The 57,671-nt window shown below is 72.4% G+C and carries 42 protein-coding genes (1 of these 42 only partly in view); 10 read left to right on the forward strand and 32 right to left on the reverse strand.

All coding sequences use genetic code 11. The features are described from left to right. Positions 1-119 precede the first annotated feature (119 nt). Positions 120-269 (forward strand): hypothetical protein, encoded by a 150-nt coding sequence (locus AB0B33_RS38535; protein WP_360781343.1) that lies wholly within the window; start codon positions 120-122, stop codon positions 267-269. Between the two features lie 32 nt (positions 270-301). After that, complete coding sequence (locus AB0B33_RS38540; protein ID WP_360781345.1) at positions 302-2,608, forward strand: FdhF/YdeP family oxidoreductase; 2,307 nt, start codon at positions 302-304, stop codon at positions 2,606-2,608. Here the strand turns inward: AB0B33_RS38540 and AB0B33_RS38545 are convergent. From AB0B33_RS38545 to AB0B33_RS38630, 18 genes are all read right to left on the reverse strand, one after another. Further along, entirely contained in the window at positions 2,599-3,768 is a 1,170-nt protein-coding gene (locus AB0B33_RS38545; protein ID WP_360781347.1) for a thioester reductase domain-containing protein, read from the reverse strand. The genes AB0B33_RS38540 and AB0B33_RS38545 overlap by 10 nt on opposite strands. Next, a complete protein-coding gene (locus tag AB0B33_RS38550) occupies positions 3,765-4,472 on the reverse strand; it encodes an alpha/beta fold hydrolase (RefSeq protein ID WP_360781348.1) in 708 nt (235 codons plus the stop codon). The genes AB0B33_RS38545 and AB0B33_RS38550 overlap by 4 nt, the downstream gene beginning before the upstream one ends. Beyond that, a complete protein-coding gene (locus AB0B33_RS38555) occupies positions 4,472-5,113 on the reverse strand; it encodes a hypothetical protein (RefSeq protein WP_360781349.1) in 642 nt (213 codons plus the stop codon). Before AB0B33_RS38555 ends, AB0B33_RS38550 begins: the two co-directional genes overlap by 1 nt. Then, complete coding sequence (locus AB0B33_RS38560; RefSeq protein ID WP_360781350.1) at positions 5,101-7,953, reverse strand: condensation domain-containing protein; 2,853 nt, start codon at positions 7,951-7,953, stop codon at positions 5,101-5,103. Before AB0B33_RS38560 ends, AB0B33_RS38555 begins: the two co-directional genes overlap by 13 nt. After that, complete coding sequence (locus AB0B33_RS38565) at positions 7,950-14,207, reverse strand: amino acid adenylation domain-containing protein (protein ID WP_360781352.1); 6,258 nt, start codon at positions 14,205-14,207, stop codon at positions 7,950-7,952. The genes AB0B33_RS38560 and AB0B33_RS38565 overlap by 4 nt, the downstream gene beginning before the upstream one ends. Before the next feature lie 28 nt (positions 14,208-14,235). Then, the gene (locus AB0B33_RS38570) at positions 14,236-17,640 is read right to left on the reverse strand and encodes an AMP-binding protein (protein ID WP_360781353.1); all 3,405 of its coding nucleotides are present in this window, start codon (positions 17,638-17,640) and stop codon (positions 14,236-14,238) included. Between the two features lie 145 nt (positions 17,641-17,785). Further along, the gene (locus AB0B33_RS38575) at positions 17,786-18,490 is read right to left on the reverse strand and encodes a hypothetical protein (RefSeq protein WP_360781355.1); all 705 of its coding nucleotides are present in this window, start codon (positions 18,488-18,490) and stop codon (positions 17,786-17,788) included. Continuing rightward, positions 18,487-19,071, reverse strand: a complete 585-nt coding sequence (locus tag AB0B33_RS38580) for an acyl-CoA dehydrogenase family protein (RefSeq protein ID WP_360781357.1) — start codon at positions 19,069-19,071, stop codon at positions 18,487-18,489. Before AB0B33_RS38580 ends, AB0B33_RS38575 begins: the two co-directional genes overlap by 4 nt. Then, positions 19,068-20,144, reverse strand: coding sequence for an acyl-CoA dehydrogenase family protein (locus tag AB0B33_RS38585; RefSeq protein WP_360781359.1), 1,077 nt, complete (start codon positions 20,142-20,144; stop codon positions 19,068-19,070). The genes AB0B33_RS38580 and AB0B33_RS38585 overlap by 4 nt, the downstream gene beginning before the upstream one ends. After that, a complete protein-coding gene (locus AB0B33_RS38590; RefSeq protein ID WP_360781361.1) occupies positions 20,134-20,379 on the reverse strand; it encodes a phosphopantetheine-binding protein in 246 nt (81 codons plus the stop codon). The genes AB0B33_RS38585 and AB0B33_RS38590 overlap by 11 nt, the downstream gene beginning before the upstream one ends. A gap of 29 nt (positions 20,380-20,408) precedes the next feature. Next, on the reverse strand, positions 20,409-21,896 hold the full coding sequence (locus AB0B33_RS38595) for an amino acid adenylation domain-containing protein (protein WP_360781363.1): 1,488 nt from the start codon (positions 21,894-21,896) through the stop codon (positions 20,409-20,411). Next, positions 21,893-23,026 carry an aromatic ring-hydroxylating dioxygenase subunit alpha gene (locus tag AB0B33_RS38600; protein WP_360781365.1) on the reverse strand — a complete coding sequence of 378 codons (1,134 nt, stop codon included), beginning with the start codon at positions 23,024-23,026 and terminating at the stop codon, positions 21,893-21,895. Before AB0B33_RS38600 ends, AB0B33_RS38595 begins: the two co-directional genes overlap by 4 nt. Positions 23,027-23,075: 49 nt before the next feature. Further along, positions 23,076-23,840 carry an LmbU family transcriptional regulator gene (locus AB0B33_RS38605; RefSeq protein ID WP_360781367.1) on the reverse strand — a complete coding sequence of 255 codons (765 nt, stop codon included), beginning with the start codon at positions 23,838-23,840 and terminating at the stop codon, positions 23,076-23,078. A 716-nt stretch (positions 23,841-24,556) separates the two neighbouring features. Continuing rightward, positions 24,557-25,837 carry an MFS transporter gene (locus AB0B33_RS38610; protein WP_360781369.1) on the reverse strand — a complete coding sequence of 427 codons (1,281 nt, stop codon included), beginning with the start codon at positions 25,835-25,837 and terminating at the stop codon, positions 24,557-24,559. 75 nt (positions 25,838-25,912) lie between these two features. Further along, positions 25,913-27,196, reverse strand: a complete 1,284-nt coding sequence (locus AB0B33_RS38615; RefSeq protein ID WP_360781370.1) for a condensation domain-containing protein — start codon at positions 27,194-27,196, stop codon at positions 25,913-25,915. A gap of 12 nt (positions 27,197-27,208) precedes the next feature. Next, entirely contained in the window at positions 27,209-27,466 is a 258-nt protein-coding gene (locus tag AB0B33_RS38620; RefSeq protein ID WP_360781371.1) for a phosphopantetheine-binding protein, read from the reverse strand. 13 nt (positions 27,467-27,479) lie between these two features. Next, the gene (locus tag AB0B33_RS38625) at positions 27,480-29,051 is read right to left on the reverse strand and encodes a class I SAM-dependent methyltransferase (protein ID WP_360781373.1); all 1,572 of its coding nucleotides are present in this window, start codon (positions 29,049-29,051) and stop codon (positions 27,480-27,482) included. Further along, positions 29,051-29,326, reverse strand: a complete 276-nt coding sequence (locus tag AB0B33_RS38630; RefSeq protein WP_360781375.1) for a phosphopantetheine-binding protein — start codon at positions 29,324-29,326, stop codon at positions 29,051-29,053. The genes AB0B33_RS38625 and AB0B33_RS38630 overlap by 1 nt, the downstream gene beginning before the upstream one ends. 218 nt (positions 29,327-29,544) lie before the next feature. On the opposite strand from AB0B33_RS38630, the gene AB0B33_RS38635 reads away from it, so the two are divergent. Genes AB0B33_RS38635 through AB0B33_RS38645 form a run of 3 tightly spaced genes read left to right on the forward strand, consistent with a single transcriptional unit; the run spans position 29,545 to position 38,124 of the window. Continuing rightward, positions 29,545-36,552: an amino acid adenylation domain-containing protein gene (locus AB0B33_RS38635; RefSeq protein ID WP_360781377.1), complete on the forward strand. Its 7,008-nt coding sequence runs from the start codon at positions 29,545-29,547 to the stop codon at positions 36,550-36,552. Between the two features lie 5 nt (positions 36,553-36,557). Then, positions 36,558-37,895 carry a lysine 2,3-aminomutase gene (locus AB0B33_RS38640; protein ID WP_360781379.1) on the forward strand — a complete coding sequence of 446 codons (1,338 nt, stop codon included), beginning with the start codon at positions 36,558-36,560 and terminating at the stop codon, positions 37,893-37,895. A 10-nt stretch (positions 37,896-37,905) separates the two neighbouring features. Next, on the forward strand, positions 37,906-38,124 hold the full coding sequence (locus AB0B33_RS38645) for an MbtH family protein (protein WP_360781380.1): 219 nt from the start codon (positions 37,906-37,908) through the stop codon (positions 38,122-38,124). A gap of 4 nt (positions 38,125-38,128) precedes the next feature. Here the strand turns inward: AB0B33_RS38645 and AB0B33_RS38650 are convergent, their stop codons facing one another. The 5 genes from AB0B33_RS38650 to AB0B33_RS38670 form a co-directional block, all read right to left on the reverse strand. Continuing rightward, positions 38,129-38,704 (reverse strand): hypothetical protein, encoded by a 576-nt coding sequence (locus AB0B33_RS38650; RefSeq protein WP_360781382.1) that lies wholly within the window; start codon positions 38,702-38,704, stop codon positions 38,129-38,131. A 278-nt stretch (positions 38,705-38,982) separates the two neighbouring features. Beyond that, positions 38,983-40,395: an LCP family protein gene (locus AB0B33_RS38655; protein WP_360781384.1), complete on the reverse strand. Its 1,413-nt coding sequence runs from the start codon at positions 40,393-40,395 to the stop codon at positions 38,983-38,985. 49 nt (positions 40,396-40,444) lie between these two features. Further along, positions 40,445-41,197: an SDR family oxidoreductase gene (locus tag AB0B33_RS38660; protein ID WP_360781386.1), complete on the reverse strand. Its 753-nt coding sequence runs from the start codon at positions 41,195-41,197 to the stop codon at positions 40,445-40,447. Continuing rightward, positions 41,194-41,322, reverse strand: coding sequence for a hypothetical protein (locus AB0B33_RS38665; protein WP_360781388.1), 129 nt, complete (start codon positions 41,320-41,322; stop codon positions 41,194-41,196). The genes AB0B33_RS38660 and AB0B33_RS38665 overlap by 4 nt, the downstream gene beginning before the upstream one ends. Next, on the reverse strand, positions 41,322-42,677 hold the full coding sequence (locus tag AB0B33_RS38670) for an OFA family MFS transporter (RefSeq protein ID WP_360781390.1): 1,356 nt from the start codon (positions 42,675-42,677) through the stop codon (positions 41,322-41,324). Before AB0B33_RS38670 ends, AB0B33_RS38665 begins: the two co-directional genes overlap by 1 nt. Positions 42,678-42,779: 102 nt before the next feature. Here AB0B33_RS38670 and fdhD point away from each other — a divergent pair, with 102 nt between their 5' ends. Beyond that, positions 42,780-43,604, forward strand: coding sequence for a formate dehydrogenase accessory sulfurtransferase FdhD (gene fdhD / locus AB0B33_RS38675; protein WP_360781392.1), 825 nt, complete (start codon positions 42,780-42,782; stop codon positions 43,602-43,604). Positions 43,605-43,615: 11 nt separating this feature from the next. Here fdhD and AB0B33_RS38680 read toward each other — a convergent pair whose 3' ends face one another. Further along, entirely contained in the window at positions 43,616-45,052 is a 1,437-nt protein-coding gene (locus tag AB0B33_RS38680) for a carotenoid oxygenase family protein (protein WP_360781394.1), read from the reverse strand. A gap of 74 nt (positions 45,053-45,126) precedes the next feature. Between AB0B33_RS38680 and AB0B33_RS38685 the strand changes: the two genes are divergently transcribed. After that, positions 45,127-45,834 (forward strand): TetR/AcrR family transcriptional regulator, encoded by a 708-nt coding sequence (locus AB0B33_RS38685; protein WP_360781396.1) that lies wholly within the window; start codon positions 45,127-45,129, stop codon positions 45,832-45,834. A 179-nt stretch (positions 45,835-46,013) separates the two neighbouring features. Next, positions 46,014-46,895 (forward strand): alpha/beta hydrolase-fold protein, encoded by an 882-nt coding sequence (locus tag AB0B33_RS38690; protein WP_247025042.1) that lies wholly within the window; start codon positions 46,014-46,016, stop codon positions 46,893-46,895. A 27-nt stretch (positions 46,896-46,922) separates the two neighbouring features. Here AB0B33_RS38690 and AB0B33_RS38695 read toward each other — a convergent pair whose 3' ends face one another. The 7 genes from AB0B33_RS38695 to AB0B33_RS38725 all read right to left on the reverse strand — a co-directional run bounded on the left by AB0B33_RS38695 (position 46,923) and on the right by AB0B33_RS38725 (position 53,419). Then, the gene (locus tag AB0B33_RS38695) at positions 46,923-47,846 is read right to left on the reverse strand and encodes a sensor histidine kinase (protein ID WP_360781398.1); all 924 of its coding nucleotides are present in this window, start codon (positions 47,844-47,846) and stop codon (positions 46,923-46,925) included. 53 nt (positions 47,847-47,899) lie between these two features. Next, complete coding sequence (locus AB0B33_RS38700; protein WP_247020604.1) at positions 47,900-48,310, reverse strand: hypothetical protein; 411 nt, start codon at positions 48,308-48,310, stop codon at positions 47,900-47,902. 52 nt (positions 48,311-48,362) lie between these two features. Further along, positions 48,363-49,658, reverse strand: coding sequence for an ATP-dependent Clp protease ATP-binding subunit ClpX (clpX, locus tag AB0B33_RS38705; protein WP_360781400.1), 1,296 nt, complete (start codon positions 49,656-49,658; stop codon positions 48,363-48,365). 227 nt (positions 49,659-49,885) lie between these two features. Then, positions 49,886-50,539: an ATP-dependent Clp protease proteolytic subunit gene (locus tag AB0B33_RS38710; protein WP_360781402.1), complete on the reverse strand. Its 654-nt coding sequence runs from the start codon at positions 50,537-50,539 to the stop codon at positions 49,886-49,888. Between the two features lie 25 nt (positions 50,540-50,564). After that, positions 50,565-51,170 (reverse strand): ATP-dependent Clp protease proteolytic subunit, encoded by a 606-nt coding sequence (locus AB0B33_RS38715; protein ID WP_247020600.1) that lies wholly within the window; start codon positions 51,168-51,170, stop codon positions 50,565-50,567. Positions 51,171-51,308: 138 nt separating this feature from the next. Next, on the reverse strand, positions 51,309-52,700 hold the full coding sequence (gene tig / locus AB0B33_RS38720) for a trigger factor (protein ID WP_247020598.1): 1,392 nt from the start codon (positions 52,698-52,700) through the stop codon (positions 51,309-51,311). A gap of 128 nt (positions 52,701-52,828) precedes the next feature. After that, positions 52,829-53,419 (reverse strand): TetR family transcriptional regulator, encoded by a 591-nt coding sequence (locus AB0B33_RS38725; RefSeq protein WP_360781405.1) that lies wholly within the window; start codon positions 53,417-53,419, stop codon positions 52,829-52,831. Positions 53,420-53,557: 138 nt separating this feature from the next. On the opposite strand from AB0B33_RS38725, the gene AB0B33_RS38730 reads away from it, so the two are divergent. Continuing rightward, positions 53,558-55,654 carry a fatty acid desaturase gene (locus AB0B33_RS38730; protein ID WP_360781407.1) on the forward strand — a complete coding sequence of 699 codons (2,097 nt, stop codon included), beginning with the start codon at positions 53,558-53,560 and terminating at the stop codon, positions 55,652-55,654. 20 nt (positions 55,655-55,674) lie between these two features. Here AB0B33_RS38730 and AB0B33_RS38735 read toward each other — a convergent pair whose 3' ends face one another. Further along, positions 55,675-56,229, reverse strand: coding sequence for a hypothetical protein (locus AB0B33_RS38735; protein ID WP_360781409.1), 555 nt, complete (start codon positions 56,227-56,229; stop codon positions 55,675-55,677). A gap of 178 nt (positions 56,230-56,407) precedes the next feature. Here AB0B33_RS38735 and AB0B33_RS38740 point away from each other — a divergent pair, with 178 nt between their 5' ends. Continuing rightward, positions 56,408-57,671 carry the 5' portion of an ATP-binding protein gene (locus AB0B33_RS38740; RefSeq protein ID WP_360781411.1) on the forward strand. 272 nt of this gene lie beyond the right edge of the window, so the window shows 1,264 of its 1,536 coding nt (coding positions 1-1,264); its start codon is at positions 56,408-56,410; its stop codon lies beyond the right edge, outside the window.

Raw genomic sequence — 57,671 nt, forward strand, 5'->3', positions numbered from 1 at the left:
CACCACGGCCCGCACGCCGACTCGGCCGGCCTGCACCGGCTCGCGATCGCCCTCGTCGTCATCAGCGTGCTGCTGCTCGCCGTCACCATCGCCGACAAGGGACTCCGCGCCGCAAAAACATGACCACACCCCCATCGCGCACCCGGCACCACGGCCCGCACGCCGACTCGGCCGGCCTGCACCGGCTCGCGATCGCCCTCGTCGTCATCAGCGTGCTGCTGCTCGCCGTCACCGTCGCCGACAAGGGACTCCGGCGCGACCCCCGTTAGCGCGCACCGTCATCGAAGCGCACGATGAACACATGACCCGTGAAGCGCCGGCGCAGGACGTGGACGAAACCCGCCTCGAGGTGGGCAAGCCGAAGGGCTGGGCGGCCGGGATACCCGGGGTCGCCGTGTCGCTCGCGCGCAGCGTCGAGCAGATGGGCACCGGCCGGACGATCAAGGCGCTGCGGCTGCTGAACCAGCGCGAGGGCTTCGACTGCCCCGGCTGCGCGTGGCCGGAACCGCGTGAGGTCGACGGTGAGAAGCGCAAGCTCGCCGAGTTCTGCGAAAACGGCGCCAAGGCCGTCGCCGAGGAAGCCACCAAACGGCGGGTGGACCGCGAGTTCTTCGCGGCGCACCCGATCGAAGACCTGCGGGGCAAGACCGACTACTGGCTCGGCCAGCAGGGCCGGATCACCGAGCCGTTCGTGCTGCGCGAAGGCGCCACGCACTACGAACCGATCTCCTGGGACGACGCGTTCGAGCTCGTCGCCGGCGAGCTGAAGGCGCTGACCGACCCGAACGAGGCGTTCTTCTACACCTCGGGCCGCACCAGCAACGAGGCCGCGTTCCTCTACCAGCTGATGGTGCGCTCCTTCGGCACCAACAACCTGCCGGACTGCTCCAACATGTGCCACGAGTCCTCGGGCGCGGCGCTGTCGGCCACCACCGGTGTCGGCAAGGGCTCGGTGAGCCTGGCCGACATCCACAAGGCGGACCTGATCGTCGTCGTCGGGCAGAACCCGGGCACCAACCACCCGCGGATGCTCTCGGCGCTCGAAGAGGCCAAGGGCAACGGCGCGCGGATCATCGCCGTGAACCCGCTGCCCGAAGCCGGGCTGATGCGGTTCAAGAACCCGCAGAACGTCCGTGGCGTCGTCGGCAAGGGCACGCCGCTGGCCGACGAGTTCGCCCAGATCCGCCTCGGCGGCGACCTGGCCCTGTTCCAGGCCGTCGGGCACCTGCTGCTCAAGTGGGACGGGGAAGCGCCCGGCGCGATCGTCGACCGCGAGTTCGTCGATCGCGTCACCGAAGGGTTCGACGACTACGCGAAGCACCTGCGGGAGATCGACTGGCCCGAGGTCGAGCGCGCCACCGGGCTGCCGCGCGAGCAGATCGAGCGCGTCGCGCGGATGATCGCCTCCTCCGAGCGCACGATCTACTGCTGGGCGATGGGCCTGACGCAGCACAAGCACGCCGTGCCGACGATCTCCGAGATCGCGAACCTGGCGCTGATGCGCGGGATGATCGGCAAGCCCGGCGCGGGCCTGTGCCCGGTGCGCGGGCACTCGAACGTCCAGGGCGACCGGACCATGGGCATCTGGGAGAAGATGCCGCAGTCCTTCATGGACGCCCTCGCCGCGGAATTCGGCATCGACGTCCCGCGCGAGCACGGCCTGGACACCGTCGACGCGATCCGCGCGATGCGCGACGGCCGCGGCAAGGTCTTCTTCGCCGTCGGCGGCAACTTCGCCTCGGCGACGCCGGACACGGACGCCACCGAGAAGGCGCTCGAGTCGTGCTCGCTGACCGTGCACGTCTCGACGAAGCTGAACCGGTCGCACGTCGTCCACGGCCGCACGGCGCTGGTCCTGCCGACGCTCGGGCGCACCGAGCGCGACGTCCAGGCGAGCGGCGAGCAGTTCGTCACGGTCGAGGACTCGATGTCGCAGGTGCACACCTCACGCGGGCGCCTCAAGCCGGCGAGCGAGCACCTCCTGTCCGAGGTCGCCATCGTCGCCCGGCTGGCCGAGCGGCTGTTCGGCGCGGGCCACGCGGTGCCGTGGCGGACCTTCGAGACCGACTACGACCTGATCCGCGACCGCATCTCGCGGGTCGTGCCCGGCTGCCACGACTACAACCGCCGCGTCCGCGAGCCGGACGGGTTCGTCCTCCCGCACGCGCCGCGCGACTCCCGCGAGTTCACCGGCACGGCCAACGGCAAGGGCAACTTCACGGTGTCGGAGCTGGAGTACCCGCAGGTACCCGAGGGCCGGCTGCTGCTGCAGACGATGCGCAGCCACGACCAGTACAACACCACGATCTACGGCCTGTCCGACCGCTACCGCGGCATCGAGAACGCCCGCCGGGTGGTGCTGGTCAACCCCGACGACCTGGCCGAGCTGGGCCTGGCCGACGGGGCGATGGTCGACCTGGTCTCCGAATGGCGCGACGGCGACCGCCGCGCCCCGGCTTTCCGCACCGTGGCGTACCCGACGGCCCGCGGCTGCGCGGCGGCGTACTTCCCCGAGGCGAACGCGCTGGTCCCGCTGGACTCGGTGGCGGACAAGTCGAACACCCCGGTCTCGAAGGCGATCGTGGTGCGCCTCGAACCTCAGCCCTGAGTCACCCGCGGCAGGGCCGTCGGGGCCGGGAAACCCCCGGTCCCGACCAGGTACCGCAGATAGCGGGTGATCAGCTCTTCGTCGACCGGCGGGCAGCCGGGCGACGGCAGGGCCCGCTCGACGTTGCGCTGGTCGAAGACCGGGTCGCTGGTGTCCAGGACGCTCGGCACCAGGGCGTTGACCAGGGCGACGCGCTGCACGCCGGGGTCGGCGGACGCCCGCACCAGGTCGGTGAACGCGCTCTTGGACACCACCCGCAGGGCATAGCCGTCGCTCCGCAAGGCCGCCAGCACCGTGCCGAACGGGATCCGGGCGGAGTTCGCCAGGTGGTAGGTCCGGCCCAGTGCCGACGGCTGCCGGACCAGCCGGACCAGCGACCCGGCGACGTGGTCGGCCGGGACGAGGTCGATCAGGACGTCGCCCGTGGTGTCCGGGACGGCGCCGACGAGGACCAAGGCCCGCAGGAGCTGCCAGAACGCGTCGTCGGCCGTGCCGGCGCCGGTCCGGGAGTGGCCGGCGATCCGGCCCGGGCGGTAGACCGAAGCCGGGATCCCGCGCGACGCCGCGGTGCGCACCAGGCGCTCGGCCACCCATTTCGTGCGCAGATAACCGATCGGGGCGACGTCTTCCAGCGCCACCGCCCGGTCTTCGCGGATCGCCGGCACCGGCCGGGGAGGAATCGCGACGCCCGCCGAGGACACGTAGTGCACGGGCGTGACGCGATATCGCGCGGCGAGCCGGAGGATCTCGTGGGTCCCCTCGACGTTCGCGGCCTTCAGCGGCGCGTACCCCTCCGCGAGGTTGACGCGGGATCCGTTGTGGACGATCGCGTCCATGCTTTCGGCGAGCAGCCCCGCCGTCAGCGGGTCCAAGCCCAGCGAGGGCCGGTCGAGGGCGCCGCCGACCACCGCCACGCGGTCCTCATCACCTTCGCGCGCGAGCCCGTACCGCGCCAGGTTCCGGTGCACGCGCTCGGCTTCGCCGCGGACCAGGCAGAACACCGTGGCGCCGGTGCGGTCCAGGAGCTCGCGCAGCAGGAACGCGCCCAGGAACCCGGTCGCGCCGGTGAGCAGGATCCGCTCCGGCGGACCGGACCGCGCGGGTGCGCTGCGGGCCCCCGTCACCGACTCGTCGGGCACGGCGTCGTCCTGCGGCGTCACGGCGTGCCCAGGTCGGCGCGGACGAGGTCGGCCAGCGCCCGGGTGTGCTGGTCGACGAAGAAGTGATCACCGGGCAGCACCCTCGTCCGGACGTCTTCGGCGTGCTCCCGCCAGGCCAGCAGGCCCGCCAGCGGCACATCCGGGTCGCTGGTGCCACCGAATGCACTGATCGGCGCCGCCACCCGGGCGGTCGAGGGACGGTAGGTGTCGGCGACCTGCCAGTCGGCGCGCAGCCGCGGCAGCAGCAGGTCCAGCAGGTCTTCGTCGTCCAGCACCGCCGCGGGGGTGCCGTTGAGCCGCCGCAGTTCGCCGACCACCTCGTGCCGGGGCAACCGGTACGTCGTCCCGTCGCCGGTGAGCGTGCCCGGCGCGACGGCCCCGGAGACGAACAGCCGCTCGGGCCCGGTCCGGTGGGCGAGCTCGTACGCGATGAGCGCGCCCATGCTGTGCCCGAAGAGAGCGAATGGCCCGTACCCCGAAACGACCTCCACCAAGCTGTCGACGAGGTGGTGCAGGTCCGTCGCCGGGGCTTCGCCCACGCGGTTCTCGCGGCCCGGCAGCTGGACCGGCACGATGTCCACGTCGCGGTCGCGGAGCTGCCACCACGGGTGGTACGAGCTCGCCGCGCCACCGGCGTAGGGCAGGCAGAACAGCCGGACGCGGGCCTGTGCGTCCGGTTCGCCGTAGGGGAACCAGGGCTGCATCAAAAGCTCTCCTCGACGCACAGGCCGGCCGCGTCGGCCAGGACTCCCTCGAACTCCGCCAGCAGGTCGTCCGCGTCGGCCGCGGCCACCAGGACCAGGCCACCGGAAGCATCGGCGGTGAGGTGGTGGCGGTAACGGGTGAAGTGCTCCGCGGGCTCCAGCGGGACGAAGTCGACGGCGGCCGGTTCGTGCCCGGCGTCGTGGTCGAACGCGCAGTCCTCGCCGGCCACCTGCTCGTACAGGGAGCGCAGGAGCTCGACGAGGGTGCACCCCCGGTGCTCGGCCAGCGTGCGCAGGCCCTCGAGCACCTCGGCCGGGATCCGGTGGCGAGTCACCGTCGCCGGGCGCAGGCTCCCCCGCGCGGCGGCCGGGCGCCGGAGCAACGAGGACGGCAGGCCCTCGGCGAAGTCGGCGTAAACGGTCCTGAGTGCGTTCAGCAGCAGCGCTTTCGACCGCTCGTCCGGCACCGGCAGGGTCAGCGTGTGCCGGCCGGGGCCGAGGCGGACCAGGCTGGGCTCACCCCGGGCCGGACCGTCGCCACCGAGTGTCAACGCGGTGGCCGCCCCGAGATCGGCGAGCGCCCGCACCAGGGCGTCCACGTCGAGTGGCCCGGTCAGCTCGACGGCCATCACGGCAGGCACCCCCGGAACACCGCCATCCCGTCGTCGGCCGCGCCACCGGCGACGAACTCGCCGGTCCCCGGCAACCGGACCAGGTCGCCCAGCAGCAACGACCTCGGCGCCGCGAGCTCCGTCCACCGGTCCCCCGTCCAGCGCAGCAGGCGGCCCGGGTCGCCGTCGCCCCCGCCGGCCGCGTACCACGCGTCGCCGGCGCGCACAATGCTGTTGATCCGGCCCGACAGCCCGGAACCTTCGGTGGTGTCCGTCCACTTGCCGCCGTCCCAGCGCAGCGCCAGGCTCGCCGACGCCCTCGCGCCGAGAACCCAGACGTCGTCCGCCGCCAGTGCGGCCACGCGGATCACCTCGGCGTCCGCCGGTAGGTCCACGGTGGACCAGTCGCCGTCCCAGCGCAGCACCACCGACTCGGTGGTGCCGTCGCCGAGCGAGCGCATGGTGGAGACCCAGAACTCGTCGGGGCCGGCGGCGCTGAGGCAGCCGTGCAGGGTCTCCGCGGGCAGGGTCAGCGGCACCGCGCGGTGCTGCCACTCCGTACCGTCCCAGCTCGCGACCGACAGCGGCTCGTCGGCCGTCGCCGGTCGGAGCAACGTCCGGACCATGCCGCCGGTGGCGATCACCGAAGCGCAGTCGAAGTCCGCCGCCCGCTTCCACCGGGAGCCGTCCCAGTGCAGCAGGCCCGCCCGTCCCGAAAGCCAGACGTCGTCCGCCGCGGCCGCGGCGATCCCGACCACCCGGCGCAGTTCGGGGTGGTCCACGGCCGTCCACGAGTGCCCGTCCCGGTGCAGGACCACCGAGCCGGCGTCGGACTGGCCGGCCGCCCACACGTCGTCGGCGCCGAGCGCGGCGACGTTCCAGAGGTGCCCGGGCCCGCCGGCCGGCAGCTCCTCCCGCCGCCAGCCCGAACCGCTGCCGCCGCCCGACGCCGCCCTGACGAGCGCGGCGAGCCCGCTCACCGTCGGGTTCTCGAACACTTCCGTCATCGGGATCTCGACGCCGAGGAGCTTGCGCAGCTCCCAGTTGACCTGCATGGCCGCCATCGAACTGCCACCCAGGGCGAAGAAGTCGTCCGACGGCGACGGGTCGTCGACCCCGAGCACCTTCGCCCAGACCTGCGTGACGATCTGCTCGACGTCGTCGCCGAGTGCCGCGGGGGCCTCGTGCACCGGCTGTGCCCGGACGCCGTGCACCTCGTAGCCGCCGCCGTCGAGCAGGTCGAGGCGGCCGTCCGCGCGCCAGCGGGCCCGGCGGCCGAGCGGCCGGCGCCCGTGGTCGTCGACGACGACCAGGTCCCCGGGCACGCCGACGGCGACGGACTCGCCGCGGGAGTCGGTGATGTCGATCCGCTGGGCGCCGCGGAACAGCGCCAGGTCGGCGCGTTCGACGGCGTCGGTCATCGGCAGCCGGGACAGCGGACGGCCCGGGTCGGCCACGATCGCCGAGCAGAGCTCGGCGAAGTGCACGGCGAGCCGCCGTGCCGTGGCGGGCTCGAAGATGTCGCCGTTGTACTCCAGCCGCACGGCCAGCCCGCCGGGGACGTCGTCGATCAGCACGGTCAGGTCGTGCTTGGCCGTCGGCGGGTCGAACGGGAGCTCCTCGACCTTGCACCCGGGCAGCTCGATCCGGCCGGGATCGCCGGTCTGCAGGCCGAACATCACCTGGTACACGGGGAGCCGGCTCGAGCTGCCCGAGCCCTGCACCGCCCGCACGACGTGCTCGAACGGCACGTCGCCGTGCGCGAACGCCGCCAGTGCCGCGTCCCGCACCCGACGCAGGAACTCCTCGAACGACGGGTCCCCGGTCACGTCCGTCCGGATGGCGAGCGTGGTGACGAAGAAGCCGATGGCGTCGCGGAAGCTCCGGTGCTGCCGGTTGGCCATCGGGATGCCGACCACGACGTCGCGCTGGCCGCTGTGCCGTGCCAGCAACGTCTTCAGCACCGCGAGCAGGGCCATGAACAGGGTGGCGCCGTAGCGGCCGGCGAGCTGCTTCAGGCCCGCGGCCACGTCGGCGGGCACGGTGAACCGGATGGTGCCGCCGGCGAAGGAGCGTTCCGCGGGCCGGGGCCGGTCCGCCGGCAGGTCGATCTCGACCGGGGCGCCGCGCAGGTACTCCCGCCAGAACTCCAGCTCGGCCGGGTCGGTCCGGGCGAACCGGTCCTGCTGCCAGCGCGCGAAGTCCCGGTATTGGACGCCGGGCTCCGGCAGCGGCGACGGCTCGCCGGCGGCGAACGCGGAGTACAGCTCGGCGAGCTCGCCGAACAGCAGGCCCATCGACAGCGCGTCGCCCGCGATGTGGTGCATCGTGATCACGAGGTCGTGCTCGTCCTCGTCGTGCCGCACCAGGGTCAGCCGGACGAGGACGTCCCGGGTCAGGTCGAAGCGCCGCAGGGCGGACTCGGTGGCCACCTCGCGCACGTCCCGGGCGCCGACCACCCGCACGGGCACCGCGAAGTCCTCGATCACCCGCTGCACCGGAACGCCTTCGTGTTCGGTGAAGCAGGTCCGGAGGACCTCGTTGCGCCGCACCAGTTCGGTGAAAGCGCGTTCCAGCGCGGCCGGTTCGAGGGCACCGGTCACGTGGAGCACGGCCGTGACGTTGTACGCCACGCCGCCGCCCGGGAGCTGGTCGAGCAGCCACAGCTGCTGCTGCCCGAACGACAGCGGCGCGTCCTGGCCCGCCGGCGCCGCGAGCTCGTCGAGCAGCTCGGACTTGTGCTCCCGGAGCAGGGCGCGGATCTCGTCGGTCAGGGTTCCCGGCTGGGACCGCACCACGAGCCGGTCGCCGGTGACCTTCAGCGAAATGCCCTTCTCGGTGAGCCACCGCACGAGTTCGCCGGTCGTCACAGCTCCTCCTCCACCCAGTCGTCTTCGGCGGGTCGCCGGTCGATCAGCGCCGCCAGGCCGCCGACCGTCGGCGTTTCGAAGACCTCCCGCACGCCGACCCGGACGCCGAACTCCTCCTCCACCCTGGCCAGCAGCCGGATGGCGATCAGCGAGTCACCGCCCAGCACGAAGAAGCTCTCGTCGGTGCCGACCTCGGACAGGCCCAGCGCTTCGGCCCAGAGCCCGGCGAGCTTGTGCTCGGTCGCCGACGCGGGCTTGGTGCCCGAGCCGGCCGCCGGGGCGTCGGGCACCGGCAGCCGGCCGCGGTCGACCTTGCCGTTGGCGCTCAACGGAAGGCTGTCCAGGTGCACGACCGTCGCGGGCACCATGTAGGGCGGGAGCTGCTCGCGGAGGTGCCGGCGGAGGTCTTCGGCGTCCACTTCGGACACGACGTACGCCACCAGCCGCCGGTCGCCCTTGACCACCGGCGCGGTCACGACCGCGTCCTCGACGCTCGGGCGGCGCAGCAGGACCGACTCGATCTCGCCGAGCTCGATCCGGTTGCCGTTCACCTTCACCTGCAGGTCGTCGCGGCCGAGGAACTGCAGGATGCCGCCCGGCCGGTACCGCCCCCAGTCGCCGGTGCGGTAGAGCCGCTCACCGGTCACCGGGTGGGTGATGAACTTCTTCGCCGTCAGCTCGGGGTCGTCGAGGTACCCCACCGCCAGGCCGGCGCCGCCGATGAACAGCTCCCCGGGCACCCAGGCCGGCCGGGGCTGCAGGGCCTCGTCGAGCACGGCGAACGTCTGGTTGGCCAGGGGTTTGCCGTAGGGCACGCTCGGCCACCCGGGCAGCGGCTCGCCGACGCGGTGGAAGTTCGACCAGATGGCCGCCTCGGTGGCGCCGCCCATGCCGATCACCTCCGCGTCCGGCGCGCACGCGCGGATCTCGCCGGGCAGCGTGAGCGGGATCCAGTCCCCGCTGAGCAGCACGACCCGCAGCGACGCGAGGGAAGCGGGGTCGCCCAGCTCGGCCCACTGGACCGCCAGCCGCATCAGCGCGGGCACCGAGTTCCACACCGTCACCTGGTACTTGGCCACGAGCTGCAGCCAGTGCGCGGGATCCAGCTCGGCTTCGTGGTCGGGCACCACGAGCGTCCCGCCGGCGCCGAGGACGCCGAAGATGTCGTACACCGAGAGGTCGAAGCTCAAGCTGGACAAGGCGAGCGCCGTGTCGTCGCCGGTGATCCCGTACCGCCGGTTGACGTCGAGGAGGGTGTTGACGGCACTGCGGTGGTCGATCACCACCCCCTTCGGCTTGCCGGTCGAGCCGGACGTGTAGATCACGTACGCCAGGTCTTCCCCGGACCGCGTCGTCGACGGCGGCGCGGCCGCCGGCACCCGGTCGGCGAGCACGACCGCCGGGGCGTCCTCGAGCTCTTCGACCAGGTCCAGGTTGGCGGACCTGGTCACCACCGCCCGGACACCGGCCTCGCGCAGCAGCAGCGCGCGCCGGGCGGCGGGCAGCCGGACGTTCACCGGCAGGTAGGCCGCGCCCGCCCGCAGCACGCCCAGCACCGCCGCCACCTGCTCCCAGCTCTTGTCGAGCATGACCGCGACGAGCTCGCCCTCGGCCACGCCGCCGGACCGCAGTGCCGCGGCGACGGCCCCGGCGCGTTCGGCGAGTTCGCCGTAGGACAGCGTCCGCCCCGCCGCGTACACCGCGATCCGGTCCGGCTCCCGCTCGGCCACCTCGAAGAACGGTTCGTGCAGCAGCGGCACCCGCTCCCAGTCGTGCGCGGTCGCGTTGGCGGCCCGCTGGTCCCGGACATCGGCCGGCGAGCGGAAGTCGGTGCGGCGGTCCGCCCAGGTGCCCTCGTCCGCGGCGAGCCGACCCAGGAACGCCTGGTAGGCGGCGAACATGTCGTCGAGCACGCCCTCCGGGAAGAGCGCCGGCACGACGTTCCAGACGAGGTCCACGCCGCCGTCGCGTTCGACCACGACGTGGTCCAGCCACACCTGCGGGGTCTGACTGGTGCTCTCGGCCAGTTCACCGAACCGTTCGAAGCCCCAGCCGCCGTTGCCGTCGTCCAGCACGCTGGTGAAGACCACGGGCATGGTCGCGCCCGTGCGGCCCTCGCCGCCGGCCCGCACCCAGTCCCGCTGCACCCGGATGCCGCTGTAGTGGCGGTGGTCCAGGTCCGCCCACAGCCGCGACTGCAGGGCCCGCGCCTTGTCCGGGAAGGTCCCCGGCGCGCGGAAGTCGACTTCGAGCAGGGTCAGCGACGTGAAGTCGCCGACGACGTCCGGGACCCGCTCGTGCAGCGGCAGCCGGTTGAACAACGTGAGGTTCACGCAGAAGTGCCGGCTCCGGCTCCAGGCCGCCAGCACCTCGGCGTACGCGGCCAGCAGCACGTTCGACGGGCTCAGCCCCTCGGCGGCGGCCCGGCGGCGCAACGCCGTCCAGGTGGCGGGGTCGAGCCGCGCGGCCAGCCGCGCGAACACCGGCGTGCCGGTCTCCTCGCGCACCGGCAGGTCCGGCCCGGCGGGCAGCTCCGGGATCCGCGCCTGCCAGTAATCGCGGGAGCGGCGGTAGCGCTCGGTTCCCTCGATGCGCTGTTCCGCCAGTACGTAGTCGCGGAAGTCGAGGCCGACCGGCGCCCACTCCGCGGCCGGGTCGTCGTACGCCCGCGCCCACTCCCGCAGGACCTGACGCAGGCTGGCGCCGTCGGCCACCAGGCCGTCGAAGCTCAGGTGCAGGCGCGAACGCCCGGGCAGCCGGGTCAGCCGGATGTCGAACAGCGGCCACCGGTCGGCGGGCAGGACCTGGTGCGACATTTCGGCGCGGACCGCGGCCAGCTGCTCCGGGGCGCAGACGGCGATTTCGTAGCGGGGTACTTCGGGCAGGACGCGCTGGCTGGTGCCGTCGAAGACCGCGCGCAGCATCGGGTGGCGCCGGACGACGGTGTTCCAGGCGTCGGTGAGCCGGTCCGCGTCGAGTTCTTCCCCTTCGAGCTCGAAGTAGCCGTGCGCCGACACGCCCCCGAGCGTGAAGTCCGTGCGCCGGCCGAGGAGGTACGCCTGCTGGACGTCGGTCAGCGGGAACGGCTCGTCGGCCGCCGCCGGATCGGGGACGACCTGGGGGTAACCGGCTTCCTCCGCCGGCCGGCCGATCAGCGCGGCCATCGCGGCCACGGTCGGGTGGTGCAGGATCTGCGAGAGCGACAGCTCGGCGCCGAGGCGCTCCCGCACCCGGAACGCCAGCCGCGCGGCGAGCAGGGAATGCCCGCCCAGCGCGAAGAAGTCGTCGTGCACCCCGACCTCGGACAGCTCCAGCTCCGTGCACAGGATGGCCGCCAGCTCCCGCTCCGCCGCGGTCCGGGGCGCGGCTCGCTCCGCGACCGATGCCGTGCTCAGGGCCTGCCGGTCGATCTTCCCGTTGGGGGTCAACGGGAACTCGGTGACGAAGTGGATCGCCGACGGCCGCAGGTGACCGGGCAGGCCCTCGTCCACTCCGGACGGCGGATCGGCCGGGTCCCGCGGCAGGACGTGGGCGATGATCCGCCGTCCGGACACGGTCGCCACCGCGTGCCGCACGTCCGGGTGCGCGGACAGCAGGGCCTCGACCTCGCCCAGCTCGATCCGGAACCCGCGGATCTTGACCTGCCGGTCACGCCGGCCCAGGAACTCCAGGCTCCCGTCCGGCCGCCACCGGGCGAGGTCCCCCGTCCGGTAGGCCCGGCCGGAACCGAACGGGTCGTCGACGAACTTCTCCGCGGTCAGCTCCGGCCGGCCGAGGTACCCGCCGGCCACGCCGGCACCGCCCACGACCAGTTCGCCGACAGCGCCGTACGGCACGAGCCGGAGCGCGTCGTCGGTCACGTAGACCCGCGTGTTGCGCAACGGCCGGCCGATCGCGGGCCGGCGGCCGTCGGGGCGGCAGCGGTGGGCGGTCGCGCACACCGTGGTCTCCGTCGGGCCGTAACCGTTGTAGAAGGCGACGTGCTCGCTCCACGTGCGGGCCAGCTCGGCCGGGCACTCCTCGCCCGCGGCGACGACGTGGGTCAGCGTCGGCACGTCGCCGGGGGCGATCGTGGCCAGCACCGACGGCGGCGCGGTCAGGTGCGTGACCCCGCCGCCGGCGACGACGGCGGCGAGCTCCGCCCCGGCGAGCGTCAGCTCGGGCGGCGGGAAGTGCAGGGTCGCGCCCGAGCCGAGCGCCATCACGAGCTCCCAGACCGACGCGTCGAAGCCGATCGGGGCGAACTGCAGGACGACGCTGCCCGGGCCGGCGCGCAGCTCTTCGCGTTGCCACTCGGCCAGGTTGACCAGCCCGCGGTGGCCGACGCGGACGCCCTTGGGGGTGCCGGTCGAGCCGGACGTGTAGATCAGGTAAGCGGTCTCCGGGACCGTCGGCGGCGGCAGCGGCGTGATCTTGATCCCCGGCGACAGCCCGAGGACCGGCGCCGGCGCGGAGCGTTCCCAGGCGAACACCGCGTCCTTCGCGACCGGGCCGGGCTCAGGCACACCTGAGCTCCCGTGCAGCACGGTCTGGCCGACTTCCAGCACTGTCACGCCGGAAAGCCGTTCGGCGAGACCGGGTTCGCTGAGGACGACCGCGGCCTCGGTGTCGGCCAGCATGAACGCGATCCGGTCGGCGGGCAGGCCGGGGTCCATGGGCAGGTAGGTCGCGCCCGCCTTCAAGGTGGCGAGCACGGCGACGGCGAGCCGCGGGCCCTTGCGCAGGTGCACGCCGACCCGGTCGCCGGCCCGCACACCGTTGGCCAGCAGCAACTGCGCGGTCTCGCCGGCGAGGTGGTCCAGCTCGGCGTAGGAGAGCTCCACGCCGTCCGCCGTCACCGCCGCCGCCCGCGGGGACTCGGCCACCCGGGCCGCGATCAGCTCGTGCGCCGACTCTGCGGAAAGCTTCGCGGACCGGCCGGCGCCGAGCTCGACGAGCTCGGCGTGGGCGGCGGTGTCGAGGACGTCCAAAGTGGACAGAGGACGGCCGGGGCCGGCCAGCGCCGACTCCAGCAGGCACGCGAAGCTGCGGCCCAGCCGCGCGATCGTCGCCGCGTCGAACAGCTCGGTGCGGTACTTGAAGACCGCCCGCAGCGACGAGCTCGTCTCGACCACTTCCAGCGACAGGTCGAACTGCCCTTCCTGCTGTGGCAGGGGATACGCGGACAGCTCGAGCCCCCGGTACTCGCGCACGACGCCGGGGTCGCCTTCGGCGTGCATGTCGAGCAGCGCGCCCGAGCTGGCCGCCGACTGCATGCTGAACGCGATCTGGGCCAGCGGGGCCCGGCTGGGGTCCCGGGGCACGTCGAGCAGGCCGACGAGCTTCGGGAACGGGTAGTCGCGGTGGGTCATCGCCCCGATCACGCGGTGGTGTGTCGCCCGCAGCAGGTCCCGGAACGTGCTGTCCGGTTCGCACCGCGCCCGGACCGGGACCGGGTTGACGAAGTAGCCGGTGACGCCCTTCAGCGCCCCGACCAGGTCCGGCATCGTCGGGCAGGCGAGCAGGAAGTCGGGTTGCCCGGTGCACCGGTGCAGCAGCGCCTGGAAAGCGGTCAGCAGGACCGTGAAGGGGCTGACCGCCTCCTCCCGCGCGAGGGCGCGCAGCTTCGCCCCGACGTCCAGTGGGACGACGTGGGTGGCGCCGGCGAAACTCTGGCGCAGCGGCCGCGGCCGGTCGGCCGGGAGTTCGAAGATCGTGGGCGCGCCGGCGCATTCCCCGGTCCAGTACCGTTCGAGCCCGGCCACGCGATCCGAGGACAGTGTCCGCCGCTCGTCGTCGACGAAGTCGGCGTAGGTCGCCTTCAGCTCCGGCAGGTCATGGCCGGTGTAGCGGTCCAGCAGGTCGCGCAGCAGCACGCCCTGGGAGACGAAGTCCGTGGCGATGTGGTGCGTGACCAGCAGCAGGACGGACTCCTCCTGGCACACGACCGCCCGGAACGGGCCGCGCCGGCCGAGGTCGAACGGTTCGGCCGCCGCCGCGAGGTCGGACCGGACTTCGAGACGCACCAGGCTCGCCGGGCGCACCACCCGCCCCGGCCGGCCTTCGTGCTCGACGAAGACGGACCGGAGCAGGTCGTGGCGCTCCGCCAGGCCGGTGACGGCGTCGGCCAGCCGCGGGATTTCGAGGCCGGACCGGAACCGGACGGCCAGCACGACGTTGTAGGACGCGCTGTCCGGCGCGTAGCGGTGCAGGAACCACAGCGCCTCCTGCCCGGCGGACAACGGCAGCATCGACGAAGGCGTCGAATCGGGCATTACTCCCCCACCCAGGAATCGGGACCGGTCAGCGGTCGAGTTGCGCGGAAAGGGCGTCGATCGTCGGGTACTCCCAGAGCAGCGCCGACGGCACGGTCAGGCCGTGCTCGTCGTGCAGGGCCCCGACGAGCTCGGTGACCGCGACGGAATCGAGCCCGTACCGCGGGAACGGCGTGTCCCCGGCGACTTCGGAAGCGGCGATGCCGAGCTTCGCGGCCACCCAGCGGACCAGCCAGTCGCGCAGCCCGTTCTCGGCCGGGTGGTCCGGGGCGGCGGCCGCGGCAGTTTCGGCGTAGTCCTCGCGCAGGTACGGGTCCAGCTCGTCGTCCAGCCCGGCCGGTGTCTGCTCCACGACACCGATCGCGGCCTCGTACCCCTCGACCGCGGCGGAGACCGCGTCCGCGCCGGCGCACGCCGGAACGTCCAGCGCCTTCGCGACGGCGTCGTCGAACTTCCGCCGCGCCCACGGTTCCGAGTGGTCGTCCGCCGCGTGCCGCCGGACCGCCGTCAGCAGGATCGCCCTCGCCGCGACCTCGCCGAGCAGGTCGTGGGCGCGGCGCACGCGGTCGGCCGCGGGGAGGACGGCGAAGGTCCGCTCGCAGTGGCCGAGCACCCGGGCCACCAGGTCGGCGTCGACGAGGCCGGCACCGCCGCCCGCCGCCACGAGCGAACCGAGGTGCATCCGCAGGCTCTCGGTCGGCCCCTCGAAGATCCGGAGCACCCGGGCGTCCCGCAGCAGCCGCGGCAGCACGTTCGTCTCGACGTAGCCGCGGCCGCCGGTGGCCTGCACGGCGCCGTCCACGACCTCCCACAGCAGCTCCGGGGTGAGCACCTTCACCGCGAGGAACGCCGTGTCCGGGGGCCGGCACCCCCCGTCCAGCTCTTCGGCGATGTCGTGGACCAGGGCTTGCACGGCGGTCACCGCCGCGATCGAGTCCGTCATCCTGGCGAGCGTGACCGGGTTGTCCAGCAGCCTCCCGGTGCCGACTTCGCGGCGCCGGGCGTAGCGGTGCTGCAGCTGCAGGGCACGGCGCATCGCCCCGAGGCAGAGCGCGCCGATCATCAGGCGAGTGCGCATCATGGTCTCGTTCGCGACGGTTTCCCCGTCACCGAGGCGTTCGGTGGCGGGGACTTCGTCGAAGCGCAGCGCGTTCTGCACCATCGCGCGCAGGCCCATGGTCGGCGCTTCCTTGCCGATGCGCAGCCCGGGCGCGTCCACCGGCACCACGAAGGCCGCCAGGCCCCGCGGCCGGTCTTCGGCATCGCGCGACTGGGCGAAAGTGACGAGCACGTCCGCCCAGGAAGCGTTGCCGCTCCACGACTTGTCCCCGGTGATCGTCCAGTGCCCCGGCGCGCCTTCGCGAGCCGTGGCCCGGATGGCCTGCATCGCCGAGCCCGCGCCCGGCTCCGTCACGGCGAACGCCGCGAGCGAGCGGCCCGACGCGAGATCGGGCAGCAGCGCGGCCTTCAGCTCCGCGCTGCCGTACCGCGCGATCGGGTACACGCCCAGCGCGTTGTTGTCGCAGACGAAGGTGGCCAGCGTCAGGTCGATCGCGGCGAGCTGCTCGAGCACCCGCAGCGTCGCGCCGGTGTCCAGGCCGAGCCCGCCGTACGCCGACGGGATCTGCATGCCGAGCAAACCCTTGCGCCCCAGTGCGAGGACGATGTGCGGTGCGATGGTGCGGCGCTCGTCCATCAGCCGCGAGTCGACCCGCCGGGCCCCGAACTCGCGCAGCCACGCCAGCAGGCCCTCGACCCGGGCCGGTTCCCGGGAGCCGGTGGCGAGCTTCAACCGGCCCTGCTCGTACCCGAGGCGGCACGCGGTGCGCTGGATCTTGCCGCTGGTGGTCCTGGGCAGGGAATTGCGCCGGACCGGCACCACCCGGTGCACCGCCAGCTCGTGCTCCCGCCAGACCGCCGACTCGATCCCGGCGGCCAGCTCGTCCGCACCCGCCGACGCGAGCAAAGCTTCGTCGACCTCGACGACCACCACGAGCTTCTCCGCGCCGGCGTGGTCGACGCCGATCGCGCACGCCGACGACACCCGGAGGCCGGGGTGGCTCTCCTCGGCGGTGTACTCGATGTCCTGCGGGTAGTGGTTCTCGCCGTTGAAGATCAGCAGGTCCTTGTGCCTGCCGGTGACGTACAGCTCGCCGTCGTGCAGGAAACCGAGGTCTCCGGTGCGCAGGTAGCGCTGCGGGCCCTCGCCGCGGATGGTGGCGTGGAACGTCGCCGCGGTCTGCTCGGGCCGGTTCCAGTACCCCTTGGTGACCGAGGAACCCCGGATCCAGATCTCCCCGACCCGGCCTTCGGGCCGGGCCTCGCCGCTGTCGGGGGCGACGATCCGCACGACCGTGTCGCCCTGGGTGCGTCCGCTGGTGACGGCCGGCAACCCGCCCTCGGCCTCGCCGACCGGCACGGCCCGGCCTTCCTGCAGGGCTTTCGCCGACAGCCACAGGGTGCCGGCCATCCGCCCGGGCGTGCTGCCGGCGACCTTGAGGGTGGCTTCGGCCAGTCCGTAGCCGGTGCCCAGCGCGTTCGGGTCCAGACCGGTCTCGGCGAAGGTGCGCGCGAACCTCGCGAGGGTCGCCGACCGGACCGGCTCGGCGCCACTGAGCGCCAGCTTCCAGCCGGACAGGTCGAGCGTGCGGCGTTCCTCGGCGGAAATGTGGCTGACGCAGCGTTCGTAGGCGAAGTTCGGGGCGATGGCGTGCGTCGCCCGGAACCGGGAAATGGCTCGCAGCCACCGCACGGGTTTGCGGACGAACGCCTCCGGCGAAAGCAGGTACGCCGGCATCCCGGTGAACACCGGGAAAACCAAGCCGAACAGCAGGCCCATGTCGTGGAACATCGGCAGCCAGGAAACGACCGCGCCGTCTTCGACACGGGTCCACAATTCGTCCATCTCGGCGGCCTGGTGCCAAAGATTGGCGTGCGTGACCATCACGCCTTTGGGGTCCCCCGTCGAGCCCGAGGTGTATTGCAGCAGTGCGACGTCGTCCGGGTCGATCTCGCGGTAGTGCCAGTCGGCCGCCGGTTCCGTCCATTCGTCGGTGACCAGCCAATCGAGGTCTTCGGTCGCCGCTTCACCCAGTCCTTCGGCGACGCGTTCACGAGTCGACATGTCGGTGAGGACGGTGGTGGTCATGGCGTCCCGCGCGATGTGGGTGGTGCGGCGCAGCGCGCCGGTACGCACCGGGACCGGCGTCGGCACGGCGATGACACCGGCGTAGACGCAAGCCAGGAAGGCGATCTGGAACTCCTCGCCGCCGTCGTAGGCGAGAAGCACCGTCCGCCCGCGCAGACCACGCTCCACCAGGGCTGCCGCACGTGCCCGGGCCGCCGCGTCGAGACCGGCGTAGTCGATGGCGGGCAACGGTTCTTCACCGTTGACGAGGAACGTGAAAGCCGGCGCCCGCGGCGCCGAGCGCACCCGGGCCAGCAGAAGCGATTGGATGTCACGTTTCCGGACATCGACGCGCGAAAACCCCGACACGAAAATCCCCCTCATTCGCGTTTCATGATCAACAGCAAACGTAGCAAGGCCTTTGCCGGCCCCACAGGACCCAACCGGGTGATCATTTATCGGAAGCGCATGCCCCCTTTCCTTCCGCCACGGGGATTTCGACACTCGCGCGGAACCCCCACCCGAGCAGGTGGTTCCGCAGAAATGCCCGGACTTCGGGTGACTCCAAGGTGCCCTGCTCGGGCGTGAAGCGACGGACTCGCGCCCGATCCGGGTCGGCCAGGAGGTTTTCCAGTGCGGGCAAGCGCTTTCCGGCTATCACGGTCACCTCACCGGCCGGCGCCGCGGGCTCGGCCGCGGCCGCCGCGGCGAGGAAGCGCAGCCAGGCCCGGTAGCGGCCGAACAGTTCGTCGACCATCTCGAAAGCCTGGTCGTCGGCGCCGTGCACGGCGGCCAGTTCGTCGCGCACCGCCGCGAACGCGATCTCGACGTCGTCGGCGGGCGGGGCGCCGAGTGACGCGCAGACGGCCGTGACGTCCCGGCGGACGGCTTCGGGTGTGACGGCGTCGGCGTCGATCAGCACGAGATCGGCGCCGGACAGCTCGGCGATGTGGGCGCCGAGCGCGGCGCACGAACAGTACGCGAGCACGGTGCCGGGTTTCCCGGCCGCCAGTTCCGCGGCTTGCCGCCGCACCGTCAGCGGTCCGGCGACGTGGCGGCCGATCGGATCGAGCCGGTTCAGCGGGAACTCGGTCGCGAGGAAGCCGAAGTCCGCGGTTTCCCGCACCGCGCGGAACTCCAGGGCGAGCACGGTCATCGGCCCACCCGCCGCCACAATTCGCCCGGCGAGCCACATACGTCCGGCAGACCGTAGGCAGCCCGGTAGAGCCGCGTCACGACCGGTTCGCTGGTGCCCGCCGCACCGAAGATCTGGACGAGTTCGTGCGCACAACCGACCGCCGCGGTCACGCAGACGGCGGTCGCCACGTACACCTGGTCCGCCGGCGGCTTTCCGCGATCGCGCGACCACGCCGTCCGCCAGAGGCCCACCCGGGCGCAGGCCAGCTCGACCGCCGCGTTCGCCAGGCGGTGGGCCACTCCCTGGTGCTCGATCAGCGGTCGTCCCGCGACCGTCCGGTCTCCCGCCCGGCGCTGTGCCAGCTCCAGGCACTTCCGGCCCACGCCGACGGCGTACGCCGCACCGCGGAGGAGGTCCTCCCGTGGGAGGTCGAACCCGGCGACGAGCGCGCCCAGTTCCTCGAACGCCAGGCACCACTCGAAAGCACCCGCCGGGCGCGCGCCGGCCGCCTCGACGGTTTCGCTCGCCGGTCGCCCGCCCGGCGACTCGCGCAGTGCGGTCACCAGGTCGCGCTGCGCCGGATCCAGGTCGAGGTTCACCGCAAGGCACCCCCGATCGGGTACTCGTTCGCGATCAGGTCCAGCTGGAGTTCCTGCGCTCCACCGGAGATCGTGAACTCCGGCGCCTCCGCGACCGCGGCGGCGACCCCGCCGGACCCGGCGCCCAGCTCCAGTCCCGCCCACCGGGCCACCGACTGCGCGGCCCGGCCGCAGACCAGCTTGGCGTACGCGACGGCGAATTCGTCCATCGCGAACCGCGTGGCGCTGTTGACCGCGTGGTAGGCGACGGCTCGGGCGTTGCCCACCTCGAACCGCAGCCGGGCGAGGTCGGCCGCCATCGCCCGCCGGCGGATCTCCGGCAGGCCGCGCACCTCGCGCTCGGCCGCGGCGAGCCACCGGGTGGCGCAGCTCAGGTAGTCGAAGCCGGCGCGTTCGAAGCCGATCGCGCGTGGCAGCAGCCGCCAGCCCAGGTGCGGCCGCCCGAGCAGGGCGTCCGGGCCGACACCGACGTCGTCGAAGGTCACCGTGTGGTACGGCTCCCCCGCAGCACGGGGCACCGGGGTGATCGTCACGCCGGGCGCCGCGGGATCCACGAGGAACAAGCTGATCCCGTCGTAGGGGCTCGCACCCTCACGGGTGCGTGCGGACACCAGTGCCAGCCGCGACCACGGGGTGAACAGGCTCCACGTCTTGCCACCGCGGATCCGCCAGCCGTCACCGTCGGGAGTGGCTGCCGTCGTGATGGCGGCGAGATCGGTGCCCGCGTCCGGTTCCGACAGGAGCAGGCTCGCGTACAGCCGTCCCGAAGCGATCTTCGGCAGCCACCGCGCACGTTGTCCGCCGGTGCCGCTTTCGAGGATCGAGCACCCCACGGCCTGCACCGTGACCAGGTGCGCGACGTCGGGCAGCGCCAGCGCCCCGATCCGCTCGCACACCGCCGCGTGGTCGGCGAGCCGCAACCCCCGGCCGCCGTACTCCTCCGGGAAGTGCACGGCGAGCAGCCGCTCGTCACCCAGCCTCGCCATGACTTCCCGCGGCTCGCCGCCGGCCGCCGCCACCCGGTCGACGGCGGCGGCCAGTCCCGCCTGCCGCTCGTCCAGCTCATCGCGCACGAGGGTCCTCCTCGGGCCGGATCGCCGCGGCGAAATCGGCCAGCACCGGGTTCTCCAGCAGGAGCGAAACCCGCAGCCGTTGCCCGGTCGCGCGCGCGAGCCGGCCGACCAGGTGCATGGCGAGCAGGCTGTCGCCGCCCGCGGAGAAGAAGTCGTCCTCGAGCGAAAGGTCCTCGGACTCCAGCAGCTCGGACGCCGTCCGCAAGGTCAGCGCCGTCAAGTCGTGTCCGGGCATCACGGTCCTCCCCACAGTCCTCGGTGCACTCATCGCGGCAACGCGCTGCCGGTGCCGATCGCCGAACCCGCCAGGACGCGGCGGTCGACTTTGCCGGCGGTGGTCAAGGGCAACGCCTCGAGCCGGCGCCAGACGGCCGGCACCATGTGGCGGGGCAGCCGGTCGCCGACGAAGCCGGCCAGCTCCGCCGAGCTCGCCGACCGGCCGGGGACGAAAGCCACCACGGCGACCAGCCGGGTGCCGGTCGGGCTCGCGTGCGGCACCACCACCGCCGCGGCGACGCCGGGGTGTTCGAGCACCCGGGCCTCGACCTCGCCGAGCTCGACCCGGAAGCCACGCACCTTGACCATGTGGTCGCTCCGGCCGTGGAACACGATTTCGCCGTTCGCGTCGAGGGCGCCGAGGTCACCCGTGCGGTACATGCGCTCGCCGGGCACGGCCGGATCGGCGACGAACCGCTCGGCGGTCTGCGCGGGCCGGCCGAGGTAACCCCGGGCCAGGCCCGGGCCTCCGACGTAGATTTCCCCGACCGTGCCCACCGGTGCTGGTGTGAGGTCGCCGGTGAGCACGGTCGCGCGCATGCCCGGCACCGCCGTCCCGATCGGCACCCGCGGTTCCCGGTCGCGGCCGGTGCAGTGGTGGACCGTGCACCACACCGTCGCTTCGGTCGGGCCGAATTCGTTGAACAGCGGGACATCGGGCAGCTCGTCGAGGTGCCGCCGGAGCAGCCGGTACGGCAACGACTCCCCGCCGAGCACGACGCAGCACAGGCCCCGCAGGTCGCTCGCGTGGAACTCGAGCAGCATCGCGTACTGCGAAGGCAATCCGTCGAAGTGGGTGACCCGTTCCCGCGCCACGAGCTCGGCGAGCAGGCCGGGGTCCGCCTGTTCCGCCGGCGACGGCAGCACGACCCGGCCGCCCGCGAAGAGCGTGAAGTAAAGGCCCGCCACCGCGGCGTCGATCGTCAGCGGCGCGGTGACGAGGTAGACCATCCGCTCGTGCGGGTAGACGGTGAACCGCGCGCCGGTCGACCGCACCGCCGCGGCGTGCGTCACCACCACCCCCTTGGGCCGGCCCGTGGAGCCCGACGTGTGGATCACGTAGGCCACCTGCCCGGGGTTCGCCGGCGCGGGCGGCTCGTCGCGCTCCGGGCCGTCGACCGGCACGAACGGCGCCGGGATCGCCGCGGCCGGTTCCCGGGCTCCCGTCACCGCGGTCAGGGCCGCGTCCGCCGCGATCTCCCGCAGCCGCTCGGCGGGCAGGCTCGCCGCCAGCGGCACGTACCCGCCGCCGGCGATCAGCACGCCGAGGAACGCCACCAGCGCGTCCACCGGCCGGTCGACGACCACGCCGACGAGGCGCTCCGGACCCACGCCGGCCGCCCGCAGCCGCGTCCCGAGCCCGCGCGCCCGCCCCGCCAGCTCGCGGTAGGAAAGCGTCACCGGCCCCGCGGTGACCGCGACGGCGTCCGGCGTCTCGGCCGCGCGGGCGAGGACGACCTCGTGCAGCGTCGTCACCGGTCGGCCAGCCCCTCGAGCAGCCAGCGCTGGAACTGCCAGATCGGCTTTTCCAGCGGGGCGAACGAGCCGGACGCCGCGAAGGTGCTTCGCAGTCCGGCTTGCACTCCCCGGCAAGCCGCGGAATCTTCGCTCTGGAGCACGTCGATCGCCTGCATGCTGGCGGCCGCGAAGTCCTCGATCCCCGGCTGCGCGGCCTGGTCGGGCCGGACCAGGACGTGCCAGGTGATCCGGTGCTTCCCGGCCGTCTCCGGGGTGAGCTCGAGCCAGAACGCCGAGCCGCCCTGCGCTCCGGCGCACAGGAACGGGAACACCGTGAAGATCTGGTTCACCCCGGCCCGCTCACCGTCCACACCGGACATCGGTGACCCCTGCAGTGCGAGGTACTCCGGAGCGCACCGGCTGATGCTCGAGTTCCACGGCTCTCCGCCGTTGTCCAGGCACCGGCTGTCGCGGGACGGGAGGAACGGCTCGAGGCTTTCGCGGTGCAGCCCGAGGTGGTGGTAGCACTCGCAGAAGTTCTCCACCGTGATCTTCCAGTTCCAGTCCGCCTCGTAGGTGCGGCTCGCCACCACCGTGAGGTCGGTGAAGTCCCATCCCGCCAGCGATGCCGAAAGCGCGGGGATCCGGGCGGCCAGCGACGGCGCCGAGCCGTCGAGGTTGACCATGATCCAGCCCTGCCAGACTTCGTGCCGGATCTCGGGCAGCCGCACGGCGTCCCGGTCGAACGAGCCGTTCTCCAGCATCATCGGCGCGCCGCCGAGCGAACCGTCGAGCCGGTAGCTCCAGAGGTGGTACGGGCACTTCAAGGTCTGGCAGCTGCCACGGCCTTCGGCGATGGGCATGGCCCGGTGCCGGCACACGTTCGACAGCACGCGCAACACCCCCGCCTTGTCCCGCACCGCCACCAGCGGCTCGCCGAGCAGCTCGGCCGCCAGGTAGTCACCGGGCCGCGCCACCTGCGCCACCCGGGCGAGCGGCAGCCACTGGGCGCGCATGACCCGCTGCTCCTCGAGCTGGTACAGCTGCTCGTCGAGGTAGAACGCGGGCGGCAACGTGGTCGCGGCGTCGAACTCCGCGGCCGTGCCGCCTGCCTCGTAGACGCGGTCGCGAATCGTCACCGCGGTCATCACGCCACCTCCTCGCTGATGTCTACATAGGACGAAACTACGCCGGAGGTCACCGCTCCGGACCGCATTCGACGATCGCGTCCAGGTTGACCAGGATCCACTCCTCGAGGCTGCGCCGGCTCCGCGCCGCCGCCCGCTTCCACTGGCTCATCCGTTCGCCGCTCAGCTCGATGCGCAGGCTGACGCTCGGCGTCACCCTTTTCCGTTCGCCGGGGTCGTAACTGTCCTTGACCTGTTTCCGGAGGTCGTTCCTCGACCACTCGAACTTTTCCGCCAGCCGCAGCCAGTGGTCCTGGTCGGCCGCCGGCAGGGCGGCCACCTCCACGTGGTGCTGGAAACTCAGCGAACGGCGACGCCGGTCGGGATCGAACTTCCGCGCGATCCAGGCGTAGTTCCGGAGCGTCTGGTAGTCGAGCCGGGTTTGCGCGATCGCGTACCGGTACCGATCCGGGTATTTGCTTTGACCGTACACCAGCCAGTCGCCGATCCACCACGCCGAAGCGTCGAAGATTTCCGTCAGCCGGTGCCCGATCCCGATCCATTCGTCCAGGGGCAGTTGTTCCGGTAAGCGCAGCCGGTCGGCGCCGACGACGATGCCCGGGTGGGTCGTGGGATTCGTCCAGCCGGCCAAGCCGGTGTTGTCGGTGCTGTTGTGGGAAATGACGAAATCACCTACCACGGCAAAGGTCACTTTCGAGCGTGACTCCGATATCGGGAACGACCCGCGCTCACGCGGGCAAGGAGACGCGCCACGAACGGAGAGCGCATTTCGCGGACCGCGCGTGCGCGTGACGGAAAACCCCGGTGCCGGCACCCGTGAACCAGGAGCCGAAGCGGAAGACCGAGTCAGGGAACGGCGGTGATCAGCACACCGGCGCGGCGGAAAAGTGGCACGAGACCGCGCGGTCACTCGTCTGCCACTTCCGGCGCCGCCGGCTGGACAGCTGCGGACGTCCGGACCGGACCGGGCCACCGGCCGGACGCGGCCCCACGAGCGGCCGGGTCACGTTCGCCTTGGCCGGCAAGCTGAAACCGGTCCGGCGGTCGCGACGCCCTTCGGCGGCGACTCGCTCGACGACCGGTCCACGACGATCAGGCTCTCGCCCCTCCACTTTGCTCTCCCCCTCCGGAAAACGATTTCTGCGCGCGCCGCAAGAACCCGGGACAGCAGATCTCGATCGATCCTCGGCTGGACCACCGGCGCGCGTTTCCCGCACCCGGTCCAGTCCGGCCTGTCAGCCAGCGGGAGGAGTGGCAGCACTCCATCGCCGTCCGGCGACAGGGGCCCTCCCCGTCTGACGCCGCGATCAGCTCGGCCTGCCCGAGCTTAGCCACGTTGATCACGCCGCGGCAACCCGACCGGACGACAGTTCGCCTGATTCGCCCAGCATGATCAGCTCAGGGGTGGGCCCGGCCGACCGGAATCGCCCCGTCGTTGGTCCGATCGAGTCAAGCTGCCGGAAAACGGCGGATTTTCGCTACACAACGAAAGCAATCCGGACGTTTTCGGGAACGGCCCGGAAAACGCTGTCAAGATGCCGGACGCACTTGCGGCTGTACCGCCGCGGCCGGCAGGTTCCGGTTCGTCCTGATCGGACTGACGACGATGATGAGCGTCGCGGCGAGCAGCACGGCCATCAGCGCCCACACCGCGCCCCGCGGCCCGGCCAGCGCCCCCAGCGCACCGGCGAGCAGCGCGCCCGCCGCACTGGAACCGTTGGCCAGCAGGCTGCTGAACGCGACGACGCGCCCCTGCACGGGCCGTGGCGGGTAGGTTTGGCGGAAGCTCGCGGCGAGCACGTTCGCGGCCACCACGGCCGCGCCGATGGCGATCCCGCCCACGGCGGGCAGGATCAGGCCCGGGCCGCCCGTGGCCATCGGGATGAGGAAACCGAGCGGAGCCATGGTCAGCAGTGAGATCAGCATGCTCCGCGCCGTGCCCCAGCGGCGCGCGAGCCAGGTCGCGACGGCCGCGCCCAGCACCCCGCCGACGCCCGAGGCCGCCACCAGGAACCCCACCGCCGCCGGGGAAACACCCACCACCTGCACGAAGAACACGACCTGGATCGCCTGGTAGCCCGTCAGTGCGACGTTGGCGACCGCGCTGAACAGGGCCAGCGGGCGCAGGTACCGGTCACGGACGACCCATCGGAGCCCGGTGGCGATCTCCTGCCGCAACGTCGTGCCCCGCGGGGCGACCGGCCGAGGCGGCTCTTGCGTGCGGATCGCCCGCAAGCACACCGCGGACACCAGGAAGGTGGCCGCGTCGACGAGCAAAGCGGACACCGGTCCGACGCCTTGCGCGATCAGGCCGGCCAGACCACGTCCGGCGATCTGCGCGACGGATTCGCTGCCCTGCAGCTTCGCGTTCCCCTCCGGCAGGTCGGCGGCGGGCACGAGCACCGGCAGGTACACCCGGTAGGCCGTGGTGAACAGCACGCTGCACGTCCCGGTGAGCAGGGCCACCGCCACCAGGTGGCCGACGGTCAGCCGGCCGAGCCAGGCCGCGGCCGGGACGCTGAGGAACGCCGCCGCGGAGACGAGGTCGCAGAGGAGCATCACCGGCCGGTGTGGCAGGCGGTCGACCCACGCCCCGGCGGGCAGGCCGAACACCAGCCACGGCACCCAGACGGCGGCGGCGATCAGGCCCACGGTGAACGGGCCCGCGTGCAACGCGAGCACGGCGACCAGGGGCAGTGCCACCGTCGTCACGTTGCTGCCCAGCTTGCTGGTCGTCTCGCCCGCCCACAGCAGGCGGAAGTCGCGGTGGCGCCACAGCCCACCCCGTTCGCGGCGCGTGCGTCCCGGCAAAGCTTCCCTCCCGACAGCGGCCCGCCGTGCTCTCGCCGGACCGCAACGGCCGCTCCGGCAGTATGCCGGGGCCGATCAGCGGCGGCGGCCCGGTTCGCCGTCAGCGGAACCGTCCCGCCGGGACAGGAGTTCGCCGAGCCGGTCGCCGACACCCGCCGCGAACGCGTCCGCGTCGAACGATCCCCGCCGGCCGCACCGCCCTCTGAGCCGCCCTCGCAGCTCGCCCTCCGGCGTGCCGAGCTGCACGACCAAGGCCGGCTCGGCGTGCCCGCCGAACTCCAGCTCCCACCGGGATTCCAGCGCGGCGAACCGGGCGATCGGACCGGGTGACCACCAGCCGAACGAGATGTCGAAGGCACGGCCGACGAAACCCGGTTCGACCGCGCGGAGATCCCGCCAGATCGCTTCGGGATCGGCTGACCGCCTGCTCAGCACCTCGATCATCCGCTGCCGGACGTCCAGCAGGGACTCGACCGGGGAGCCGGGCCGCCGCAGCGTGAACCGGACCGGCACGTCGCCGGCGAACACCCCCAGCGCGTCGGGCCGGATGCCGCCGGAACCCCGGTCCGACACGGGCACCCCCAGCACGACGTCCGCCGTGCCGGCGCTCAGCGCCACCTGCCTGACGACGCACGAAAGCACGATGGCCTGCGGGGTGGCCCGGGTCCGGGCGGCCAGCTCCCGCAGGCGGCCGGCGGTCACCGCCGGGTAGCGCACTTCGCGCGCCCAGCCACGGAAGTCGTCTTCCCCGGCTTCGCTCGTCATGCCGGGCAGCACCGTGGCGCCGGGGAAGCCGCGGAACATTTCCCGCCAGGACACCGACGGTCGCGACGGCCGCGCGGCGAGGACCGTGCGATCGGCCACCGGCCCGGCCCGCGTCCCTTCCGTGTAGAGCCGGGCGAGCAGGTCGACCAGGAGGTGCACCGACAGGCCGTCGACGGTGATGTTGTGGAAGACCAGGAGCAGCACGTGCCGCTCCGCGGAAACGCGCAACAGCGTGTACCGCCACGGGGATCCGGCGCCGATGTCGAGGGGAGCACCGCCGAAGTCCAGCGCGGCGGCCCGGATCACCGCGGGGACGGGAGCTCCGGCGGGTACGTGCCGCACTTCCAGCGGGCGGCAACGCGCTTCGGCGGTGAAAGCCAGCACGTCTCCACCGGAGAACTCGAAGCCGGTCCGCAGCACCCGCTGGCTCCGCTCGAGCGTGTGCAACGCCCGCTCCAGCGTCGCGATGTCGAGTTCGCCGTCGAGCCGGACCGAGGCCACGATGTGGTAGATGGCCGAGTCCGGCGCCAGTTGCTGCTGGAGCCACACCTGCCGCTGTAGGCCGCTCGCCCGCCCGGTGTCCTGTGCCGGCACGTCCGGCCGGCCCTACGAGCTCGTCCGTGCGGACTCCGCGCGGCGCTCGACCGCTTCGGCGAGGGACGCGAAATCCGGGCTGTCCCAAGCCAGGTCCAGCGGCACCGGCACCCCGAGGGACTGCTCGACACCGTCGCAGAACCGCACGATCGTCATCGAATCGCCGCCGCGCTCGAAGAAGTTCTCGCTCCCGCGGACCGATTCGCATTCGAGCGCCTCGGCGGCGATCTCGAACACCCGGCGGCGGAATCCGGCCTCGGCGTCGCTCACGGGCAGTCCCCTTTCAGCTGTCGGCCACCAGGTGCTGGATGCTGGTCGCCGGGACGTGGTGGCGCGGGTAGGTGCTCGGCGCGGTCGTGGTCCGGAGCCCGGCACTCCGGACCACGCGCTGGTAGCCGGGCCAGTCGAGGGGCGACTGCCCGGACAGGCTGTGGTAGAGCTCGAAGGCCAGCGCGTGCACGCTTCCCCGGCGGCTCAGGATTTCCGCGGGCGGCAGAACGTGCCCCTCGACGACGACCATGCCGTGGCGGGCGGAAGCGGCGCGCCAGCCGGCGTAGTGCTCCCGCCAGCTTTCCTCGAGTGCTTCGGGCGCCACCAGCCGTCCCGCGTCATCGGTGCACACCGGCGCCGACACGGCCGCCGGAGCGGGCCGAATTCCGGGAACGCTTTCGGCGAGGATGCGCCGGTTGTGGTCGACGAACGCCCGGACGTGCAGCACCTCTTCGGGGTCGTAGCCGGTCGCGGCCGCGACGTCCGAGCAGATCCGCCGCGGTGCCCCGACATCCCCTTCGACGAAGATGGCGGGCCACCCGGCCGACTCGGTCCGTGCGACGTCGAGCGCACGGCGGTCGACGTCGACACCGACCAGGCCGAGCGGGAAGCGCTCCAGGTTCTTTCCCCGCGTGGTCGTCCGGACGATCGTCTCGTACGTCCGCCGCAGCCACGAGCCGTCCCCGCAGCCGACGTCCACGATGGCGCGGGGCTGCGCGGCCGGCGGCGCCTCGTCGAACAACCGGCGGACGAGCTGGTCGGCCGTCGCGAAGTAGGACTTGTGCGCCGCACCGCTGGCGAGCACGTTGAGGCGCCGGTCCACCAGGTCGTTGACCCGGGCCGGGGTGATCGGGGCGGTGGCCCGCAGCCAGTCCGGGAAGGCCAGCAGCGACCGCGCGTAGGAGCCGATGAGCCCGTAGACGGGCCGGAAGAAGGTCCCGGCTTCACCGAGCCGGGTCGGTCCGTCCCTGCCGTCTTCGAAACCCAGGAACCGGAGCACACTCGAATACGCCGGTCCGGGCGGGTCTTCCCCGGTCCGCGCCGCGAGCCTGGGCAGCACCACCGCCGCCACGAGACCTTCCAGGTGGAAGCCGGCGATCGTCCGCTCCGCTTCGGTCAGCGCCCCGCTCCGGTGCACCCGGGTGCGAGCCGCCTCGAGACCGGCCAGGGTTTCCGCGGCCGCGGAAACCACGCTGTCGTCGTCGGCCCAGTCGGCGTCCCGGAGCCGGTCCGCGACCTGACGGTGGCTCGCGACGTAGAGTTCGGTCAGCGGCGCCCCGCCCGCCATCGCCGCGGCCAGCGAAACCGGCGTGCCCGGGCCCGGCCACCCGGGCCCCACCCGCAGCCACCCCGCGGACTCGCCGGCCCGGACGAACGCCAGCACGGCCGGGTACGACGCCGTGCCGGCTGCCATGTCACCCAGGGACACGGCCCGGCCCGCCAGCACCGGCTCGAGCGCACCGGCGGCGTCGAGCCCGCTGAAGGCGGTGGCGATCGCGAAGCCGTCCTGGTGCAGGAACAACCGGCGCATGGCCTCGGTCGCAGGCGTCGCCGACGCGGCGCTTCGCGGTGCCCGGGTCACCATCAGGGAGCCTCTTCCACCGCGACGCCGGACGAGTGGTTCGTCCGGGTGGAAACGAGTTCGACGAACTCGCCGAGCACGGGCGCCCGGAGGATGTCGGCGAGCCCGACCCGGCCGCCGATCTCGTTGCGAACACGCACGATCACCGTCATCGCCTGCAGGGAATGCCCGCCCAGCTTGAAGAAGTGGTCCCCGGTTCCGACCGACGGCACGTCGAGGACGTCCTGCCAGATGCGCGCGACGGTGGCTTCGAGCTCGTGTCTTGGGTCCTGCGGCACGGTTCCCCCCGATGGCTCGGCTGGCTGCGTGGTCTCACCGGAGAAGCGATCGGCAGCGCTCGCGCCGGGAACTGCTCCGTGGACGCGGGCAGCGACGTCTTCCGGGTTTTCTTTCCTGCGCGGCGATCGCGCCGCGGGCGACGCTACCACCGGGAGACCGGCTCCCGGGCGGATCGCGGCCGTTGCCCGGACTCGCCGGCCCACGGTAGAGATTTCCCATGGGCACCACCAGATCCGATTCCCGGGTTCCCGCCTCGGCACTGCAAACCCAGTTGTGGCTCGGCGAAGCCGTCGGCGGCGAAGCGGCGGCGTACACCATGCCGGAGGTGCTCCGGATCGACGGCGACCTCGGCACGGCCGAGCTGCGCTCGACGCTGCGGGTGCTCGTCGAGCGGCACGAAGCCCTGCGCACGACGTTCGAGCTCGACGAAGCCGGTCTGTGGCAGCGGATCCACCCGGAGTGCGTGGCCGAGCCGCAGTGGGTCGGCTTGTCCCCCGGCGGCGACCACGAGGGGGAGTTCCGCGATCGGGTCGCCGAGGCGGTCGCGGTCCCGTTCGCCCTCGACCGCCCGCCGCTGTGGCGCTGCCTGGTGGGCGGGACCGGCCGGGTGACCTACCTGGCTCTCCTGTGCCACCACCTGATCGCCGACGGCTGGTCGTCGAGGGTGCTCTTCGACGAGTGGGACCGCTTGCTGCGCGGCGGATCCCTGGACCCCGCGGGCCCGGGCTACCGCGTGTTCGCGGCCGCCGAACGCCGGTGGTCGGCCGGCGCGCGGGGTCACCGCGAATTCTGGAAGCGAACCTTGGCGGACGCACCCGCGCGGAGCGCGTTGCCCGCTGTCCGCGGCCGTGCGCCCGAGGCCCAGCGGCCGGCGAACCGGCTGGTGCTCCCCGTGTCACCGGCTCTCGTCGGCGAACTGGCCGCGGTCGCCCGCGACCTCGGCGTCACCCCCTTCGCCGCCCACCTGGGCGCGTTCGCCGTGACCCTGGCGCGCCACCTCGGCACGTCCGACGTCGTGCTCGGCGTTCCGGCGGCGAACCGGGGCGAACCGGGCTCGGAGCGGTCGGTCGGCCTGTTCACGAACCCGCTGCCCGTGCGCGTCCGGATCGCACCCGGCGCCACTCTGGCGTCGGTGCTCACGGAAGCGGTGGAAGCGCTGTTCGGTGCGATCGAGCACGAACGCCTGCCGTTCAGCGAGGTGGTCCGGCTCGCCGGTGTCCCCCGAAGCGGCGCCGAAACCCCGCTGTTCCAGGTGATCGTCGATCCGCGCGGTGCGGACCACCCCAGGCCGCGGTTCGGCGGCCACCCGGCCGCGAAGCTCGCCGTCCCGCACCCCGTCGCCAAGTACGCCTTGAGGGTCAACGTCCCGGACGGTCCCGATGATCCGGACCTGATCATCGACTACGACGAGTCCGAGTACGACGAGCGGTACATCCGGATGATCGGTGAAGACCACATCGCCCTGCTGACGGCCGTGACCACGGCACCGGACACCGCCGCGCTCCCGGCCGCGGGCGCCCCGGAGCGCCGCCCGGCGACGATCCACGAACGGTTCCGGCTCCGGGCCGCGGCCGGTCCGCACCGCCTCGCGGTGGTCGAGGCCGATCGGTGGTGCACCTACGGCGAGCTCGACCTCCGGTCCGACCGGATCGCCGCGGCCCTGGGCCGTCGTGGCGTTCGCCGGGGTGACGTCGTGGGTCTTTCCCTGCCGCGCGGGATCGGCTTCGCCGAGGCGGCCCTCGGCGTGCTCAAAGCCGGTGCCTGCTACCTGCCGCTCGACGGCGAATGGCCGCTCGCCCGCACCTCGGCTCTCCTCCGTGACTCCGGCGCCGCGACCGTCGTCGTCGACGCCCCGGGCGACGACGGCCGGTTCGGCGCGCTCGCCTTGGACATCGGGACGGCCCGGACCGCCGAGCCGGTCGAGCCGCTCCCGGCGGCCGGCGGCGAAGACCTCGCCTACGTCATCTACACCTCCGGATCGACGGGCCGGCCGAAGGGCGTGCTGATCGAGCACGCGTCGGTGTGCCGGCTGACCGACCCCGACCAGCCCTTCGCGGTGGCACCGGGCGATCGGGTCGCCCACCACGCGTCGACCGCGTTCGACGCCGCCGTGCTCGAACTGTGGTGTCCCTTGCTGTCCGGCGCTTCCGTGGTCGTCCCGTCCGGCCGGTCCCCCGGTCCGGACCAGTACGCGGACCTGTTCGAACGGGCCACCGTCGCGTTGGTCGTCAGCGGCACCTTCGCCGAGCTGACGCGGCACCCGCGCAGCCGCGAGGCGCTGCGCCGGCTGCGTCAGCTCATGATCGGCGGGGACGTGCTGGACCCCGCTGCCGTGGACCGCCTCGGCGATCCCGCCGGACAGGTCCGGTGGCACCTCTACGGCCCGACCGAGACGACGGTGGTCGCCGCGTGCGGGCCGCTCGCCGCCCGGAGCCCACGGGGCTCGGTGCCCATCGGCCACGCGACGGCCGGCGGCTCGCTGGCCGTGCTCGACGCGGACGGGACACCCGCGAAACCCGGCCACGTCGGCGAAATCTTCGTCGGCGGCAGCGGCGTGGCTCGCGGGTACCTCGGCGATCCCGCGCGGACCGCGGAGCGCTTCGTGGCCGACCCCGCGCGTCCCGGGCGGCGGAGGTACGCGACCGGCGACTTCGGCCGCCTCCTCCCCGACGGCACCGTCGACTTCGTGGAACGCCGTGATCAGCAGGTCAAAATCCGGGGTGTCCGGATCGAGACGGGGGAGCTCGAGGCCGCGTTGCGGGCGCACGCCGGTGTCTCGTCCGCCCGGGTGCTCGTCGAGGACGCCGGGCCCGGCGACCGGCGGCTCGTCGCGGTGGTGCGCCCGGCGCGGGACGACCACGCGGAGCTGGAAGAGGAGCTGCGCCGATGGATCCGCGACACGCTGCCGGCGGCCCTGCGGCCGCACCGGCTGGTCTTGGCGGACGCCATGCCGCTGACCCCCAACGGGAAGGTGGACGTGGCCGCGCTGACCGGCGGGCGGGTGGCGCCCGGTCCGCGGGACGAGCGGCTGCCCGCGCACGTCCGGCGGATGGCCGGCCTCTGGGAGCGCGTGCTCCACCGGCCCGCCGGAACCGGCGACGACTTCTTCCGGCTCGGCGGGGACTCCCTGACCGCGTTGCGGCTGCTGGTCCTCGTCGGCACCGAATTCGGGGTGAGCGCGCAGCCGGAAAGCCTTTTCCGCAACTCGGAGCTCGAGGCCTTCACCGCCCACGTGGCCGCCTTGTCCCCCGCCGTCTCGCCGGCGAGACAGGCTGCTCGCACGCCGTCTCCACGGCCGGCGGAGCTTCCGCTGTCCCCGGGGCAGCGGCGGCTGTGGTTCCTCCAGCGCCTTTCCGGTGCCGGCGCCGATTACAACCTCCCGTTCGCCTTGCGTTTCCGGGGCGCACTCGATCCGGACGCGCTGCGTGCCGCCGTCGGTGACGTGGTCGCCCGGCACGAGAGCCTCCGGACCAGGTTCCCCGACCACGGCGGTGCGCCGGTCCAGGAAATCGTCGCCCCGGCCGCGGCGACGTGGCCGTTCACCGTCGTGGCGGCCGGCGAGCACGAGCTCGCCGGTCTGGTGACGGACGCGGCGCGGTCACCGTTCGACCTGGCCGCGGACCTCCCGCTGCGCGTCTGGCTGTTCCGGCTCGGCGACCTTGACCACGTGCTGTTGCTGCTGCTGCACCACATCGCCGGCGACGGGTGGTCCATCGCCCCGCTGGTGCGGGATCTGGCCGCCGCCTATGCCGCGCGTGGTCGCGGCCGGGCGCCCGGGTTCACCCCGTTGCCCGTCCAGTACGCCGACTACGCCCTCCGGCAGCAGGAGGTCCTCCGCCCGCAAGGCCCGGGCGAGGCGCAGCTGGCCTTCTGGGAGAAGCGGTTGCAGGAGCTGCCGACGCAGATCCCGCTCCCGGTCGATCACGCCGGCGGGCCCGGCCGCGAAGACCGCGACCACGGGGGCACGGTCCGGTTCCGGCTGGACGAACGCGAGTACCGGCACTTGCGCGAGCTGGCGGAAGCGTGGGGGACCACGCTCTTCACGCTCCTCCACGCCGCGCTTGCGGCCTTGCTCACCCGGCTCGGCGCCGGCACCGACATCCCCGTCGGCACCCCGGTCGCCGCGCGGACCGACCCCGCCTTCGACGACGTCGTCGGCTTTTTCGTGAACACCGTGGTGCTGCGGGCGAGCACCGCGGACGACCCGCGGTTCACCGACCTGGTCGCCCGCGTGCACTCGGCGAACCTCGACGCCTACGCCCACCAGGACGTGCCGTTCGAACGCGTCGTGGAACACCTCAACCCACCGCGCTCGCCCGGGGTCCACCCGCTCTTCCGGGTGCTGCTGGTCTCCCGGGACGTCCCGCCGCCCCGGCTCGGGTTCCCCGGCCTGACGGTGACCGAAGAGCCCGTCGAGACCCGGGCCGTCAAGTTCGACCTCACGTTCACCGCCGGGGTGGACGGACACGAGCTGAGCGGCTCGGTCCAGTACCGCAGCGCCCTTTTCGAGCGGGCGACGATCGAGCGGATCGTCGCTCAGTACCGGGGCGTGCTCACGGGGTTCGCCGCGAACCCGGGGCTTCGCGTGTCCGAAGTTCCCCTGCCCCGCAACGAAGATCCGGCTCCGAGCGCGCTCGGGGCCGCGGCACCGGACCAGTGCCTGCACACCCTGTTCGCCGAGCAGGCCGGGCGCACCCCGGACCGGACCGCCGTGTCCCTCGGCGCCCGGAGCTGGACCTACCGGGAGCTCGAACGGTGGGCCACGTCGATCGCCGGGGCCGTGCACTCCCGTTGTGGTGCACCGGAATTCCGGGTGGCGATCCTGCTGCCGCGCTCACCCGCGCAGATCGCCGCGACGCTCGGCGTTCTCCTCGCCGGCGGGACCTGCGTCCCCCTGGACCCCGGTTTCCCGGCCGAGCGGCTGTCCACCATGGTCCGCACCAGCGAAGCCACCCTTCTCCTGACCGAGCCCGGGATCGCCTTGCCTGCCGTGGAACCGGGCATCGAGATCATCCACATCGGACAGTGCGCGGCCGATCCCCGCCGCCCGCCGCTGGTACCGTGCCTGCCGTCGAACCTGGCGGCGATCTACTTCACGTCCGGGTCCACCGGCCGGCCGAAGGCGATCGCGGCCACGCACCGCGGCGCGCTGAACTACCTGGCTTTCCTGCACCGGGAATTCGAGCTGGGCGAGGACGACGTCGTGCTCGGGACGGCCTCGCCCGCTTTCGACGCGTCGGTGAAGGACCTGTTCGGACCGCTGCTCACCGGCGCTCACCTCGTGCTCCTGCCCGACGAGGACGGCAAGGACCCCGACGCGATCCTGACCCTCGCCGCCGCCGCGCAGGGGACGGCGCTGCTGTCCGTCGTGCCGTCGTTGCTGACCGCGCTCGCCCGCGCGGCCCACCACACCTGCCCGGACGGCCTGCCCCGCCTCCGGCGGATCTCGGTGAGCGGCGAACTCCTCACCGGGGAACTCGCCGAAGCGGCCCGGGCACTGGGCCCGCAGGTGGAGTTCGTCCACCAGTACGGCCCGACCGAAGGCACCGTCACGGCCACGTTCCACCGGGTGGCCGACCCGCCCCCGGCCGGACCGGTCCCGATCGGACGGCCGATCCCGGACATGCGGTGCCACGTCCTCGACCACCGCCTGAACCCGGTGCCCACGGGTGTCGTCGGTGAGCTCTACCTGGCGGGCCCGGGGCTGGCCCGGGGCTACTTCGGCGACGCCGCCGCGACCGCGGCGGCGTTCCTGCCCGATCCCTGGGGGCCGCCCGGCGAGCGGATGTACCGGACCGGCGACCTCGCACGCCGGCGCAACGACGGCTCGCTGGAGTTCCACGGCCGCACCGACGACCAGGTGAAGGTGCGCGGGGTCCGGGTCGAACTCGGGGAAGTGGCCGTGACGCTGGGACGTCACCCCGCCGTCGCGGTCGCGGCCGCCGACGTCCGGGACACCGGTACCGGCCCCGAGCTGGTCGGCTACCTGGTGCTCGAAGACGCCGCCTGCCCGATCTCCGACGTGCGCTCCTTCGCCGCCGGCTTGCTGCCCGCCCAGCTGGTGCCCAGCCGCTACGTCGTCTTGGACCGGCTGCCCCTGACCCGGAACGGGAAGATCGACCGGAAGCGCCTGCCCGATCCCGCGTCGAACGGTCTTCCCGGCCCGCGCGCGATCCCCCGCACCGGCGAAGAACTCCACCTGGCGCGCGTGTGGCAACAGGTGCTCGGCGTTCAGGTGGACGCGCGGGACGATTTCTTCGACCTCGGCGGTCACTCCCTCAAGGCCGCGGAACTGATCGACCTGGTGAACCGGGAGTTCGACGTCCGGCTCCCCTTGAGCTCGATCTTCCACGCCCCGACGGTGGAGCGGATGGCCGCGTTGATGCCGGCCGCCCACCGCGGTTCCCCCACGCTGGCCGTGCCGCTCACCACGGGGCCGGGCACCGCCCCACCGCTGTTCCTCGTCCATCCCCAGTCCGGCGAGGTGGCCTGCTACCTCCCGCTGGCCCGGGAGCTCGGCCGGCCGGGTCCCGTCTTCGGACTGGAAGCGGTCGGCTCCGGCACGGACGGCGAGCCGTTGCGGACGATCGGGGAAATGGCCGGCCGCTACCTCACCGACATCCGGAAGATCCAGCCGGCCGGGCCCTACTTCATCGCCGGCTGGTCGTTCGGCGGGAACGTCGCCTTCGAGATCGCGCTCCGCCTGGAGCGGGAAGGCGAGGAGATCGGGTTCGTCGCCGCGATCGACTCCCAGGCGTACGGCGGAGGGCACAGTGCATCCGAGTCGCCCCCGGTCTCGGAACCGGACGAGGTCACGTTCGCGCGCTACCTCGGCTTGGACGCCGAAGCCCTCCTGCCGCTCGGCGAAAGCCGCCGCCTGCCGATCCTGGCCGAAGCGGCCACCTCGCTGGGCCTGCTGCCCCAGCGCGACTCGGCCGGCGCGCTGCGCCGGATGATCTCCGTGTTCACGGCCAACGCGCGGGCCGCGGCCGAGTACCGGCCGGCGGACCGGCTGCGGTCCGGCGTCCACCTGTTCCTCGCCGACGATCCGGGCGCGGCACCCCGCCGTCCGGTGGACGTGGCCGCCTGGCGGCAGCGCACCCACGGCGAGCTGGTCCTCGGCCGCGTGCCGGGTGATCACATGACGATGGTCCGGCCACCCCACGTCCGGGCGCTGGCGGCGGAAATCCGGACCCGGCTCTCCCCTTCCCGGCCTCGGAGGTGACACAGGTGTCTTCCGTCACGCAGGGCGGCTTTCCGCCGCCGGAGCGGTCCGCCGCGGCGCCCGGTGTGCTGTCCGGGCAGCGGCTCCGGGACCTCGTCCTCGACCGGACGAAGGATCCCGAGCTGGCCGAGGCGGTCACGGTCGTCTCGCAGGTGCTGCCCTTCAAGGTCAGCTCGTACGTGCTCGACGAGCTGATCGATTGGACCGACCCGGCCGGGGACCCGATCTACCGGATGACCCTGCCGCACCGGGACATGCTCGGCCCCGGGGACTTCGCCGCGGTGGCCGACGTGCTCCGCGCCGGGGACTGCGCACAGCTGAGGAAGGTCGTCGACGACGTCCGGGACCGCCTCAACCCCCACCCCGGCGACCAGCTGACCCGCAACTTGCCGGGCCTCGACGGCCCGGGCGGCACCGGGATCCAGCACAAGTACCGGGACACCGTGCTGGTCTTCCCCCGCCAGGGCCAGACGTGCCACAGCTACTGCGGTTACTGCTTCCGCTGGGCGCAGTTCGTCGGACGGCCGGATCTGCGGTTCGCCCTCGGCGACCCCGGCGAGATGACCGCGTACCTGGACCGGCACCCCGAAGTCACCGACGTGCTCATCACCGGTGGCGACCCGCTGGTCATGCGGACCGAACTGCTGGCCCGCTACCTCGAGCCGCTGCTGGCGCCGGACTACGCACACGTGCGCACCATCCGCATCGGCACCAAGGCCCTGTCGTTCTGGCCGTACCGGTTCCTCGACGCGCCGGACGGCGACCACCTGCTCCGCCTCTTCGAGCGGGTGGTGCGGTCCGGTCGCCACCTGGCGCTGATGCTGCACTTGTCCCACCCGCGCGAACTCGCCACGAAGCCGGCCCGGCAGGCCGTCGAACGGCTGCTGGCGACCGGCGCGGTCCTGCGCTCACAGGCGCCGCTGATCCGGCACGTGAACGACGACGCCGCCACCTGGGCGACGCTGTGGCAGGACGAGGTGAGCCTCTCGATCGTGCCCTACTACCTGTTCGTGGAGCGGGACACCGGGGCGCGGGAGTACTACCAGGTGCCGCTGGCCCGCGCCGTCGACATCCACCACGCGGCCGTCCGGCGGGTGAGCGGCCTGGGCCGCACCGCCCGCGGGCCGGTCATGTCCACCTCGCTCGGGAAGGTCCTCGTCTCGGGCGTGGCCGACCTCGGCGCCGAGCGGGTCTTCGTCCTCCAGCTGCTTCGCGCCCGCGACGAGAACTTGGTCGGCCGCCCGTTCTTCGCGCGGTTCGACCCGGCCGCGACCTGGTGGGACCAGCTGGTTCCCCGTTCGGAGAGCGACGGGGAGTTCTTCCGCGGCCTGCCACCGATCTGAAGGAGTGCCGATGAGCAATCCGTTCGACGACCCCGAAGGCCGGTTCCTGGTCCTGGTCAACGACGAGGGCCAGCACTCGCTGTGGCCGTCGGCCAAGGCGGTCCCGGCCGGGTGGACGACCGCGTACCCGGCCGCGTCGCGGAACGACTGCCTCGCCTACGTGGCGGAGCACTGGACCGATCTGCGCCCGAAGAGCCTCGTCCGGGCCATGGAAGGCCCACTTTCGTAGCTTCTCAGCCGCGGTAGTCGCGCTGCAGGGTGCCGGTCATCTCGGTGACCACGGCCTGGACGTCGTCGAGGGCCGCCGGGCGGATCAGCGCCGCCTCCGTGCCGCCGTCGGCGATGGCGATGCCCAGTACGACGTTGCCGGAGCGGACGGCGGCCCACTGCTCGGAGAAGCCGGCCTCGTCGCCGACGCCGGTCGCGAGCCGGACGCCCGAGTGGTCGCCCAGCGCGTCGGTCATCAGCTGGGTGGCCTGGGACGCGGCGTTGGCCGTGTCGGAGTCGGTGAACCGCACGACAGCGATCGTGACGACCCGGTAGTCCTGCATGTTGGGCTTCCCGCCGCCGAGGTCGCGGGCGAACAGGCGCTTGCAGCCGGTGAGTTCGTTGCCCTCGGTCGAGCGGTCCTGCGGCACGACCTTGGCGTCGGCCGTCTTGACCGAGTCCGGCGGGACTTCGACGGTGCCCGGGGCCAGCCGGTCGCGGGTGTCCGCGCCGGGCAGCTTGCAGGCGTCGATCGACTCGGGGTAGTGCGCCGCGGCGGACGCCGACTGGCACCCGGCGCACAGAACGGCGGAAGCGAGCACCGGAAGGAGCCACCCTCCGCGGGCAACGCTGAAGCGCATGAGTTCCGGACTTTCCTTATTTCCTGAAATCGACTTTCCGGTTCGCCACCGGTCCGGTGATCTTTTCCGGTCCGCCTCGCGGTGCTGCCGCTGACGGTCACCGCACACTGCCTCACCAGGCAGGCAGCGTCAAGACCACTCACCCGCGTGGTCCGCCGTGGTCCGGTCGGCGGAAAACGACATTGCGCGGCTTCACGGAAAAATTTCGCGCGATTTCACGAATCGTGCGCCGGGCTCCGTCAATTCACGCAGACGACCCCGTCCGACGTGATCGGGTCGGCGGCGGCGGCCGGGGCACCCCCGCCGCCGGCCGCGCCGGGGCCCGCGTACACCGTGCCGAGCACGACCTCGATGTGCCCGGCGGGCACCGACGCGGACTCCTGCGTCGTCAGCCCGCCCAGCAGCTTCGCCACCTCGGCGCCCCGGTCCGCGAGGTCGGCGCCGAACCGGACCACCGACGTCCGGCGCGAGGCCGTGTTGCCGGTCGCGCCGGGGGTGAACCCCTTGTCGCGCAGCACACCGGACACGCGCGCCGCGAGCCCTTCCCGCGGGCCCGCGTTGGTGACGTCCACGGTGGGCCCCGGCCCCTGGCCCGGTGACGGCGGTGGCGCGACCGGGCCGATCAGGTTCGCCGCGAACGCCTTGACCGCGGCCGGGTCGACCTGCACGGCCGTCAGCCGGCGGTCGGCCGGGTCGTAGCGGTAGTCCGGGTTGACGACGGGGATCGTCTCGAACTGGATGCCGCCGCCGCTGACCCCGCGCATCTGGGACACGAAGTCGAGCAGGTTCCACGACGAGTCGAGCACCACCGAACGCTTCACCGCGTCGATGAGGCCCGAGAGCTTCCCCGGGTCGCCCAGCGTGCCCGCGGAAAGCACCTGCCTCGCCAGCCCGGCGAGGAAGACCTGCTGGCGCCGGACGCGGTCGAAGTCCCCGCCGCGCAGGTTGTCGCGCTGCCGGACGAAGGCGAGCGCGTCCGCGCCCGAGATCCGCTGCCGCCCGGCCGGGAAGTCCGCGCCCGAGTTCCGGTCCTGGGTGGCCGCGTTGAGGCAGACGTCGACGCCGCCGATCGCCTTGCTGATCTCGGAGAAGCTGAGCAGGTTGACTTCGGCGAAGTGGTCGATCTTGACGCCGGTGAGGTCCTCGACGGCCTGCCGCGTCGCGCGGCGCGCGGCCGTGAGGGCGCCCTGGTCGATCTTCGCCTTGTCGGTCTCGCCCGCCGTACGCAGCCGCCGCGCCTCGGCGGCCTTCGCGCGCCCGAAGGCGGCGTTGATCTTGCCCTTGCCGCCGGGCATCGACACGAAGCTGTCGCGCGGGATGGAAAACGCTTTCACCTGCTTCGTCCCGTTCGGGATCCGAAGCACGATCAGGGTGTCGGTGAGGTCGTCGCCGTTGGGACCGACCCGCAGTTCCCGCAGCACGTCCGGCGAGAGCGGCTTGCCCTGCGGGTCGGTGCGGGCGTCCCGGCCGACGAGCAGGACGTCGAGCGAGCCGTCGGCGGGCTGCTCCCCGGGGGCGGTCCCGCCGTCGGCGTCGATCACGCTGTCGCGCGTGACCTCGTCGAGGGCCTGGAGGTTCACGTAGCCGTACGCGGTGCCGCAGAAGACGACCAGCGCCAGCCCGGAGACGACGATCTTGCCCAGTGGGTGCACGCCCCTACCGACGTGTCCCGCGCGCCGGCTGCTGCACGCGTGAGGCAGGTCACATGCGCAGGTGGGAGGCGCCGTTGAGGTCGAGGATCGCGCCGGACGCCCAGGTCGCCTCGGCGGAGGCCAGGTAGACGACGGCCGCGGCGACCTCTTCGGGCGTGCCGACCCGGCCGAACGGGCTCTGCGCGCGCAGGGCGTCGTCGATCCGGTCCGCCACCCGCTCGGTGGCGGTGAAGCCGGGCGCGACCGAGGTCACGGAGATGCCGTGCGGCGCCAGGGAGACCGCGAGCGACTGGCCCAGCGAGTGCAGCGCAGCCTTGCTCGCGCCGTACGCCGGGTGGTCGGGCTCGCCCTTGAACGCCCCGCGCGACCCGATGTTGACGATCCGGCCGGGCGCGCCGCGCCCGATGAGGTGCCGGGCGACGCAGTAGCTCAGGTTGGCGGCGCCCACGAGGTTGACGTCGAGGGTGCGCCGCCAGATCCGCTGCCAGTCCACGTAGGACACTTCGCCGACCGGGTGCGCGGTTTCCGCCGACGTCGCGACGGCGGCGTTGTTGACCAGCACGTCGACGCCGCCGAGCCCGGACTCGGCGGCGTCGGCGATCCGCCGCGCCGCCTCCGGGTCGGCGAGATCGCCGCTGACCAGCAGGTGCCCCGAGCCGGACAGGCGCGAAAGCGTTTCTTCGGCATCCGCGGCGCGGTGTCCGTAGTGGACGGCCACCCGGTCACCCCGCGCCGCGAACGCCGTGGCCACCGCGCGCCCGATGCCGCGGGAAGCGCCGGTGACGAGAACTCCGTTGCTCATCCGAAGAGCTGTACCAGCTTCAGGAACAGCTGGTACACGCCGTACCCGAACGGCAGCACGACCCACGCCCAGGTCAGCACGATCAGCGGCACCCGGTTGGGCTTCGACGTCGAAGGCTCGCTCATCACGCCTCACTCCTCGCGGCCGCGGCGACCGGCTCGTGGTACTTCTCCTTGACCGGCCGGACCAGCTCGTTCGCCACGAAGCCGACCACCAGCAGGCCGATCATGATGTAGAAGGACAGCTCGTACAGCGCCGGGCCGGACTTGCCCGCCGCCTTCTGGCTGTCGGCGATCCGGTTGACGATCAGCGGGCCGAGCACGCCGGCCACCGACCACGCGGTGAGCAGCCTGCCGTGGATCGCGCCGACCTGGTAGGTGCCGAAGAGGTCCTTCAGGTACGCCGGGACCGTCGCGAACCCGCCGCCGTAGAAGGACAGGATCACCATCGCGCACAGGATGAACACGAGCTTCGACGAGTTCTCCGTGAGCGCGATCACCAGGTACAGCACCGCGCCGGCGCCGAGGTAGGTGCGGTAGATGTTCTTGCGCCCGACCAGGTCCGAAGTGGACGACCAGACGAACCGGCCGAGCATGTTGAACAGTGACAGCAGCGCGACGAACCCGGTCGCCGAAGCCAGGGCGGCTGGTGTCGAGGTGTTCTCGGAAAAGAAGAAGTCCCTGAGCATCGGCGACGCCTTCTCCAGGATCCCGATGCCCGCGGTGACGTTGAAGCACAGGATGACCCACAGGCACCAGAACTGCGGCGTCTTGATCGCGTTGGCGGCCGAGACGTTCGCGGTGCTGATCATCGCCTTGCCGTGATCGGTCTTCGGCTCCCAGCCGTCCGGCTTCCAGTCGTTGGCCGGGACGCGCACGAGGAGCCACCCCATCGACATGAACACCGCGTAGACGACGCCGTGGATCAGGAAAGCCGTCGCGATGGTGCCGGTGGTCGGCGAAGTGCCGAGCATCGACGACGACCATGGTGTCGCGATCAGCGCACCGCCGCCGAAGCCCATGATCGCGATGCCGGTGGCCATGCCCGGCCGGTCCGGGAACCACTTGATCAGCGTGGACACCGGCGAGATGTAGCCGATGCCGAGCCCGACGCCGCCGATCCCGCCGTAGCCGAGGACGACCAGCCAGAACTGCCCGGTCGCCACGCCGAGGGCGGAGACGAGGAACCCGGTGGCGAAGCAGCACATCGAGACGAACATGGCCCAGCGCGGGCCGTTCTTCTCCACGAGCGTGCCGCCGAAGGCCGCGGACAGCCCGAGCATGACGATGCCGAGCTGGAACGGCAGCGAGCTCTGCGTACCGTTCAGGTGCATCGTCTTCTCGAGCGGGGACTTGAACACGCTCCACGCGTAGGCCTGCCCGATCGACAGGTGCACCGAGAGGGCCGCCGGCGGCACCAGCCAGCGCGTCCACGTCGGCGGTGCCACGATCCGGGATCGGTCCAGGAAGCCGAGAGCCATCGGTTCCCTCCGTACTCTGGGGATGATGGAGGGAATGTATTACTAAATACCCGGTGTTGCACCATACGGGTGTCGAACTTTCGGGCGGCGAAAGGTGTGCAGATGGGCAGGGTGACCGTGCGCAGGCCGGTGCGGCGGATTTCCGCGACCGGGGACCGGCGCCGCCCCGACGCGCTCGCCGCCGAAGAGCCCCTGGAGCTGCGGGTCGGCGGCAAGGCGCTGGCCGTCACCATGCGCACCCCGGGCAACGACGTCGAGCTGGCCCACGGCTTCCTGCTGTCGGAAGGCGTGATCGGTGGCCGTGAAGACATCGCGGTGGCGCGCTACTGCGACGGCGTCGACGACCAGGGCCGCAACACCTACAACGTCCTCGACATCGCGCTGGCCGCCGGGGTGGCCCCGCCGGACACCGGCGTCGAGCGCAACTTCTACACCACCTCTTCGTGTGGTGTCTGCGGCAAGGCCGCGCTCGACGCGGTCAAGCTCAAGACCCGCTTCTCCCCCGCCGAAGCGGCCTTCGCCGTGAAGACCGGGACGCTGGCCGCCCTGCCGGACGCGCTGCGCGCCCGGCAGAAGGTGTTCGCCAGCACCGGCGGCCTGCACGCGGCGGCGCTGTTCACCCCGGACGGCGACCTCGCGGTCGTCCGCGAAGACGTCGGCCGGCACAACGCGGTCGACAAGGTGCTCGGCTGGGCCGTCCTCGAAGACCGCATCCCCGCGCCGGGCCACGGCCTCCTGGTGTCCGGGCGCGCGTCGTTCGAGCTGGTGCAGAAGGCCGCGATGGCGGGCATCGGACTGCTGGCCGCGGTGTCCGCGCCGTCGTCACTGGCGGTCGAGCTGGCCGAGGAGAACGGCATGACGCTCATCGGCTTCCTGCGCGGCGACTCGATGAACCTCTACACCGGCGACCACCGCGTTCTGGTCTGACGCCGCCTGGTCTAGGAGGCGACCCAGTTGCCGTGGAAGCCGTGGGGCACGCGGTCGGGCAGGTGGATCGCCGCCACCGTCTCCAGGGTTCCCGCGTCGAGCACCGTCAGGTCGCTGCGCTGGGACGCCGGGTCGTAGACGAAACCCATCAGCACGCCGTCGTCCTCGGCCGCGTCTTCGTGGCAGGGCACGAACACGAACTCACCGGGCTGACGGCCGTCGCCGAACGCCCGCTCCTGGCGGGAACCGGTGCGGAAGTCGTGCTTGAACAGGGAGTTGCCCGGGTTCGCTTCGCCGTCGGTCGAGACCGCGTAGCCGTAGCGGTGAGGGCGGCCGACGAGCCGCTCGTCGACGCGCGGGAACTCCTGGCCGCGGTCGTCGAGCCGTTCCTCCAGGACCTTGCCCGCGTTGAGGTCCACGGTCCAGCGGTCGAGCGTCGGGCCGCCTTCGCCGGGGCCGTGCAGCTCTTGGTCGAACATCTTCGGGTGGCGCACGACGTCCAGCACGACGCTGTCGCCGTCGTCGTGGGCGTTGAGCGGGTGGAAGACGTAGCACGGCTCGACGTCGAACCAGCGGACGTCGCGGCTCTGGCCGTCCCGCGGCATGACGCCGATCCGCGCCGGGTACTTCTCGTTCCAGCGGTAGGGCAGGCCGCCGTTCGCGCCGATCTTGCTCGCCATCATCGCCGACACCGGGTCCGGCACGCGGACCTTGCCGACCACCGCCGAAAGCACCAGCTTCGCCGGGGTGCGCAGCGCGCTCGGCACGTTGGCGGCCACCGCCATCCGGGCGTTGAACGTCACCGGCAGGTCGTAGAACACGACGTACTTCTCGGTCAGCGAGAAGTCGTGCATCATCGGTGACCCGGTGACCTCGACGTCGACCACGCGGCGCGTGCGGCCGGCCGCGTCGATCACCGAGTACTGGACCTTGTTGCCCATGCCGAAGAAGTACGAGACGGCGTGCAGCTCGCCGGTGCGCGGGTCGCGCTTGGGGTGGGCGGTGTAGCCGCCGGGGAGCGTGCCGTCGAAGTCGCAGCGGCCGACGGTGTCGAGCTCGTCGGTCAGCTCGTAGATCGGCGCGCCCGCCTCGACCAGCGCGAGCGTCTTGCCGGCGTGGCCGATCACGTTCGTGTTGGCGCCGAGCGCGTCCAGGCCGCAGTACCGGCTCGCGTCTTCGCCGTTCAGCGTCGCCGTCACCGACTCGTTGCGCACCCAGCGGTTGCGGTACCACTCGGCCTTGCCGTCGCGCAGGCGCACGCCGTGGACCATCCCGTCGCCCATGAACCAGTGGTAGGCCGCCGGATCCACTTCGGACAGCGGGTTGGGGCCGTTGCGCAGGTAGCGGCCGTCGAGGAAGTCGGGGATCCGCCCGGTGACGGCGAGCTCGGTGATCGTGTGCTCCCGGCTGACCGGGGCGAAGTTTCCTTCGAGGAACTTGTTGCCCATTGCGTGACCCCTCCGCGCCTTCCATAACTCGGTTATGAGTACAGGTATAACAGGGTTATGGAATACTGGCAAGCATGAGTCCCAAACCGCGTGCGTCCGACGTCAAGGCCAAGCTCGTCGAGGCGGCCATCCGGCTGCTCGACGACGGCGGCCCGGAGACCCTGCAGGCCCGCAAGCTGGCGGCGGAGGTCGGCGTCTCGACGATGGCGGTGTACACGCACTTCGGCGGCATGGCCGCGCTGGTCGACGAGGTCGCGCGCGCCGGCTTCCTGCGGCTTTCGGAGTGGCTGGCCGGGGTCGGCGAGACCGACGACCCGGTGGCGGACATCTTCAGCCTCGCCCGCACCTACCGGCAGGCGGTCGCCGAGCAGCCCCAGCTGTTCGCGGTCACGTTCGGCCAGTCCGCCCCGGGCGGCAAGCGGGCGACGCTGTCCGACCTCACCACCGAAGAAGGCCGGGAAGCCGCTCCGGAGGGCCTGGAGGCCTTCGAGCACATCGTCCGGGCCACCGAACGGGCCATCGAGGCCGGGCGCTTCCGGCCCGCGGACAAGTACCAGGCGGCCGCCCAGCTGTGGAGCGCGCTGCACGGCTTCGTCACCCTGGAGGCGTCCGGGCACTTCGGGCCCGGCGAACAGGGCATAGACCACATTTTGATACCCCTCGGCATCACCCTCGCGGTGGGTCTCGGGGACACTGTGGACCGGGCCGGGCGCTCGGCCGATGCCGCGAAGGCGGCTTGGCGCGCGAGGACCGGAAACGCCGGGCAGGGTGGGAACGACTAACCCGGCGAGCGGGACGCGAGGGGAACGCGGAGCGGGTGCGCGGCGTCCTATGAGCAGCAGGCGGGGGACGGAGACAGGTGAACGAGGAAAACGGGGACGCGGAGCGCGCGGGCGGTGGGGACCAGCCGCAGCCCGCGAAGGCGGTCGCGGAGGCGGCGGTCCAGGGCGCGCGGCGCTGGCTGAGCCGCCGCTCGGTGCTGATCGCGGGTGCGTCGGGGCTGGCCGTGACCGGGCTGGCCGTGGGCACGGCGACCGGCAAGCTGCCGTTCAGCCAGGCCCTGCAGCGCACGCTGGGCGTGACGTCGTCGAACCCGACGACCCAGCTGGGCAGCACCCGCGTGGAGCGCGTCTACTCCGCCGCGCGCGGCCGGATGGTCGACCTGGTGTTCATCCTGCCGTCGAAGACCCCGCCGAAGGGGCTGCCGATGTCGCTCGTGCTGCACGGCCTGCACGGCAACGCCCGCAGCGCGGCCCCGACCGGCACGCTCAAGCAGCTCGCCAGCGACGTCGCCCGCAAGGCGGTCCCGTCGTTCGGCTTCGTGGCCGTCGACGGCGGCGACAACTACTGGCACCAGGTCCACCCGGGCGACGACCCGATGGCGATGCTGCTGGAGGAGGTCCCGCAGTGGCTGCGGGCCCGCGGCTTCGCCGGCCCGGCCGGCCTGCCGTTCGCGTGCACGGGCGTCTCGATGGGCGGTTTCGGCGCCCTGGTCTACACCCGGCGCCGCGTCGAACGGCGCCAGCCGCCGGCCGCGGTGGCGACGCTGGCCCCGGCGCTGATCACGTCGTGGCCGGAGATGGCCAAGCGCCACATCTTCCCCGACGTGCAGGACTGGACGGCGCTGGACCCGCTGCGCCACATCGACGAGACCAAGGGCGTCGCCAACGGCATCTGGTGCGGCACGGAGGACTCGTTCATCACCGGCGTCCGCCGCTACATCGACGCGGCCCGCCCGGCGGTCGCCCACACCGCGCACGGCAAGCACGGCGACCCGTTCAACCGGACGGTGGTCCCGAGCCTGATCAGCTTCCTCGGCAAGCACGTCCCCCGCGCGGACTGACGCAGGCCGCCCCGGCAGGGTCCGGTGTCAGCCGCAGCGGAAGTGGACCCGGGTCGTCGTGCGGCCCGGGACCCAGTACGTGCGGACCAGGTCGGCCAGCCGGTTCACCAGCAGCAGCCCGCGGCCGCCCAGGGTCGACGCCGGGGGCGGGATGCGGCCGGCCAGCGGGTCGGTGATCGTGCCCGCGTCGGTCACCTCGCCGACCACCTCGTCCCCCGCCGCCCAGAGCCGCAGGACACCGGTGCCGCCGCCGTAGAGGACGCTGTTCGTCGTCAGCTCCGCGATCGCCAGCGTGAAGTCGTCGCGGCGCGGGCGGCGCAGGCCGTGACGGGCCGCCCAGAGCTCCGCGTAGCCCCGCAGTGCGGCCAGCTGGGCGATGTCGAACGTGCGCTCCGCCGCGCCGGGTGGCGGCTCCAGCGGGCGGCTCAGCTCCGCCCGGACGGCGTCGGGGTCGAAGCGCGGGCTCACGAACGGGCCGGCCAGGCCCCACAGCTCGGAGTGGGTGCGCTCGGCGTCGGCCAGCATCGACGGGGTCAGCGCCTCGACGTCGTACGGGCACAGCACCGCCGTCTCACGGCCGGCGAAAGCGTGGTTCATCAGGGCCTCGTGCTCCACGCACGCCGGGTATTCGGCGTCCGTGCGGCCGGCCCAGACCGGCTCGCCGACGATCCGCACCGGGCCCTCGTGCTCGGCGGCGAGGGCGCGCAGCATGGAAGGCAGGATGGCGCCGGGGTTGCGGCCCGCGCGGCTCAAGTCGATCAGCCGGACTTCGCCCGCCCGGCGATCCAAAGCCTTCTCGACCAGCAGGAGGTTGCGCGAGGGAACCGCGACGACCACGGGCTCGCCGCGGTCGAGACCTTCGAGCAGGAACGGAATGACACCATCGAGGTACTCAGCGTCACCACGGTAGAGAAGTGCCGGATGCCGGAACGGTCTGAGGGCATCTACCACGGGGGCTGCATACCCACGCGGTCACGGCGTCAAACGATCCGGTCGGCGGGTTTTCACTCCACCCAGCGGCCGACGACCGAAATCAGCCAGAAGCCGACCATGGTCGCGAGCGCGAACAGGACCACCCAGTTGACCAGCTGACGTCGTTCGGTCGCGCCGCGGGCCTGCCACAGCCCGTAACCGCCCACGAGGAACAACGGCACCGGGAGCAGCGGCAACGGCGAGAGCCGGGACACCACGGCCACGACGCAGGTGCCGGTGCACACGGCCAGCACGCCCATCAGCACGCGGTTGAGCCACGGGTACCGCTCGAACACGGACGCGATCACGCGCTCGCTCAGCTCGCGGAACCCGAGGACCGGCCCGGCGGCCACCGGTTCGGTGGCCGGGGCCGGTGGCGGCGGCGCTTGCACGCCACCGCCCGGGGCAGTGCCCCCGGTACCCGGGAAAGAATCAGCAGTCATTCAGCTTTTCCTGTCGGTCTCCGGGCCCGTGCGGGCCCGGAGACGGCCGGCGTCAGGCCGACTTTTCGCCGCGCTCGCTGCGCGCGCGCCGAGTCGGCTGCCGGGCGACGATCGTCGGGTTCACGTTTTCCCGGACGGTCTGCTCGGTGATGACGACCTTCGCCACGTCGTCGCGGCTCGGGATGTCGTACATGACCGGCTGCAGCACCTCTTCCATGATGGCGCGCAGCCCGCGGGCACCCGTGCCACGGAGGACCGCCTGGTCGGCGATGGCGTCGAGCGCCGTGTTGGTGAACTCGAGCTCGACGTTGTCCATCTCGAAGAGCTTCTTGTACTGCTTCACCAGGGCGTTGCGCGGCTGGGTCAGGATGTTGACCAGCGAGTCCTTGTCCAGGTGGTTCACCGTCGCCACGACCGGGAGCCGGCCGATGAACTCCGGGATCAGCCCGAACTTGATCAGATCCTCGGGCATGGTGTCGGAGAAGACGTCGCTCTCCTCGATCTCGGACTTGGTGCGGATCTCCGCGCCGAACCCGAGGCCGCGCTTGCCGACCCGCTCGTTGATGATCTTTTCCAGCCCGGCGAACGCGCCGGCCACGATGAACAGCACGTTCGTCGTGTCGATCTGGATGAACTCCTGGTGCGGGTGCTTGCGGCCGCCCTGCGGCGGGACCGAAGCGGTGGTGCCCTCGAGGATCTTCAGCAGCGCCTGCTGGACACCCTCGCCGGACACGTCACGGGTGATCGACGGGTTCTCGCTCTTACGGGCGATCTTGTCGACCTCGTCGATGTAGATGATCCCGGTCTCGGCCCGCTTGACGTCGTAGTCCGCCGCCTGGATGAGCTTGAGCAGGATGTTTTCGACGTCTTCGCCGACGTACCCCGCCTCGGTCAGCGCCGTGGCGTCCGCGATCGCGAACGGGACGTTCAGCAGCTTCGCCAACGTCTGCGCGAGGTAGGTCTTGCCGCACCCGGTGGGGCCGAGCATCAGGATGTTCGACTTCGCGAGCTCGACCGACTCCTCCTTGGAGTCCTTCGGGCCGGCCTTGTCGTCCGCCTGGATCCGCTTGTAGTGGTTGTAGACCGCTACCGCGAGAGTCCGCTTGGCGTCTTCCTGACCGATGATGTACTGCTCGAGGAACTCGTGGATGTCGGCGGGCTTGGGCAGCTCGTCGAGCTTGACGTCGCCGGCCTCGGCCAGCTCCTCCTCGATGATCTCATTGCAGAGGTCGATGCACTCATCGCAGATGTAGACCCCGGGGCCGGCAATGAGCTTCTTCACCTGCTTTTGGCTCTTCCCGCAGAAAGAACACTTCAGCAGGTCTCCGCCGTCACCGATCCGTGCCATGGCCTGTGACCTCGTCCCCTCCGGCGCGGGTTTCCGCGCCTGACTGTGTTGCGACGGTGCGGCCCCGGCCACCCGTGACCGAGCGGAGCCGCACGCATTGCCACTGACGGTACCCGTCCGATGCCGTGGGCGGGAACACCCACGAGCTCCGGGAGCACATCAGAGGACGACCCTAAACCAGGATGCCGGTGTGTGTCGTCTTCTCGACACACACCGGCCTGGCGGATCTACAGCGCCGACGCCTTCCGGTACGGCAGCACCTCGTCGATGATGCCGTACGCCTTGGCCTCCTCGGCCGTGAGGATCTTGTCGCGCTCGATGTCGGCCCGGATCTGGTCCGGGTCCTTGTTCGTGTGCTTGGCCAGGATGACCTCCATCTGGCGGCGCATCCGCTGGATCTCGTTCGCCTGGATCTCGAGGTCGGAGACCTGGCCGTACGTGCCCTCGGTGGCGGGCTGGTGGATCAGCACGCGCGCGTTCGGCAGGGCGAAGCGCTTGCCCGGGTTGCCGGCGGCGAGCAGCACCGCGGCGGCCGAAGCGGCCTGGCCGAGGCAGACCGTCTGGATGTCCGGCCGGATGTACTGCGCGGTGTCGTAGATCGCCATCAGCGAGGTGAACGAGCCACCCGGCGAGTTGATGTAGATCGTGATGTCGCGGTCCGGGTCCTCGTGCTCGAGGTGCAGCATCTGCGCCATCACGTCGTTGGCCGACGCGTCGTCCACCTGCACGCCGAGGAAGATGATCCGCTCTTCGTACAGCTTGTTGTACGGGTTCGACTCCTTGACGCCGTAGCTGGTGCGCTCCACGTACGACGGCAGGATGTACCGCGACTGGGGCGTGCTCGGGGCCCGGAAGTCACCCGGGAGCCTGAAGTTGCTCATCGAAAGTCTCCTGAATGCGTCGCGCTTAGTTCGAGGCCGGACGGGCGATGTCGCGGGTGAGGACGTGGTCCACGAACCCGTAGTCCTTCGCCTCCTGCGCCGTGAACCAGCGGTCGCGGTCGCCGTCCGCGATGATCTGCTCGACCGTCTGCCCGGTCTGGTCCGCGGTGATCTGGGCCAGCTCGCGCTTCCACTTGTTGAACAGGTCCGCCTGGATCGCGATGTCCGACGCGGTGCCGCCGACACCGGCCGAGGGCTGGTGCATCAGGATCCGCGCGTGCGGCAGCGAGTAGCGCTTGCCGGGCGTGCCCGAGGACAGCAGGAACTGCCCCATCGAGGCCGCCATGCCCATCGCGTACGTCGCGACGTCCGGGCGGATCAGCTGCATGGTGTCGTAGATGGCGAACCCGGCCGTGACCGAGCCACCCGGCGAGTTGATGTAGAAGCGGATGTCGGATTCGGCGTCGTCGGCGTCGAGCAGCAACAGCTGCGCGGTGATCCGGTTGGCGACTTCGTCGTTCACCTCGGAACCGAGGACGACGATGCGCTCCTGGAGCAACCGCTCGAACACCGAGTCGGTGAGGGTGAGCCCTGCGGTGCCGGACCGCGCCTCGGGCGTGTGCTGCGTCACGTCTGCCTGCCTTTTCGCCGGCGGCGGCCCGGTGCTGACGGCCACCGCTGTCGTTTCAGATGCTTGAGATCTTGTATCCGACCCTAACGAACTTGGGCGGTGCAGAATGCCTGACACCGCCCAAGTTCGCTCACAGCTTCACTCCGCCGGAGTCTTCGCCGTTTCGTCGGTGACCTGCGTCTCCTGGGTTGCCTCGTCGGCGGCCGGCTCGTCCGAGCCGAACAGCTCGGTGAGGTCGACCTCGGCGCCGGAGCCGTCGGTCACGGCGGCCTTGCGGACCACCGAGGCGAGGGCCTTGCCGCGCCGGACGTCGGCGTAGATCGCGGTCAGCTGGCCCGACTGCTGGGCGCGCTGGACGTACTCGTCCGGGCTGATCCCGAAGCGCTGGGCCTGGTAGATGATCCGCTCGGTGAGCTCGCCGTCGTTGACCGAGACCTCTTCCTTGTCGGCGATGGTGTCCAGCAGCAGCTGCGTGCGGACGGCCTTCTCCGACTCGGTGCGGGTCTCCGCGTCGAACTCTTCGAGGGTGCGGCCTTCGGCCTCGAGGGCCTGGGCGAACTGCGCCTCGTCGTGGTCGAACGGGTGGATCGCGTCGTGCTTGCGGTTCTCGATCTCGGCGTCGAGGACCTTCTCCGGGATCGGCACCTCGGTGCGCTCCAGGAGCTCGTCGAGCACCTTGTCGCGGGCCTGGACACCCTGCTGCATCTTCTTGACGCGGCCGAGGCGCTCGCGGAGGTCGCCCTTGAGCTCCTCGATGGTGTCGAACTCGCTCGCCATCTGGGCGAACTCGTCGTCGGCCTCGGGCAGCTCGCGCTGCTTGACCGACTGGACCGTCACGGTCACCTCGGCGTCCTTGCCGGCGTGCTCACCGGCGACGAGCTGGGTGGTGAACGTCTTGGTCTCGCCGGCGTTCGCGCCCACGATGGCCTCGTCGATGCCGTCGACGAGCTGGCCGGAGCCGATCTCGTAGGACAGCCCGGTGGTGCTCGCCTCCTCGACGGCCTCGCCGTCGACGGTCGCGGCCAGATCGATCGAAACGAAGTCGCCGGTCTCGGCCGGGCGCTCGACGCCGGTCAGCGTGCCGAAGCGGGCGCGCAGCTCGTCGAGCTGCTCGTCGACCTCGGCGTCGGTCAGCTCGACGTCGTCGACGGTGACCGCGAAGCCTTCGAGGTCGGGGAGCTCGATCTCCGGGCGCACGTCGACCTCGGCGGTGAACTCGAGGACGTCGCGGTCTTCGAGCTTGGTCACGTCGAACTCGGGGTTCCCGAGCGTGCGGACCTCGTTCTCGCGAACGGCCTCGATGTACTTGGCCGGGATGGCCTCGTTGACGACCTCGTCGAGCACCGGGCCGCGCCCGATCCGGCTTTCCAGGACGCGAGCGGGCGCCTTGCCGGGCCGGAAGCCCGGGATGCGCACCTGCTGGGCGATCTTGCGGTAGGCGCGGTCGAAGTTCGGCTTCAGCTCGTCGAACGGCACCTCGACATTGATCTTGACTCGCGTCGGGCTCAGCTGCTCGACGGTGCTCTTCAAGGTCTTCTCCTCGAGCGGTAACGATTGTGTAGGACAATCCTGCGGAAATGGCCCCGGTCACCTGCAGACCGGGAGGTCCGAGTCTAGGCCAGTGGCCCGCGCCGCCGGGGCGGGGGCCACCTGCGGCGTCACGACCCGAGCATCCGGCCGATCACCCAGCGCATCTGGCCGCTCGCGTGCTCGGCCGAGCCGCTGGGCTGCACCAGGTGGGAGAGCAGCAGCCGGACGAAGGCTTCGACCGCGACCGCCCACTCCGACGGGGTCAGCCGCACCTGGGGGTAGGCGCCCGCGAACACCGCGGCGACGGCGTCGACGGCCCGGCCCAGCACCGCCTCGGGCTGGGACGTGAGCAGCGGGAGGAAGTCGTCGCGGCCGCCCTGCGCGCCGCCGAGCGCGATCTCGATCAGCGGGTTGGCGCGGGCGGCTTCGAGGGTGTGCCGGAAGGCCTCGGTGACGCCGTCGACCGGGTCGTCCGGGTGCGCGGCGACGTCGGCGTGCACCCGCTCGACGAAGCGGTCGGTCTCGTCGAGCATCAGCGCCTCGGCGAGCTCGGCCTTCGAGCCGAGTTCGTTGTAGACGGTCTGCCTGCTCACCCCGACCCGCGCGGCCAGTTTCCCCATCGTCACGGCGGCCCAGCCGTCCGCGGCGATGACGTCCGCGGCCGCGGCCAGCAGCCGCTCGCGGGTGCGCGCGGGGGCGACGGGAGTGACGGCCTTCACAGGGCGAGCTTACCCACCGCTAACGTTCCGCTGGCGAGCCCCTTTTTTCGGAGCCTGCCAGAACGTTTACAAACCGGTCAGGGTTGTCTACGGTGACTCCCGCCTCGCCAGGAGCTTCTCGACCGAGGAGACCACTCGATGCCCGTCGCCCTCACCCAGCAGCACGGCCGGGTCGCCGTGGCGCCGACCGGGGAGCGGACGGCCCGCGCCGTCGTGCCCGCGCCCCGCGTCTGCCTGCCCGCCGTCTCGGTGCCGGCGCTGCTGCTGTTCGCCGGCGGCGCGGCGGTGTGGGCCACCGCGACGTGGCTGCTGCTGGCGGGACTCGTGCCGGCGGTGGTGACCGTGCTGCTGAACACCGTGGTCACCTTCGCGATGTACACCGTGGTCCACGAATCGGCCCACCACTCGGCGGGGAAGCTGACCTGGGTCAACGAGGTGCTCGGGCGGCTGGCGGTCCCGTTCGTCGCGGCCTACGCCTCCTTCCCCTCGCTGCGGTTCGTCCACGGGCTGCACCACCGCCACACCAACGCTTCGGCGCACGCCGACCCGGACGCGTGGACCTCGCGGGGCCCGCGCTGGCAGCTGCCGCTGCGCTGGCTGACCCTCGACGTCTCCTACGCGCGCTGCTACTTCGCCCGGCTGCGGTCGCGGCCACCGCACGAGCTGGCCGAGACGCTGGTGGTGCTGGCCACGGCGCTGACGGCCGCGGCGGCGCTGGTCACGAGCGGCCACGGCGTCGAACTGGTGCTGGTGTACCTGCTGCCGCAGCGGCTCGGGCTGGGCCTGCTCGCGTGGTCGTTCGGCTGGCTGCCGCACCACGGCCTGCCCGCCGCGGGACCGGAGGGCCGCTTCGGCACCACCCGGGTGCGCGTCGGGCTCGACCGGCTGCTTACCCCGGTGCTGCTGGCCCAGAACCTGCACCTGGTGCACCACCTGCACCCCGCCGTCCCGTTCCACCGGTACCGGCGGGTCTGGCTGGAGAACCGCGAGGCCTACTTGACCAGGGACGTCCCGCTGAGCACCGCGTGGGGCCGCGAACTGACCGCGGCGGAGTACCTGGCGGCGGCCGGGCTCGAAACCGAACCCGAGGTCGTGGTGCCCGCACCGGCCTCGCCCCCGCTCGGCCCGAGCCGCTTCCACCGGCTGCGGGTGCGCGAAGTCCGGCAGCTGACCGCGGACGCGGTCGCGCTCACGTTCTACGTCCCGCCGCAGCTCAAGGACGAGTTCCGGTTCACACCCGGCCAGCACGTGGCGGTCCGCGCGGTGCTCGACGGGCTGCCGGTGCGGCGGACGTACTCGATCTGCGCGCCCGCGGCGTCCGGCGAGCTGCGGATCGCGGTGAAGCGGCGTCCGGGCGGCGCGTTCTCGAGCCACGCGACCGCGGCGCTGGCCGAGGGCGACTTCCTCGACGTCCTGCCGCCGTCGGGCGGGTTCACGCACACCCCGGACCCTGCGCGGACCGCGCACTACGTGGCGCTGGCCGCGGGCAGCGGCATCACGCCGGTGCTGTCCATCCTGGTCAGCACGCTGTCGGCGGAGCCGCACAGCAAGGCGACGCTGCTGTACGTCAACACCTCCGGCGCGACCACGATGTTCGCGCGGGAGCTGAGCGCACTGGCCGACGGCTTCGGCGGCCGCCTGCACGTCGTGCACTACCGCACCGACGAGCGCGACCCGGACCTGCACGCGCACCGGCCCCGCCAGTTCGACGTCGTCGGCGAAGCACTGGCCATCTCCCACGAGCGCTACCAGCGCGGCCGCCTCGACGGCACGCGGCTGCGCGCGCTCCTGCAGAACCGCCTGCACCCGGCGAAGGTCGACGAGTGGTTCCTGTGCGGCCCGCGGGGCCTCACGGACCTGGCCCGCCGCACGCTGGCGGACGCGGACGTCCCGGAAGAGAACGTCCACTTCGAACTGTTCCGCGGCGCGGCCCCGCTGCGCGACCCGGCGGGCGCCCCGGCCGCGGTGACGGTGACCCTGGGCGGCCGGACGACGTCGATCCCGGCCGCCGCCGGGGAAACGGTCCTGGACGCGGCCCTGCGCGCGGGCTTCGAGGTCCCGTATTCGTGCACCGGCGGCGCGTGCGGGACGTGCCAGGCGACGCTGCTGCACGGCCAGGTGGAGATGGACGTCCGCTACGCCCTGACGGAGGACGACGCGGCGGCGAACCGGATCCTGACGTGCCGGTCGAGGGCGACGACCCCGGAGGTCGCGGTCGACTACGACCGCCGCTGACCCCCGGCGCCGCCACGCCGTCAGCCGGTCCGGGTGGGCGGGGTTCCCTGACCACCGCCGGGCTGGGCGCCCGTCTGGCCCTCCGTCACCGACGTCGCCGTCGCCGTGGTGCCCGACTCCGTGGCCACCACCGTGATCGTGTCGCCGGTCGCCAGGCCCGTCGCCTGCGCCGACGTGATCGTGTACGTCTTCGAGAAGCCGTCGTCGCTCTTCGCCGTCAGCGACGTCGCGCTCAGCTCCGTCACCTCGCCCGTCTGCATGAGCTTCGTGACGTAGCCGCCGTTCCCGTCCGAGGACACGTACTCGCCGTGCAGGGCCGAACCCAGGCCGCCGCTGCCGCCCGTCAGGCCGCCCGGGCCGCCGTTCATGCCACCCGGCCCCGCGGCCGTGCCGGTGGCCGCCGAGGACGACGAAGCGGCCCAGACCGCCGCTCCCCCGCCGGCCACGATCACGGCCGCGACGGCGCCAGCCGCGATCTTCTTTCCCGGGGACCAGCCCGCCCGCGGCGGCGTGCCCGGTGCGGGCGCGGCGCCCCACGTCCGGTCCGGTGTGGACGGTGCCTGCGGTGTGGTCATCGTGGTGCTCCTTAACGAGATCCTTCGGTGCGGTCCACGGTGCGGCCCCACGCTGTGCGCGGACTGTGCCCGCCGTCAGCCGTTCCTGTGACCGGCGGAATCGCCGCAGCCGCCACCGCACAGCCGCCTCACAGGCAGCACACAAGCCGCACACACGGCCCGGCCGGACGCTGAACCCATGGCCGCGCGAACCGTCTCGTCACGCCCCCGCCGGGGGCGGCTTTCGCTGCGCGCGAAGCTGACCGGGTCGATGGTCGTGCTGCTCACCGTGGTGTGCCTGATCGTCGGCGTGGTCAGCGAACTCGCGCTCGACGTCTTCCTCACCCGCCAGGTCGACCAGCAGCTGTCCGCCGCCGCGACCCGCTCCCTCGTCTTCGCGAGCAACGCCCGCCCGCAGGACGCCGGGCCGCCCGAGGACCAGGGCCAGCACCCCCTCGGGCAGAACGTGGGCACGGTGAGCGGCACCTTCGACGCGCAGCGGCGGCTCGTCCACGACGACAGCATCTCCGAGCACGGCGACCGCCTGCGGCTTTCGGCGGCCCAGCAGGCCGTCATGCTCTCGGTGCCCGCCGACGGCAGGCCGCACACGGTGTCGTTCGACGACCTCGGCGAGTACCGGCTGATGGCGCTGCCGGTCACCGGGACCGGCGAAGTCGTGGTCACCGGCCTGCCGATGGCACCGGTCACCGCCACGCTCGTCACCGTCGGGCTGATCCTGTTCGGCGTCGCCGCCGCGGGCGTCCTCGGCGCGGCTTTCCTCGGCGCGTTCGCGGTCCGCCGCACGCTGCGCCCGCTCGACCGCGTCGCGGCCACCGCGGGGCGCGTGACCGAGCTGCCGCTCGACCGCGGTCAGGTCGCGCTGTCCATCCGCGTCCCGGAGGCCGACACCGACCCGCGCACCGAGGTCGGGCAGGTCGGCTCGGCGCTCAACCTGATGCTCGGCCACGTCGCCCAGGCCCTCGAAGCCCGCCAGGACAGCGAGATCCGCGTCCGCCAGTTCGTCGCCGACGCCAGCCACGAGCTGCGGACACCGCTGGCCGCCATCCGCGGGTACGCCGAGCTGGCCGCCCGCGGCAGCGCGCTGGTGCCGCCCGATGTCGCGCACTCGATGGGCCGGATCCAGTCCGAGGCCGTCCGGATGTCGGCGCTCGTCGAGGACCTCCTCCTGCTCGCGCGGCTCGACGCGGGCCGCCCGCTCGACGTCCGCGACGTCGACCTCACCCGGCTGGTCGCCGACGCGGTCGGCGACGCCCAGGTCGCCGGCCGCGGCCACCGCTGGCTCCTGGAGCTGCCCCCGGACCCGGTCCTCGTGCACGGCGACGTCCAGCGCCTGCACCAGGTCCTGGCGAACCTGCTGGCCAACGCCCGCACGCACACGCCGCCCGGCACCACGGTGGTGACGGCCCTGGCCCGCTCGGTCGACGGCAGCGCGGTGCTCACGG

The sequence above is a fragment of the Amycolatopsis sp. NPDC049159 genome, from assembly GCF_040648295.1.
In the GTDB taxonomy this organism is placed as follows: Bacteria; Actinomycetota; Actinomycetes; order Mycobacteriales; family Pseudonocardiaceae; genus Amycolatopsis; species Amycolatopsis pretoriensis_A.

Bases quoted from the DNA above. Each gene is read 5' to 3' on its own strand.
- AB0B33_RS38710 (WP_360781402.1), bottom strand. From the start codon at position 50,539: ATGAGCAACTTCAGGCTCCCGGGTGACTTCCGGGCCCCGAGCACGCCC.
- fdhD (WP_360781392.1), top strand. From the start codon at position 42,780: ATGGGCAGGGTGACCGTGCGCAGGCCGGTGCGGCGGATTTCCGCGACC.
- AB0B33_RS38685 (WP_360781396.1), top strand. From the start codon at position 45,127: ATGAGTCCCAAACCGCGTGCGTCCGACGTCAAGGCCAAGCTCGTCGAG.
- AB0B33_RS38700 (WP_247020604.1), bottom strand. From the start codon at position 48,310: ATGACTGCTGATTCTTTCCCGGGTACCGGGGGCACTGCCCCGGGCGGT.
- AB0B33_RS38645 (WP_360781380.1), top strand. From the start codon at position 37,906: ATGAGCAATCCGTTCGACGACCCCGAAGGCCGGTTCCTGGTCCTGGTC.
- AB0B33_RS38575 (WP_360781355.1), bottom strand. From the start codon at position 18,490: ATGACCGTGCTCGCCCTGGAGTTCCGCGCGGTGCGGGAAACCGCGGAC.
- AB0B33_RS38735 (WP_360781409.1), bottom strand. From the start codon at position 56,229: ATGACCACACCGCAGGCACCGTCCACACCGGACCGGACGTGGGGCGCC.
- AB0B33_RS38670 (WP_360781390.1), bottom strand. From the start codon at position 42,677: ATGGCTCTCGGCTTCCTGGACCGATCCCGGATCGTGGCACCGCCGACG.
- AB0B33_RS38535 (WP_360781343.1), top strand. From the start codon at position 120: ATGACCACACCCCCATCGCGCACCCGGCACCACGGCCCGCACGCCGAC.
- AB0B33_RS38590 (WP_360781361.1), bottom strand. From the start codon at position 20,379: ATGCCCGGACACGACTTGACGGCGCTGACCTTGCGGACGGCGTCCGAG.
- AB0B33_RS38660 (WP_360781386.1), bottom strand. From the start codon at position 41,197: ATGAGCAACGGAGTTCTCGTCACCGGCGCTTCCCGCGGCATCGGGCGC.
- AB0B33_RS38665 (WP_360781388.1), bottom strand. From the start codon at position 41,322: ATGAGCGAGCCTTCGACGTCGAAGCCCAACCGGGTGCCGCTGATCGTG.
- AB0B33_RS38680 (WP_360781394.1), bottom strand. From the start codon at position 45,052: ATGGGCAACAAGTTCCTCGAAGGAAACTTCGCCCCGGTCAGCCGGGAG.
- AB0B33_RS38550 (WP_360781348.1), bottom strand. From the start codon at position 4,472: ATGCAGCCCTGGTTCCCCTACGGCGAACCGGACGCACAGGCCCGCGTC.
- AB0B33_RS38625 (WP_360781373.1), bottom strand. From the start codon at position 29,051: ATGGTGACCCGGGCACCGCGAAGCGCCGCGTCGGCGACGCCTGCGACC.
- AB0B33_RS38565 (WP_360781352.1), bottom strand. From the start codon at position 14,207: ATGCCCGATTCGACGCCTTCGTCGATGCTGCCGTTGTCCGCCGGGCAG.
- AB0B33_RS38600 (WP_360781365.1), bottom strand. From the start codon at position 23,026: ATGACCGCGGTGACGATTCGCGACCGCGTCTACGAGGCAGGCGGCACG.
- AB0B33_RS38635 (WP_360781377.1), top strand. From the start codon at position 29,545: ATGGGCACCACCAGATCCGATTCCCGGGTTCCCGCCTCGGCACTGCAA.
- AB0B33_RS38730 (WP_360781407.1), top strand. From the start codon at position 53,558: ATGCCCGTCGCCCTCACCCAGCAGCACGGCCGGGTCGCCGTGGCGCCG.
- clpX (WP_360781400.1), bottom strand. From the start codon at position 49,658: ATGGCACGGATCGGTGACGGCGGAGACCTGCTGAAGTGTTCTTTCTGC.
- AB0B33_RS38540 (WP_360781345.1), top strand. From the start codon at position 302: ATGACCCGTGAAGCGCCGGCGCAGGACGTGGACGAAACCCGCCTCGAG.